This window comes from Streptomyces sp. NPDC048696, assembly GCF_043198895.1.
GTDB lineage: Bacteria > Actinomycetota > Actinomycetes > Streptomycetales > Streptomycetaceae > Streptomyces.
Window position 1 is genome coordinate 1 of the sequence record NZ_JBICVJ010000014.1, and the last position, 56,734, is coordinate 56,734.

A 56,734-nucleotide genomic window follows, 5' to 3' on the forward strand; every position below is an offset into this window, starting at 1 on the left:
GGAGCTGCTGGCCCGTCCGGAGGGCGCCCGCCGGGCGGCGGGGGGGGGGGGGGGCCCCCCCGTGGGGGGGGGGGGGGGGGGGGGGGGGGGGGGGGGGGGTGGGGTCGGCGGGGGGGGGGGGGGGGGGGGGGGGGGCCCCGCCCCCCGGGGGGGGGGGGCCCCCCGCGCCTCGGCCGGGTGCGGCGCGTCACAGGCGGCAGTGGTTCCGGCCGGGCCCTCGGCACGCCTATCGTCAGGGCCATGTACGCCGCCTACGCCGCACGCATCGACCGTGACCAGCCGCTCAGCGGCCTTGAGTTGGGGGAGCGGCCGGCTCCCGAGGTGCGGCCCGCCTGGTCGCTCATCGACGTACGGGCCGCATCCCTCAACCACCACGACCTCTGGTCGCTGCGCGGGGTGGGCCTGAGCGAGGACAAGCTGCCCATGATCCTGGGCTGCGACGCGGCCGGGGTCGACCAGGACGGCAACGAGGTCGTCCTGCACTCCGTGATCGGCCAGAGCGGGCACGGCGTGGGCCCCGCCGAGGGGCGCTCCATCCTCACCGAGAAGTACCAGGGCACCTTCGCCGAGCAGGTCGTGGTGCCGACCTGGAACGTGCTGCCCAAGCCCAAGGAGCTCAGCTTCGCGGAGGCCGCGTGCCTGCCGACCGCGTGGCTGACCGCGTACCGGATGCTCTTCACCAACGCGGGCGTACGGCCCGGCGACTCGGTCCTGGTGCAGGGCGCCGGCGGCGGGGTCGCCACCGCCGCGATCGTGCTGGCCAAGGCCGCCGGGCTGCGGGTCTTCGCGACCAGCCGCGACGAGGCCAAGCGCAAGCGGGCCGTCGAGCTGGGCGCGGTGGAGGCGTACGAGCCGGGCGTGCGGCTGCCGCAGCGGGTCGACGCGGTCATCGAGACCGTCGGCGCGGCCACCTGGTCCCACTCGGTCAAGTCGCTCAAGCCGGGCGGCACCCTGGTGATCTCCGGCGCCACCAGCGGCGACCGGCCCGCGCACGCCGAGCTCACCCGGATCTTCTTCCTGGAGCTGAAGGTGGTCGGCTCGACCATGGGCACCAAGGACGAGCTGGAGGACCTGCTCGCGTTCTGCGCGGCGACGGGCGTACGGCCGGTCATCGACGAGGTGCTGCCCCTCGACCGGGCCCGTGAGGGGTTCGAGAAGATCGAGTCCGGCGACGTCTTCGGAAAGATCGTGCTGACGATGGATTGATGGATTGACGGATCGTCAGAAACCCTGATCTGATCTCCGGCACGCTCATTGAAGAACCGATGAACCGATGACGTGCCGGAGGTTCCCATGCGTATACCCCTGCCCAAATGCCTTGTGGCGGTGGGGTGTTGTGTCCTGCTGGCGGCCGGTGGCGCGGTGTCGCCCGTGGCCCGCGCGGCGGACCGCGACGCCGTCCCGCGCCTCACGGACGAGCAGGGCCGCGCGCTCACGCTGCGCGGCTGGAACGTCGAGGACAAGGCGCACCGGGGCGACCGGGCGCTCTCCGCGATCACCGAGCGGACCTTCCGCGACCTGCGCGCGCACGGCTTCTCCTTCGCGCGGCTGCTGGTGTTCTGGGACGACCTGGAGCCGGTGCGGGGCCGGTACAGCCAGGCGTATCTGCGCCGGATCGAGCGGATCCTGGACTGGGCCCACCGCTATGACATCCGGGTGCTGATCGACGCCCACCAGGACGTGTTCGGCCCGGCGTTCGGGCATCGCGGGATCCCCGAGTGGGCGACGCGCACGGACGGGCTGCCGTTCACCCCGCACCCCGGCGACTGGTTCTCCGAGTACTACGAGCCCGCCGTGCAGCGGGCGTTCACCCATCTGTACGGGGACGCGGACCTGCGGCGGGCGCAGGAGGCGATGTGGCGAACCCTCGCGGCGCGGTTCGCGCACCACCCGGCGGTCCTCGGCTACGACCTGATCAACGAGCCGATGGGCGAGTTCCGGCCGGGCGAGGACCCGGCGACGGCCGCGCGCCGCGTCGAGGCCGAGCAGGTGACGCCGATGTACAACCGCCTCGCGCGGGCGGTGCGTTCGGTGGACCGGCGGCACTGGCTGTTCGTCGAGCCGACGCCCGCGGTGGGGGAGGGGGTGCCGACGGGGCTTGGCAGGATCAAGGACCCGAAGGTGGTGTACGCGCCGCACTTCTACAACACCGCGATGGAGTCGGGCGCGGACTACGACCCGTCGGCGCACTGGATCGAGTCGTACGAGGCGGCGGTCACGGCGTATCCGAAGGAGCGGCGGATCCCGGTGGTGGTCGGGGAGTGGGGCCCGCCCGACTCCGGACTCCCGCACATGGGCCGCTTCTACGCCGACGCGATGGCCTCCCTGTCCCGCTACACCTCCGGCTGGGCGGGCTACGTCTGGTGCTACGGCGGCGGCTACTGCGCGGCCGACGCGACGGGCGCGCTGCGCCGCAACAAGGACCTGACGGCCACGCCGTACGCACCGGCGGTGGCGGGCCGGGTGCGCTCGCAGACGTACGACCCGGGGACACGGACGTATCGGCTGGTGTACGTGGCGGGGCGGGGCGACACGGAGCTGTCGGTGCCGACGGACGCGGGGGAGTGGCGGGTCGGGGTCTCGGGCGGGGTGCTGGTGCGGGGGCTGCGGGTGCGGGGGGTGCCGGGGGCGGTGGTGACGGTGGTGGTGCGGCCCCGGGGGTGAGGACGGAAGTGAGGGCGGGTCGGCCCGGGTGTCAATTTTGGTTGACGGTGTCGTGGTGTCAATGTAGGTTGACAGCATGACCGAAGCAACCGATCTCGCCGAGCGGGCGGGTGACCGCGACCCCCGGATCGGGCTGCGGGCGGTCGCCGCGCTGCGGCGGCTCCTCGAACAGCTTGAGGCCGTGCAGGTGCGCAGTGCCCGGAACCAGGGCTGGTCGTGGCAGGAGATCGCCGCCGAGCTCGGCGTCAGCAGGCAGGCCGTCCACAAGAAGCACGGGAGGCAGTGATGTTCGAACGGTTCACGAAGGACGCGCGCGGGGTGGTGACCGGGGCGGTCACGCGCGCCGAGCGCGCGGGCGCCGACTCCGTGTCGGTGGAGTACCTGCTCCTTGCCCTGCTGGACCGGCAGGGCACCCGGGCGTCGTTCGCGCTCGCCGCGCTGGGAGTGGTGGACCGCAGGGCCGAGCTGGAGGCCGCGCTGGCGGCCGCCCGGCGGCGCGGCGGGCTGTCCACGGCGGACGCGGAGGCGCTGGCCGGGATCGGCATCGACGTGACGGAGATCGTCGCCCGGGTGGAGGAGGCGCACGGGCCCGGTGCGCTGGAGGGCGACCGGAAGGACAAGTCCTGGTGGGCCGGGCGGCGTTCGTTCGCGCGCGAGTCCAAGGACGTCCTGGAGAAGTCCCTGCGGATCGCGGTGGGGCGCGGTGACCGTCACATCGGCGACGAGCACCTGCTGCTGGCGATGGCCGCGACGCCGGGTGTGGTGGCGGATGTGCTGGCGCAGTGCGGGGCGGGGTACGGGGCGGTGGAGCGGGCGCTGTACGGGGAGTGACCCGTTTTCCCGGGGGCTCCGCCGCCCGGACCCCTGAGCGGGGGCTGCGCCCCCTGCACCCCGGACCCTTGGGCGGGGGCTGCGCCCCTGCACCCCCTCGGGGCTCCGCCCCGGACCCCGCTCCTCAAGCGCCGGAGGGGCTGTTCCCCTACCCCCTCGTCCGCAGGATCACCCCGATGTGCGCCGCCGCCGTCGACAAGTGGTGGCGTGCCTCGCGGAGTTGGGACTCGGTGACGCCGTTGTCGCGGGCCGCGTCGCGGATGTCGTCGCGGAAGCGGTCCAGGAGGCGGTCCAGGTCGCGGGCCGGGTCGCCGGTGCCGGGGGCGTCCTCGGACCAGGCCGGGGGCTCGGGGGTCCTGGCGGGGCGGCCCATCTCCTTGGCCAGGTTCGCCAGGCCCTCCCAGGCGCCGGACGACCAGTCGCCCTTGGCGAAGTGGTCCTGCACCTGCTGGCTCATCCGCTGGACCTGCTCGCGGGCCCGCTCCTGGGCCTCCTTCGCCTGGCGGCGGGCCTGCTGGGCGTCCTCGCGGGCGCGGCGGGACTCGTCCTTCGCCCGGCGGGCCTGCTCCTTCCACTCCTGCTTGGCGCGCTTGAGCTCCTCCTTGGCCTGCTGCCAGGACTCGCCCGTCTGGGCGGTGCCGTTGCGGGCCTCGTGCGTCGCGCGGCGCACGTCGTCGCGCAGGTCGCCCGCCGCGCCGCGCACATCGGCGCGGATCTCGGCGGCGAGCTCGGAGACCGACTCGCGGATCTCCAGTTCCAGGTCCGCCAACTCGCCGCCGCGCCCGGCCAGTTCGGCCCGGCCCGCGTCGGTGATCGAGTACACCTTGCGGCCGCCCTCGGTGGTGTGGGTGACCAGGCCCTCGGCCTCCAGCTTGGCGAGCCGGGGGTACACGGTGCCGGCGCTCGGCGCGTACAGCCCCTGGAAACGCTCCTCCAGGAGGCGGATCACCTCGTACCCGTGGCGCGGGGCCTCGTCGAGGAGCTTGAGGAGGTAGAGGCGCAGGCGGCCGTGGGCGAAGACGGGGGGCATGTCAGAGCACCTTCTCGGTCGTGGGCCCGGTGGATCCCGGGCCGGTCGCGTCGGTCGGCCCGTCCTCGCGCGCGGGGCGGCGCAGCAGGGCGATCGAGCCGGAGACCGTGGTCGCCCGCAGCGTGCCGTTGCCCGCGCCGAGCGTGCCGGTGATGCTCTTCGCGCCCCACTGGCCGCTGACCCGCAGGTCCTCGAAGGCGTTGGAGACCGTGCCGCTCGTGGTGTTCGCCTCGACCCGGGCGTCCGCCGACGGGTGTTCCAGGCGGATGCCGATCTCGCCGGACACCGAGGTCAGCCGGATGTCGGCGGGCCGGCCGGAGGTGTCCAGGTCGAGCACCATGTCACCGCTGACCGAGTCGGCCCGTACGGAGGTGGCCGCGCCCTCGATCACCGTCAGATCGCCGGACACCGACTTGAACACCAGGTCGCCGGTGACCGCCTGGGCCTCCAGGTTGCCGGACACCGTGTCCGCCGTGATGGAGCCGGACAGGCCCACCAGCGTGGTGTCACCGTTCACGCCGCGTACGGTCGTACGCCCCCGGATGCCGGAGACCACCGCGCCCGCGCCGACCACGCCCACCTCGACGGTGGACTCGGCGGGCACCGCGAGCGAGACGACCGCGTTGCGCTGCCAGCTCTTGCGGTCGAACCACTTCAGGAAGCCCTTCCAGGGGAGGTCCTCGTAGGCGACCGTGAGGGTCGGGCCGTCCTGCGTGACGATCAGCGGCGGGCCCTCGATCGAGGAGATCTCCAGGCGCGCGGAACCTTCGTCGGTCCCCACGACGTTCACCGTTCCGTTGACGATCCGCACGTTGAGCGCGGACACCGGCTCGTCGAAGGCGAGTTTGCGCGGCTCGGATACGGACCACGTCGACTGTGCCATGGCTCTGACCTCCCTGGGCGGGGTGCGTGCGATACGCGGGGCACGCGCGGAGTGTGACGCAACATATCGCGTCTTCTTGATAGACACGATATATCGCGGATGGGGGAAGTCAAGTGCCGGTGGGCGGCGCGCGCCAGGCAGGATCGACGCGGGTGCCGAACGCGGTCGAAGCGGGTGCCGAAGCGGATCAAGCGGGTGGCAAACCGGATCAATGGGTGGGAAAGCCCTCGTTGCCCTAGCGTATGGATCATGTCCAGCGTCCCCGCCCCCGCCGCCCTGCTCCTCTGCCGTGCCGAGCCCTCGGCGGTCCGGCCCGCCGCTCATCTGCTGCGCGAGCGGATGCTGCTCGCCCCGGCGGGCGAGGGGTGGAGCGTGCTCGTGCCGGGGACCGAGCCGTGGCTCGGCGGCGCCGACCCGGTCGACCAGGTGCTCGCGGGGTGGGCCGCGGCCCTCACCGTCGGCGCCGGGTGGCCCGTGGTCGCGCTCTGGTGGGACGAGGGGCGGGCCGGATACACGCTGGCCGCCGGGTTCCGGCGCTCGGTCGGCTATGTGTGGCTGGCCGACGGGACGGCGGCGGGGGAGTCCGAGGCCATGCGGACGTTCGCGGCGCGGCTCGGGCTCGACCCCGTACTCGATCTGGAGGCCCTCGACGCGCTCACCCGTCCCGACCCGGCCGCCGACGGACGGGCCAGGCTGGTCGGTCTCACCGCCGTGCTCTCGCGCGCGGGCGTGGCGCTGCCGGCCGGGCTGACCCCGGGGGAGAGCGCGGACCGGCTGCGGTCGGCCGCGGCCGCGTCCGGTGCCGAGGCGGTCGAGTGGTCGGGCTGGCGGGACGCGGTCCGGGCCGAGCTCGACGTGGTGGAGGAGGGGCCGCTGGGGCCGTGGCTGCGGGGGCCCCTGGCGCGGGCGCTCGGCGCGGCCCAGCTGGCGGCGGGCGTGCCGCTGACCGCCTGGGGCCTGGCCCGCCGCAGCGGCGGCTGGACGGTCGCGGGCCTCGTCCTGGTCGCGCACGGGGCGCTGGGGCTGGCGTACGACCGGGTGCGGGGGCGCGGCGTCTGAGCGCGGCGGCCCCGCCGACCCCGCGCCGCCCGGCCCAGGGCTTCCGCCGCCCGCCGGGACCCGGCCCCGCTGGGCCCGCGCCGCCCGCCGGGGCCTGCTCGCCTACTCCTCGTCCTCGTCCTCGTCGTCGAGCCGGGCCAGCCAGGTGGCGAGCCGCTCGACCGGGACCTCGAAGTCCGGGTTCAGGTCGACGAACGTACGCAGCTGGTCGGCAAGCCACTCGAAAGTGACCTCCTCCTCGCCGCGCCGCTTCGCCAGCTCCTCGATGCCGCGGTCGGTGAAGTACACAACGTGCTCCTGAGATGTACCGGGATGTTCTCTCCCAGGGTATCCGGGGCCATCCGGCTCTTTCCGGGGCTCCCGTGCAACCGTCTCGCCCATTACCCTCGTCGCATCTCAAGTCAGGGGATCGTGCGACTGGTTGAGGGGGATCGGCCATGGCGCAACCACGGGAGATCGAGCTGCCGGGCGGGGCCGTCGTGCTGGCCCGGCTGACGACGGCCAAGGGGTACGGGGACGACGATGACGACGTCGGCGTCCTGGAGAACGCCGTCGCCAAGGTGGAACGGCTCGGCGAGCTGATCACCGGGGTCGGGCGGTCCGTGCTGGACGCGGCCGCCGCCGTGCGGCCCGACGAGGCGACCATCACCTTCGGCGTCGAGCTGTCCGCCAAGTCCGGGGCCGTGCTCGCGGTCCTCGCGGACGGCGAGGCCAAGACGTCCATCCAGGTCACGCTCACCTGGAAGCTCGACCAGCAGCCGCAGCCGCAGCCTCTTCTCCCGCCCCAGCCGCCCCCGCAGCCCCCCGCCCCGCCCACCGCGCCCCCGGCCCCCGGTGTGTCGCCCCATGCCTGAGACGGGCGACCCGTACATCGACGATCTGGCGCGTTCGGCTACCGTCCATCTGCTGTCGGCGGCGGGCGGCACGATGTGGGGCAGCGGTTTCTTCGTCGCCCCCGGATGGGTGCTGACCTGCGCGCATGTGCTGCGGCCGCACCTCGGCGGGGACCGGGAGCAGATCTTCCACGTCGAGGGCGAGCAGTTCGACCGCGAACCGCTGCGGGTGCGGGCCCGCCTGGAGGCGTGGCTGCTCGACGACGACCTGCGCGGCGACGACATCCCCGTCGAGCAGGACCTGGCGCTCGTCCGGCTGGTCGACGAGGACGCGGACGTGGAGCACGAGTGCGTCTGGCTCAGCGACTGCGCCGAGGCCCCGGGGGCGAGCGCGGTCGTGCACGGCTTCCGGCCCGAGGGGCGCCCGCTGCGCTGGCGCAGCGCCATCGACATCCGTACGTACGACGGGAGTTACGGGCTCCGGTTCACCGACACCGAGTTCCCCAAGGGGGTCTCCGGCGGGCCGGTGCTCGATCCGCACACCGGGGCCGTGGTCGCGGTCATGAAGTCCCGCCGTCTTGAGCGCGACGGCGGGCGGGCCATCGCGCTGCCCGTGCTGCGCCGGTTCGGCGAGCTCTACCAGAGCGTGCTCGCCGAGCACGACCGGTGGCACGGGGTCGGGGCCCGGCTCGGCAGGTCCAACTGGATCGACCGGCAGCAGGAGTTACCGGCCGGCGGGCTGCACCGCACGCCCGAGCAGTGGAGCCCGGACGACCGGCGCACCGCCCTGAACCTGCTCGCCTCGGTGCCCGGGCCCGGCGGGGTGCCGGCCGTCGCCCGGCTGGCACGCAAGGCGCGCGGCAACATCGCGCCCCCCGGCAGCCTGCCCGAGCCGCGCTCCTGGCGCGACGGCCACGGGCTGCTCTACGAGGGCCACCGGCCGATGGCCGCCATCGCCTTTCTGCACTACCTCAAACTCGTCGTGGAGTACGAGCGCGGGCGCGGCGGCGACCCCGCGCGCCTGGACGCCTGGGTGAGCGCGCGGCTGCGCGGGGTGCCGCCCGTGGTGCACACCGTGGTCACCGAGGCGCGGCTGCCCGACGGGATGTTCCCGGTGCTCGGGCCGGGCGGGCCCGGTGAGGTGCTGCCCGTACTGCCGTATCCGGGCGGGGAGCGGGGCGGCGCGGTCGTCACCGTCGAGCTGGAGCCGCTCTCGGACGCGCCCGACCGGTTCTACTGGCGCATCCGGGTGCACGACGGCGACCGGGAGGGCTCCAGACCGGTGGACGAGCAGTGCCACGGGGACGGGGTGGCGCCCGGCGACCTGATCCGGCGGCTGCGCCGGCCGCTGGTCGACGCGTTCGAGATGGTCGACACCGACGAGTGCCCCGCGCCCCTCGAAGTCGCCCTGCCCGCCGACTACTTCGACACCGCCGTGCACCGCTGGCAGCTCACCGAGATGGGCCGGCTCTATCTCTCGCCCTACCTCGGGGTGCAGCGCCGGGTGGTGCTGCGCGATCTGGACCGGCGCGGTGAGCCCGACCGCGAGTGGCTGGTGCGGTGGGAGGGGCTGATGGCCGCCGAGGAGCTGACCGGCGTCGGCACGCCGATGCGCGGGAAGGCGCCCCGGCCGCACCACTTCACCGAGATGGCGCCGGGCGCGGTGCCGGTGCTGTGCCGGCCCGCCGGGCGCGGGGTCGGCGGCGCGGCGATGCGGATGGCCCTGGAGGCCGGGCACGGCGTCGCGCTCTGGCACATCGACGCCCACCCCGAGCGCGGCTGCCACGAGCGCTGCGCCGCCGTGCGCGCCGGCGCGGCCGATCTGCTCGGCCAGGCGAAGGACCCCACTGAACTCCCGGACCGGCTGCGCCGTATCAGGGAGGACATCAGCGATTCCAAGGATGCCCAGCACTGGGCGGAGGGTGTGGCGATGCTCTACGACGACCCCGGGCGGCCGCTGCCGGACCTCGACCGGCTGGACGCGCCGTGACGCGCGCGGCGACGTTCCGCGCGGCGCCCGTGTGCGCCGCCGTGCGCCCGGCCAAGCGCCGCTGTGACCGCCCGTGCGTCCACCCGCGCTGCCTTTTGTCGACGGACCGGCCGGAAAACGCATTTCGGACCCCGCCCAGTGGGTACGTTCACAACGGACTTCGACTCGCAACGACATGTGGTCCCGCGCGGCCATGTGGCCAGCAAGTGGTGCCCCGCCGAGCGTCGACGAGGAGCGAGCGATGGACGACTGGCTGATCTACCGAGGCACCGGGGACGCGGATCCGAACCGGATCCGCGCGCTGCCCGACCCGCCCCGCTGGCGTGCGTTCGACGGTGTGCCGCGCCCGTACGAGGTGCCCGGCATCGACATCGCGTCGCTGCGCCGGCTCGGCGACCGGGTCCCGGAGCTGTCGGTACACGACAGCGAGACCCTTCAGCTGATCAACGCGGCCCTGTATCTGCGCCGCCCGCTGCTGATCACCGGCGAGCCCGGCTCGGGCAAGTCGACGCTCGCGCACTCCATCGCGTACGAACTGGGCCTGGGCCGGGTGCTCCAGTGGCCCATCATCAGCCGCACCGAGCTCAAGGACGGCCTCTACACCTACGACGCCATCGGGCGCCTGCACGACGCCCAGCTCGCCGACGGCCAGGCCGACGACATCGGCCGCTACATCCGGCTCGGCCCGCTCGGCACCGCGCTGCTGCCCGCCGAGCGGCCCCGCGTCCTGCTCATCGACGAGCTCGACAAGAGCGACATCGATCTTCCCAACGACCTCCTGAACGTGCTGGAGGAGGGCGAGTTCCCGCTCCCCGAACTGGAGCGGATCGCCGACCGGCCCGGCCGTGACGTGGTCGAAGTGCTCACCGACGACGGCCACCGGGTCGCGGTGCCGCACGGCAAAATACGCTGCCGCGCCTTCCCGATCACCGTCCTGACCAGCAACGGAGAGCGCGACTTCCCGGCGCCGCTGCTGCGCCGCTGCATCCATCTGCATCTGGACCCGCCGCGCGAGGAACGCCTCGCGGCCTTCGTACAGGCCCACTTCGGGCCCGGCGCCGACGAGCGCAACCTCGATCTGCTCAGCCGTTTCACCCGCGACGACGGCGACGGTGAACTGCGCCCCACCGACCAGCTCCTGAACGCGATATTCCTCACCCAGCAGGTGCGCGACGAGGGGCCGGAGCGGCGCCAGGAGATCGCCGAGCTGCTGCTGCGGCCCCTGGACACCAGGCAGCGGTGACCCGATGACCACGGCCCCCGACCCGCGCCCCGAGGGCGGCGCCGCGAGCGTCCGCACGACGCTCACGGCGCTGGTGGCGCGCCTTCGGGAGGCCGAGATCCAGCCGACCGCCCAGGAGCTGGCGGACGCGCTGTGGCTGGCCGACTTCGCCGGACCCCTCGCCCGGCCGCCGGCCCGCGCATCGGACCCGGGGCCCGGGGGCGTGGGCGGCCCCGGGGTCAAACCGCCCGGCGTCGGCGACGGCCCGGACCCGGCGGAGCCGCGGGTCCCGCCGCAGGGCGTGTCGAGCGTGCCCGCGCCCCGTACGTACGACGGGCAGGCCGATCTGTTCACCCCCGGCCCCGGCGCCGGGCAGCGGTCGACGGGCGGCGACACCCTGGGCGGGGCGGGCGGGGTGGAGGTGGCGCCGGTGGCCGCGCCCGTCGCCGCGGCGCTGCCCGAACCGCTCGCCCTGCAACGGGCGTTGCGGCCGCTGCAGCGCTACCGCGCGCCGGTGCGGAGTACCGGCCGCTACCTCGACGAGCAGGCCACCGCCGACCGGGCGGCCGACCTCGGTCTGGTGATACCGGTGCTGCGGCCCGACCGGCGCCGCCAGGCGCGGCTCGCGCTGATGATGGACGTCTCGTCCTCCACGCTCGTGTGGGAGCAGACGCTCGACGAACTGCGCCAGGTCTGCGAGCGGGCCGGGGCCTTCCGCGAGGTGCAGGTGCACTTTCTGCACGAGGGCCCGGACGGCAGGCCGCGCGTCGGCAGCGCCGTCGAGCCCACCGGGCATCTCGCCGAGCCGTCCCAGTTCTGGGACCCGGCCGGGCGCCGGCTCACCCTGCTGCTCAGCGACTGCGCGGGCCCGATGTGGCGCAGCGGCCAGCTCCACCGGCTGCTGCACGGCTGGGCGCAGACCGCGCCGCTGGCGGTGGTGCAGCCGCTGCCGCAGCGGATGTGGCGCTCCACCCATCTCCCCACCCGGCAAGGGGTGCTGCGGCGCCGCGAGGGACCGGCCGGGCGGCTGGAGTTCCGGCCGCGCAGGCCCGAGCGGGGGCGGGCCGCGCAGGGCGTGCCGGTGCCGGTGCTCGCGCTGCGCCAGTCCTCGTTCGGCGCCTGGGCGCGGCTGGTCAGCGGCGCCACCGAGCGGACCATGGAGGCGGCGGTCGGCCGGGTGCGCGCCGACCAGGCCCCGGCCACCGGGACCGTACGGGCCGAGCAGAACGTGGACGCGGCCGAGCGGGTCGGCGCCTTCCGCGCCACCGCCTCGCCGGACGCCGCCCAGCTCGCCGCGTGTCTGTCGGCGGCGCCGCTCTCGCTGCCGGTGATGCAGCTGGTGCAGCGGGCGATGCTGGTCGACAGCGGGCCCGAGGTCCTTGCCGAGGTGCTGCTCAGCGGCCTGGTGCGCAGCCCCGGCGAGGACGACGCCGAGGAGGTCGCGGACGGGGCGCCCGGCTATGTCTTCGTCGACGGGGTGCGCGAGAAACTGCTCGAACACCTCGGCGCCGGGGGCGCGTTCCTGGTCCTCAAGCACTGCTCGGAGTACGTGGAGCGGCGCTACGGGCGGACCGTGCGCAACTTCCCGGCGCTGGCCGCCGCCGTGCTCGCCGGGTCGGTCGACCCCGGCGGGCAGACCCCGGCCGGGCCGTCGGACGATCCCCGGATGCGGAAGTTCGCCCGGGTCTCCTCCCAGGTGCTGCGGCGCTTCGGACAGCCCGACCCGGTCGTCGAACCGCGCGCGGGCGCCGGTCCCGGGGAGCTGTCGCTGCGGGCCCAGGAGTGCCTGGCGCGGTTCCGCGCGTACGGGACGGTCCGCGATCTCGACATGGGCGTCCAGCTGCTGACCGCCGCCGTGCGCGGCGAGCGCCGGGTCTTTGAACGGGCGTATCTGTCGGGGGAGTTGGCGCGGGCGCTGCTGCTGCGCTGGGAGCTGCGGCGGCTCGGCGAGGACCTGGGCGCGGCCCTGTCCGCCGTGGAGAACGCGCTGCCCCATGAGCGTCCCGCGCATCTGACCCTGGCCCGCATCCTGGAGGCGATGGCGGACGAGGCGGAGTCCGGGCGGGCGGGGGCGGACGAGGCGTGGTGGCTGGCCGCGCTGACCGAGCCGCGGCGCCCGCCGGGACGTGCGGGCGAGCCCTGGCGGCCGCCCGCACCGGCGGAGCCGATCGTCGCCCCGGGCCACTCCAACGGCACCTCGGGGACGGACGGGCCCGGCCGCACCCCGCACGACGTCGCCCTGTCCCTGCTCAACCGGGCCCACAACAGCCTGGCCCTGATCGGCGGCATCCCGCCCGCCTCCGCCGCCCAGCGCGCCGACTGGCGTCAGGCGTCGCTCGCCCGGATCCGGGTGCTGCGCAGGCTCGCGGAGCTGGAGCCGAAGTGGGCGGACGGCTGCCTGGACACCGCCGTCCATGTCGCCAACTCCCTGCTGAGCGAGGAGCGCGGCGCCGAGGTCCTGCTGCTGCGGGGCGCGCTGCTGCTCACGCTGGCCCGGCGCCAGGCGGCCGGGTCGGGCGAGCGCTCGACGGTCACCGCGCGCGCGTACGCCGACCGGGCCGTGAAGGACCTGTACGCCGGGTTCGAGACGCTGGCCCCCGACTCGCTCTCCGACGCCGAGGTCAGCCGGTCCTGGCTGCACCTCGCCGACGCCGTCGAGCTCTCCCACGCCGAGGTCGACGACCCGGCCCGGCTGACCATCCTGCAGGCCCTGGACCAGGCACGCAGCTACGCGGGCCCGGACCGCGAGGCGCAGGCCGAGTGCCTGCTGCGGATGGCGCGGGTGCTGCGCGAGCGGTACGAGTCGACCCGCACCCGCGCCACGCTCGACTCGGCCGTGGTGGCCTGGTCCGACGCCATCGAGCTGCTGACCCCGGAGGATCCGCGCAGGCCGGGCGCCTTCGCCGAGCTCGGCGACGCGCTGACCGTACGGGCCCGGGTGCGCGCCTCCCGCGACGACGTGCGGGGCGCGGTGAAGGCGCTGCGCCGGGCGCTGGACGAGACCTCGGAGTCGGACCCGGAACTCGCCCGGCGCCGCTTCCTGCTGGCCGCCGCCCACGTACGGCGCTTCCACCTCGACGGCGTCCTCGCCGACCTCCACGAGGCGCACTGGATACTCGGCGCCGCGGCCCGGGCCACCGACGACAGCGCGGTCCTCGCCGCGGTCTGGCAGCTGCGCGCGCAGACGGTGGTGCTGCTCGCGCGGCGCACCGGCTCGAACGCCCGGCTCGGCGAGGCCGTCGACTTCGCGCTGCGGGCCGCGCGGGAGGCCCGGGTGGCCGGGCAGCCCTCGGTGGAGGCCGGGGCGCGGCAGCTGCGGGCGCGGCTGCTTGAGGAGACAGCGGGCCCGGACAGGGCGGTGGAGGAGCATCGTGAGGTACTGCGCATCCTTTCGGCGGCGGCCCGGGAGGGACGGCCGGACCCCGAGGCCGAGGCCCTGAGCCGGGCCGAGATCGACCGGCTCACGGGCGGACCGGGAGCGTCGTGACGACGACCGCGACGGACGGGGGCAGGGCGGTGCCGGACGCGACGGCCCTGCCGTCCCTGCGCCCGCTCACCGCCCGCGAGCCCCAGCAGTGCGCGCATCCCGTCCTCGCGGCCGTCCTCGCGGAGCTGCGCGAGCGCGAGGGCGGCCAGGGGCGGGGGGCGTACTTCAGCGACGCCCCGGCGGTCGGGGCGTACTTCGCGGACGCGCCGGCCCCGCGACGGCCCGAGCCGCGACGCGCCGAGTCACCGGGCGGCGGGGACACGCCGTGACCATGGACGAGCCCCGCTGGCCGCACCGCGTGCTCGACCCCGACGCCGTGCGGCCCGTACCGCTGCGGCAGTTCGTGCTCAAGGTGCACAGCCGGTGCAACCTGGCCTGCGACTACTGCTACATCTACCGCGGCCAGGACGCCAGTTGGCGCGAGCGCCCGACGCGGGTCGCCGAGGGCACCGTGCGCCGCACCGCCCGCCGTATCGCCGAGCACGCCGCCGCCCACCGCCTCACCCGGCTCCGGATCGACCTGCACGGCGGGGAGCCGCTGCTTGGGGGTGCGGGCCCGGTGCTCGCGTACGCGGCGGAGGTGCGGCGCGCGGTGCGCGAGGCGGTGCGGGGCGTGGTGCCGGACGGCTGCGAGGTCACCGCGACCGTGCAGACCAACGGCACCCTCCTGACCCCGCGCACCCTCGACCGCCTCGCCGCCGCCCGGGTCTCGGTGGGGCTGAGCCTCGACGGGGGAGCGGCCCGGCTCAACACCCGCCGCACCGACCGCCGGGGCCGCCCGTCGTGGCCCGCCGTCGCCGCGGCCGCACGCCTGCTCGCCCGGCGCCCCGCCGCGTACGCCGGAATCCTGTGCACCGTCGACCTCGCCGCCGACCCCGGGGACGTCTACCGCTCGCTGCTGGCGCTCGGCCCGCCCGGCATCGACCTGCTGCTCCCGCACGGCAACTGGGCGGCCCCGCCGCCCGGGATCGCCCCGGCCCCGGTGCCGGGGCGGCGGGCGCGGTCCACGCCGTACGGCGACTGGCTGGCCGAGGTGTTCGACCTGTGGTGGGACGCGGAGCGGATGCGGACCGGGGTGCGGCTCTTCCAGGAGATCGTGGCGCTGCTGCTCGGGGTGCCGAGCACGGTGGAGTCCGTCGGGCTCTCCCCGATGGTGGCCGTGGTGGTGGACACGGACGGGTCGATCGAGCAGACGGGCGCGCTGCGCTCGGCCTACGAGGGCGCCTCCGCCACCGGCCTCGATGTCTTCCGGCACACCTTCGACCAGGCGCTGCGCCACCCGGGCGTCGCCGCCCGCCAGTTGGGGGCGAAGGGCCTCGCGCCGGACTGTCTGGTCTGTCCGGTGCGCGAGGTGTGCGGCGGCGGCAACTACGCCCACCGCTACGCCCCGTACAGCGGATTCCTCCACCCCAGCGTGTACTGCGCCGACTTGGAACGGTTGATACGCCATGTCGCGGCCAGGCTGTCCGAGACCGACAAGGCGGGGGCGTGACGGCTGGTGACTGTCAACTCCTGCTCACTGACACTTTTGTGACGCACAATTGAAAGTGCGCGCACATCCAGCTTCCGGCCCGAGCCGAGGGAGTCCAGCGCATGTCCGACCACGAGGGCGCCGCCGAGCCCACGCTGCCCGAACCGGCCGAGGAGTCCCCCCGCGTCACCGTGCTCTTCGCCGGGCAGAGCCAGGCCTGGGCCGACTGGATCGGGCAGCAGCTGGAGCGGGCCGGGCACCCCGCCGTCCTCATAAGGTGGGATCCGCTGCATCTGCAGCCGGCCGACTCGGCCCTCGCCGACCTGCTGGAGCCGCCCGGGCACATCCTCGTCGTGCTCGACGACTGGTATCTGCGCTTCGACTCCGAGAAGTACCAGGGCTGGGCCGCCGCGCTGCGCGACACCCTGCCGCTGCACCGCGACCGGGTCGCGGCCGTCAGCGTCACCGCCAAACCGCTGCCGCCCGCCGCCGCCACCCTGCGGCCCGTCGGGCTGCGCGGGATCGGCCCCGACGAGGCGCGCCGCCGGGTCCTGGAGTGCGCCGGATCGGGCGCGCGCCCCACCGGTGTCGTCCTGGAGCGGGCCATCCGCTTCCCCGACGACCGCCCCCGGGTGTGGAACGCGCCGCGCCGCAACCGCCAGTTCACCGGCCGCGAGGAGACCTTCGAGAAGGTGCACGACGTCCTCGCGGTCTCCGGTGAGGAAGGCGGCCGGGTGGTGGTGCACGGGCTGAGCGGCGTCGGCAAGACGCAGGCCGCGATGGAGTACGTGCACCGCTTCTCCGGCGAGTACGACATCGTGTGGTGGGTCGGGGCCGCCGCCAAGGCCAGCGCCCGCGAGGGGTTCGCCGCGCTCGCCCCGGAGCTGGGTCTGGCCCAGGGCAGCCGGCTCGGCGAGGTCATCACGGCGGTGCGGCGCGACCTGGAGACGACCCGGCGGCGCTGGCTGCTGGTCTTCGACGGGGCCGAGAGCCCGGAGGCCGTCGGCGAGTTGATCCCGGAGGGGCCGGGCCACGTCCTGGTCACCGCCAACTCGCCGGAGTGGCCGGGCCTGGGCGCCCACCTCGTGCAGCTGCCGCCCTTCGACCGCGAGGAGAGCGTCGCCTTCGCCCGCCGCCGCGCCGAACGCCTCACCGAGCAGGACGCCGACCGGCTCGCCGACGCCGTCCAGGACCTGCCGCTGCTGCTCGACCAGACCGCCAACTGGATCGCCAACAACCCGGCCGCCTCGGTCGCCGAGTACGTACGCGGCATCAGCCAGGGCGATCCGCACACCGTCGACACGCTGCCCTCGCGCGAGTACCCGGCGAGCTTCCAGGCCGCCTGGTCCAAGACGCTCAACAGCCTGCACGAGACCTCCGCCGAGGCGTGGGAGCTGCTGAAGCTGCTCGCGCACTTCTCGCCCGACTCGGTGCCGGTGCGCCTGCTCCAGAGCGCCCGGGTCAGCGATCTGCCGCCGCACCTCGCCGCCCTGGTCACCGACCCCAGCAGCTGGAACTCGGCGCTGCGCACGCTCTCCCGGGTGACCGCCACCCCGCTGGAGTACGACGAACCCGGACGCCTGGGCACCCGTACCGTGGGCTCGTTGCGCATCCACCGGCTGCTGCACCGTTTCGTACGCGGCAGCCTGCCGCCCGGCGAGCACGAGCGGGCCACCGCCACCGCCTGCCAGGTCCTGGTCGCCGCCGATCCGCGCGACCCGGCGGGCGCCCACAACTGGCCGCGCTACGCCGAGCTCATCCCGCACCTGGAGCCGTCCGGCGCGATCGCCTCCACCGACCCGGACGTGCGCCGCCTCGTCCTGAACTGCATCGAGTACCTGCGGGTGCGCGGCGAGTTCCGCGAGGGGCAGCGCCTGAGCGGTCTCGCCGTGGACCAGTGGCGTCCGGTGTCGGGGCCCACCGACGGCCTGGTCCTGGTCGCCACCCACCAAAAAGCCCACATGTGCCGCCAGTTGGGCCACTACGCCCAGGCCGAGGCGCTGGGCCGGGACACCCTGCGGCGGCTGATGGCGGAGGGCCGGGGCGGCATCGAGGTGGTCCGCGCCAAGAACGGGCTCGGCGGCACGTTGATGGTGCTCGGCAAGTACGGCGAGGCGCGCGCCCTGTTCGAGGAGGCGGCGGGGGAGACCGCCGCCCTGCTCGGCGACTGGAAGGTGCCCCGGCTGCTCGCGATCCGCCACAACCTGGCGGTGACCCTGGCCCTCCAGGGCCACTACGCCAAGGCGCTGGCCCGCCACCAGGAGGTCCTGGAGGAGTGCATCTCGGTACTCGGCGGCAAGGACCACCTCACCCTCCAGGGCGGGATGTACACGGCCCAGATGCTGCGCCTGATGGGCCGGTACGGGGAGGCGCTGACCATCCAGGAGTACAACCACCGCCTGCACCGCCAGATCCTGGGCGCCGACCATCCGCAGACCCTGACCGCCCAGCACAACCTGGCCCTGTGCCTGCGCCGCGACGGCGAGCCCGAGCGGGCCAGAGGGCTGCTGTACGAGGCCCGCGCGGCGATGCTGCGGCGCGGTGACGCGACCGCGTTCACCTGCGACTACGCCATGCTGCTGCGGGACCTGGGGCGTCCGGTGGAGGCCCTTGAACTGGCCCGGTCGGCGGCCGCCGAGTACGAGCGGCTGCTCGGCGCGGAGCATCCGTACACGATCGGCGCGCACGACAACGTGGCCCTGGTGCTGCGCGAGAGCGGTGAGCACCGGGCCGCCCGGGAGCTCTCCGAGCGCAATCTGCGGGCCTTCACCCGCGCGCTCGGCCACGCCCACCCCTGGACGCTGGGCTGCGCGATGAACACGGCCTCCGCCCGGGCCGCCGACGGCGATCTGGGCGCGGCCGCCGAACTCGGCCGCACGGCCCTGGTCCAGGCGGTCACCTCGGTCGGCCAGACGCATGTGCTCACCGTCAACCTCCAGGCGGGCCTCGCCCAGGACCTGCGGGCCCGGGGCAAGCGCGCGGAGGCCGCCGAGCTGCTGCGGGACGCGGTCGCCACCCTCACCACCGCGCTCGGCGAGAGCCACCGCCAGACCGCGTACATGCGCAGCGGTGCGCGCCCGTACTGGGACTTCGAGCCGATGCCGGTGTGAGCGACGCCACTTGTGAACATATCCCACACTTCTCTGACCCTGCCCTGACCGGGAGTTGACACTTCTCTGACATGGATGCGGAGTTCCCGTATCTCCTGACCGAACCCGACAGAGACGTGAACCGGGGCGCCTTGATCCGGAACCCGCATTTCAAGATCCTTGAGTAGGTGCGGGGGTGCTGTCCCCCAGGGCCGTTCCCCTGCGGTCGGCGGGCGGTCGGACGTGCCGAGAGCCGTCGTGCCGAGAGCCTCTTGCCTCTCGCGACGAGAGCGCACAACTCCCCAGGTCTCAGGAGGGTTTGCCATGACTCACGGCGATACGATCGACACCGGCCCGCCGGGCACCGCCGGTCAGGGGGCCGGGCGCAAGCCGTCCGGCCGGTTAGGGAAGTCCACCGGAATACGCACCGTCACCACCGGCGACGGCTGGCTGCGCCCGGCGGCCACCCGGCTTCCCTCGCTGACCGGACTGCGCTTCCCGGCGGCCCTGCTGGTCTTCCTCAACCACACCGGACTGCCGTTCCCGTTCCTGCGCCTGATGAAGGACGACGGCGCGGCGATGGACTGGTTCGACGTCACCCGCAACGCGGGGGCGCTCGGCGTCACCTTCTTCTTCGTGCTCAGCGGATTCGTCCTCACCTGGGCCGTCCGCGAGTCGGACACCACGCGCGCGTTCTGGCGCCGCCGGATCGTCAAGATCTACCCCAACTACGCGATCACCTGGGGCCTGGCGATGATCGCCTTTGCCTCCGCGTACACCCCGACCCGCACCGCGATCCTCAATCTGCTCATGGTGCATGTGTGGGTGCCGAAGTTCGACGTCTTCTCCAGCGTCAACCAGCCCAGCTGGTCGCTCGGTTGCGAGCTGCTCTTCTACCTCTCGTTCCCGCTGCTGCACAAGCTGTTCCGGCGCATCCGGCCCGAGCACCTGAAGTACTGGATCTCGGCGGTGACCGCCGGAATCATCACGACGCCGTTCTTCACCTACCTGCTGCTGCCGGACGACCCGAACTTCCCCGGCGGCCTGGCGCTGGGCGCCCGCGCCTCCACGGTGCAGTACTGGTTCGCGTACAACTTCCCGCCGATGCGGCTGCTCGACTTCGCGCTCGGCATGCTCGTCGCGCAGGCGGTGCTCAACGGCCGCTGGTGGAACATCGGGATGATCTGGTCGAGCCTGCTGCTGGCCGGCAGCTATGTGTGGGCCTCCCACGTCTCGTTCCTCTACTCGCAGCGGTCCATGACGATCATCCCGATCATCTTCCTGATCGCGGCCGCCGCCACCGCCGACGCGAGAGAGGAGTTCACCCTCTTCCGAAATCGCGCGATGGTCTGGCTCGGCGAGATCTCGTTCGCCTTCTATCTGGTGCACTTCGTGGTGCTGTCCTACGTGCGCAAGTGGCTCGGCCACGACCTGTACTCGGTGCCGCAGACCATCGGCATCGTGCTCATCGAGTTCACCATCGCCGTGCTCGTCTCCTGGGCGCTGTACGCCCTCGTCGAGCGGCCCATCACCCGCAACTGGTCCAAGCCGAGGCTCCCCCGGGCCACCGCCAGGACTTGAGCGGCGCACTACCGGAGAACTGAATTCCACCCCCCAACGATGTGAATTCAAGTTCGGTTCAAGATTCCACTGTAAGGATTCCCCCCATGAAGACTATTGCTCTCGTCACAGGTGCCAACAAGGGAATTGGTTTCGAGATCGCGCGTCAGCTCGGCGAGCTGGGTATCACCGTCATCATCGGCGCGCGCGACGAGAAGCTCGGCCGGGCCGCCGCCGAGGAGCTCGGCCAGGCGTTCGTCCAGCTCGACGTCACCGACCCGGCCAGCATCAAGGCCGCCGCCACCTGGATCGACCTCGCGTACGGCAAGCTCGACATCCTGGTGAACAACGCGGGTATCACCGTGTCCCACGAGGAGGGCAAGCCCAGCACCACCTCCCTCGACACCATGCGCCGGATCTACGAGACCAATGTGTTCGGCGTGGTCGCGGTGACCAACGCGCTGCTGCCGGTGCTGCGCAAGGCGCCCGCCGCCCGGATCGTCAACCAGTCCAGCGAGATGGGCTCGATCGACCACGCCCTTGACCGCGACCACCCGGCCTTCCCGATCGTGAACCTTCCGTACAACTCCTCGAAGACCGCGCTCAACATGATCACGGTGGCCTACGCCAAGGAGCTGTGGGACACCCCGATCAAGGTCAACGCGGTGGACCCGGGCTGGTGCCGTACCGACATCACCGGTGGCGAGGGCTACAAGTCGGCCGCGCAGGGCGCCGCGATCGCCGTGAAGCTCGCCACCCTCGACGCGGACGGCCCGACCGCCACCTTCTCGCAGGACCAGGGCACACTGCCCTGGTAGGCAAGACTGTCTCCATCAACACCCGCACGTTTTAAGGAAGATGACGATGTCCGCTCCCCGCATGAGCAACCCGGCCCAGGTCCTGCCCGACTCGATGACGGCTATCCTCGGCCTGATCAAGTCGATCCGTAAGGCCGGTGTCGAGGAGGCCACCCTCGAACTGGTCCACCTGCGCGTCAGCCAGATCAACGGCTGCGGCCCCTGCGTCGACGCCTCCGCCAAGTCCGCGCAGAAGGCCGGTGTCAGCGACGAGCGGATCTTCTCGGTCGGCGCCTGGCGCGAGACGCCGTTCTACAGCGACGCCGAGCGCGCCGCCCTGGCGCTGGCCGAGCACGCCACCCGGCTCGCCGACCGCGAGGACGCGGTTCCGGACGCCGTGTGGAACGAGGCGGCCGAGTACTACGACGAGCAGCAGCTGGCCGCCCTGGTCCTCCAGATCGGCGTGGTCAACCTGTTCAACCGCCTCAACGCCACCACCAAGCAGCAGGCCGGCCAGGCCTGGTGATACGTGTCGCACACCGCCGGGCCGCGCGCCCGGCGGTGTGCGACAGTGGCCGGGCCGGTGGGACCGGCGAACGGACCCACTGGGAACGGACGTTGTCACAATGGCCGGGTTTCGTTCGTCATGGCTATGACGGAACGCGACCGAAGGAAGTGACATGGACGAGCGCGATTGGCTGGCGCAGCGATTCGAGGAGAACCGGAGCCATCTCAGAGCGGTGGCCTACCGGATGCTCGGCTCGGTGAGCGAGGCCGACGACGCCGTTCAGGAGTCCTGGCTGCGGCTCAGCCGCGCCGAGACCGACGACATCGAGAACCTGGTCGGCTGGCTGACCACCATAGTCGGCCGGGTCTGCCTGGACATGCTGCGCTCGCGCCGGGCCCGGCGCGAGGACCCGCTGGAAGCCCAGGTGACCGAGCCCGCGCTGGCCCCCGAGGACGCCGGCGACCCGGAGCAGCAGGCGCTCATCGCCGACTCGGTGGGCCTCGCCCTGCTGGTGGTCCTGGAGACGCTGGAGCCCGCCGAGCGGCTCGCGTTCGTCCTGCACGACATGTTCGCGGTGCCCTTCGAGGAGATCGCGCCCATCGTGGACCGCAGCCCCGCCGCGGCCCGCCAGCTGGCCAGCCGGGCCCGCCGCCGCGTCCAGGGCGCCGAGCCGGTGCCCGACCCCGATCTGAGCAAGCAGCGCCAGGTGGTCGACGCGTTCCTCGCCGCCGCGCGCGGCGGCGACTTCGAGGCCCTGGTCGCGGTCCTCGACCCCGATGTGGTGGCCCGCTCCGACGCCTTCGCGGACCGTCCGGGAGCCGGCACGGTGCTGCGCGGCGCCCAGGCCGTGGCCCGACAGGCGCTCACCTTCGCGCAGTTCGCCCAGTCCGCGCAGCAGGCGCTGGTGAACGGCAGCCCGGGCGTCGTCGCGGACCAGGGGCGCGACACGTTCCGCGTGATGAGCTTCGGGTTCGGCGACTCGGTGATCACCGAGATCGAGGTCATCACCGACCCCGAGCACCTGGACGCACTGGATCTGGAGCTCCTCGCGAGCTGACGTACGGGATCGGCGCGAACCCGATGGAAACGACATAAGCGCAGGTGGGAGGGCCCGGGACCGCTTCGGCGGGCCCGGGCCTTTCCGTGCGCCGAAACTTATTTTCGTCCAACGGTCACATTTGCTCGGCGCGATCCGTCATATCAGTGACGGACAAGTCCGGGCCGGTGCTCCGAGGGGGCAGCACCGGCGGGACGTCCGTCGCCCTCGTTAGGGGGCGCCCGTACAACCCCTGATGGAGAGCAGCCTTTGACACGTTCGGCCCGCGTCCGGAACAGAACTCTCGGGCGGCGTTCCGTAACCGGACCCGGTTGTGTCCGGCAGCCACCCGGCCAAGCCGGGGGCGCTCTCACCCACTCGATCCTGTATAGCTTAGGAGTCTCGTCATGGCTGCCGCCGACTCAACCGCGAGGCCGGGGACCGGCACGGGCGTCAAGCCCGGTCTGATCCTGGCATTCCTGTGCCTGGGCCAGTTCATGGTCTTCCTCGACGTGTCGATCGTGAACCTCGCCCTGCCGTCCATTCAGGACGGGCTCGACATGTCCGATGTCAGTCTGAACTACATCGTGACCGCCTACTCCACCGTGCTCGGCGGCTTCCTGCTGCTCAACGGACGGCTCGCCGACACCTTCGGTCGCAGGCGCCTGCTGATGACCGGCTTCGTGGTGTTCGCGCTGGCCTCGCTGACCTCGGGTCTGGCCCAGAACGCCGCCATGCTGATCACCTCGCGTGGCTTCCAGGGCCTCGGCTCCTCGATGATCGCCCCCGCCGCGCTCTCCATCCTCACCAACACCTTCGCCGAGGGCCCCGAGCGCAACAAGGCCCTGGGTGTCTGGGGTTCGCTCGCCGGTATCGCCTCGATCGTCGGCGTGATGCTCGGTGGCGTCCTCGCGGACGGCCCGGGCTGGGAGTGGATCTTCTGGATCAACGTGCCGATCGGCCTGGGTGTCGTGGTGCTCGCGCCGAAGATCCTGCCCGAGTCCAAGTCCGACGCCCCGCGCCAGCGCTTCGACTTCGCGGGTGCCGCGACGCTGACGGCCGGCATGCTGCTCCTCATCTTCACCCTCGGTGAGGCCATCAACGTCGGCTGGGGCACCGCCCGTACGATCGGCAGCCTCATCGGTGTCTTCGTCCTGCTGGTCTCCTTCATCGTCATCGAGATGAAGGTCGAGGCGCCGATGATGCCGCTGCGCGTCTTCCGCCTCAAGACGATGCGTGTCGCCAACCTGTCGGCCGTCCTGGTCTTCGGTACCTTCGGCGCCCTGTTCTTCTTCGCCAGCCTCTTCATGCAGCAGGCGTTCGGCTACTCCCCGATGAAGGCCGGTTTCGCCTACGTGCCGCTCGCGGTCGCGGTGGCCTTCGGCGCCGGTGCCGCCTCCGGCATGATCACCAAGATGGCCGCCCGTCCGGTGCTCGCCATCGGTCTCACCCTGACCACCTCCGGTCTGCTGATCCTGTGGCGCACCGGCGCCGGCGCCTCCTACGCCACGCACCTGCTGCCCGCGTTCGTCCTGCTCGGCCTCGGCTGCGGCATGGTCTTCGTGACGCTGCAGATCGCCGCGTTCGTCGGTATCTCGGACGAGGAGGCCGGCATCGGCGCCGGTCTCATCAACACCAGCCAGGAGGCCGGTGGCGCCCTCGGCCTCGCCGTCATCGCGACCATCGCGTACAACGGTCTTGAGGACAAGCTGGCCAAGACCGGCGGCAACCCCGCCAAGATCCACGAGGTCCAGGCCACCGCGAACCACCACGCGTTCCTGTCCGCCGCGATCCTCGGCTTCACCGCTCTGCTGGTCGCCCTGTTCTTCATGCCGAGTGGCAAGAACAGCATGAGCTCGGCGCACGCCCACGGCACCGCCGAGCCGGAGCTCGCCCCCGAGGACGCGGCCGTCAAGTAACCCGACCACTCCCTGAAAGCCCGCCCGCCGCATAGGGCCGGGCAGGCCGTGGCGCTCCTCCGGTACGAGCCGGAGGAGCGCCACGCGCCACTGACAGGGCCGGTCCCGGTGTCCCCGGGGCCGCGCCGGAGCAGCCTGGAAGGAACGGACCCCATGTCGCAGCCCCGAGGGCGCACCAGCGCGCCGGAGGTCTCCGCCTCGGTCGAGGCGTTCCTCGCCGAACCGCTGGTCGCCACGCTCACCACCCTGCGGCCCGACGGCTCGCCGCATGTGGCGCCCGTCCGGTTCACCTGGGACGCGGCGTCGGGGCTCGCCCGGGTCATGACGGTGGCCACCTCGCGCAAGGCCCGCAACGTCCTGGCGAACCCGGGCTCGCGTGCCGTGCTGTGCCAGGTGGACGGGTTCAGCTGGGTCACCCTGGAGGGCACCGCGGCGGTGTCGCAGGACTCGCAGCGGGTGGCCGCGGGCGTGCAGCGCTATGCCAAGCGCTATTGGCAGGCGCCGCCGAATCCGCCGGGCCGGGTGGTCCTGGAAATAGCGGTCGACCGGGTGATCACTCTCAATACGTGAACTCCCGTGCGTAACGCGTAACGCGTCACACATAATTCACTTGTACGTTACGTGAGTTGATGGCGCGAAATCTCACCAGCGTGGCATCACCGGACGGCAATTCCGGTGATGCCACGCTTTGTTGTGCCCCCTGAGCTGCGGACTTGAGTAGTACTCAGGTAGGTGATGCAAGCATCGGCCGTATCGGCTGATCCATGTCATCCACCTGCACGAGGAGTGCGAATATGACCCAGGGCGCAATTGTTGTCGGTGCCGGTCCGGTCGGACTGATGCTGGCCGGCGAACTCCGCCTTGCCGGTGTGGAGGTCGCCCTCTACGACAAGCTGCCGGCTCCCAGTGGAGAATCGCGCGGCCTCGGATTCACGGGACGTACCGCCGAAGTGCTCGACCAGCGCGGTCTGCTGACGAAGCTCGGTGACATCCGCTGGGGCAAGCAGGGCCACTTCGGCGGGGTCCGGATCAACTTCGACCAGCTGGACGAGAGCCACTACGGCATCATGGGCCTCGCCCAGTCCCGCACCGAGGAGACCCTGGGCGCATGGGTCGAGGAGCTCGGCGTCACCGTGCGCCGGGGTTACGAGGTCACCGGCTACCGGGAGACCGAGGACGGCGTCGTCGTCCAGTACGAGGGCCCCGACGGCCCGGGCGAGGAGGCGGCCCAGTACCTCGTCGGCACCGACGGCGGCCACTCCACCATTCGCCGTCTGGCGGGCATCGAGTTCCCGGGCGAGCCCGCTACGCGCGGCATGTACCTGGCCGACGTGGTCGGCGCCGGACTGCCGATGCGCCCGATCGGCCAGCGCATCGAGGGCGGCGGCATGATCCTCTCGGTCACCCTGGAGCCGGGTGTCGACCGGATCGTCATCCACGAGCCCGGGGTGCGCCCGCACCACGGCGAGGGCGAGCTGAAGTTCTCCGAGCTCGCGGACGCCTGGGAGCGGATGACCGGCGAGGACATCCACGGCGCGAGCGCCCGCTGGATGTGCGCCCTCACCAACGCCACCGGCCAGGCCACCCACTACCGCAAGGGCCGCGTCTTCCTCGCCGGTGACTCCGCGCACGACCACGCCCCGCTGGGCGCGCAGGGCGTCAGCGTCGGCCTCCAGGACGCCGTCAACCTCGGCTGGAAGCTGGCGGCGGCCATCAAGGGCCAGGCCCCCGACGACCTCCTCGACACCTACCACACCGAACGCCACCCCATCGGCGAGCAGTTGCTGCGCAACACGCTCGCCCAGTCGCTGATCTACCTCAGCGGCGAGGAGATGGAGCCGCTGCGCGCGGTGCTGCGCGAGCTCGTGCAGATCCCGGACGCCGCCCGCCACCTCGCGGGCCTGGTCAGCGGCCTCGACGTGCGCTACGACGTCGACACCGACAACACCGGCCACCCGCTGCTCGGCCTGCGCCTCGCCCCGGGCCGCGAGGTGGCGCTCGCCGACGGCGGCCAGGTCCGCGTCGCGGAGCTGCTGCACCCCGGGCACGGTGTGCTCATCACCACCGGCGACTCGGCCGAGGCGGCGGAGCTCGCCCAGGGCTGGTCGGACCGCGTCGACGTGGTCACCGGCAGCTGGGTCCCCTCCGACGTCGCCACCGGCGACGACCCCGAGGCCGTGCTGGTACGCCCCGACGGCCATGTCGTGTGGGCCGCGCCCGACGGCGGCAAGCTGCGGGACGCGCTTGAGCGGTGGTTCGGCGCGGCTCAAGTGGCCGGATAGAAGCTGCTGTTGCAGCTGCTACCGACCTACCGGTTCAGCGTCGGATCGCTCCGCGGGGGGTGCGGATTTCGGCTGCGGGCCGGTGGGGGCTGGTCGCGCCGTTCCCCGCGCCCCTAGAGGTTGCCCAGAACCGCATCGTCCGGCCCGGCGCCTACCCGCCGGGCCGGTCACGGGGCCTGCCGTCCCCGCGCGGCAGGCCCCTGTCGTACCCCCAACCGCATGTCATCGAAAGGGAATTCACCATGACCGTCCTCGTCACCGGCAGCAGCGGCAAAGTCGGCGCGCATCTCGTACGGCTGCTGCACGAGCAGGGCGTGGCCGTGCGGGCCGGGTCGCGCAGCCCGGAGAAGCTGACGCTGCCCGACGGCGTCGCGTCCGTGAAGCTCGCGCTCGACGACCCGGCCGACTTCCCCGCCGCCCTCGCCGGGGTGACCTCGGTCTTCCTGTACTGCGAGCCCGCCGCGATCGGTGAGTTCGTCGCGCAGGCCGAGGCGGCCGGTGTGCGGCACGTCGTCATCATGTCCGCCGACGCGGTGCTGCGCCCCGACGCCGCCGTCAACCCGATCGCCGCGCCCCACGTCGCGGTCGAGCAGGCGCTCGCCGCCTCCTCGATCACCTCGACCCCGCTGAACTGCGGGGCGCTCGCCAGCAACGCGATGCCGTGGGCCTGGCAGCTCAAGGCCCGGGGCACGGTCGGCCTGCCGTACCCGAACAGCTACGCCGACCCGGTCAACGAGCGCGATGTCGCCGAGGCCGCGCTCGCGGTCCTCACCGACCCGTCGCTCGGCGGCCGTTCGTACCACCTCACCGGGCCCGAGGCGCTGACCTTCACCCAGCACATCAAGGTCATCGAGGCCGCGGCCGGGCGCTCGATCCCGGTCGCCCAGGTCCCCCCGGCGGTCTGGCGCGCCAACAAGCCCGACTTCATGCCGGGCGACATCGCCGACGCGCTCCTTGAGCTGTGGGCGGCCAGCGACTCGCCGGTCCCGCTCACCGGCGACGTGGAGAAGCTGACCGGCCACCCGGCCCGCCCGTTCACCGAGTGGGCGCGGGAGTACGCGGGCCCGTTCCGCGGCTGAGCGCGACGGCCGACCGCGACGGCCGACTTCGTACGGCCGGCGTTCGGCAGCTGACGGCGAGGACACCCCCCCCACACATCCCCAGACAGCAACAGGCCCCCCACGCAGGGACCCGCACACAGGCAGGACTGACAGCATGTCGTTGGACCGCAGGAAGATGATCTCTCTGGGCGCCGGTTCCGCCGCCCTCGCGATGGCCGGGTCCGCCGCCTCGGCCACCCCGGCCACGGCCACCCCCACCTTGGCCGCTTCCGCCTCGGCCACCCCGCGCCGCCACGTCCCGGGCGACGCGGAGCTGGCCCGGTCACTGTCCGGCGGTTTCCGCAGCCAGTACGCGCACGTCAACGGCGTACGGCTGCACTATGTGGCGGGCGGCCACGGCCCTTTGCTGGTCCTGGTCGCCGGCTGGCCGCAGACCTGGTGGTCGTACCGCAAGATCATGCCCGCGCTCGCCCGCCGGTACCGGGTGATCGCCGTCGACCTGCGCGGCCAGGGCGGCTCCGACAAGCCCCAGGGCGGCTACGACAAGAAGACGATGGCGCGGGACATCCACGAGCTGGTGCGCCACCTCGGCCACCGCCGGACCTTCATCGCGGGCCACGACATCGGCGCCAAGGTGGCGTTCAGCTTCGCCGCCAACCACCCGGACGCCACCCGCAAGGTGGCGATGCTGGACACCCTCCACCCCGACGAGAGCTTCTACGACGTCCCGCTGCTCCAGCGCCCGGGCGGCCCCTTCAACCTGTGGTGGTGGGCCTTCAACCAGGTGCACGGGCTGCCCGAGCAGCTGATCCAGGGCCGCTCCCGGCACCTCATCGACTGGTTCCTCGCGAACTCGCTCCACGACCAGTCCCTGGTCACCGACTTCGACCGGAACGTGTACGCGCGCACCTACGACACCCCGGACGGCATCCGCGCGGCCAACGGCTGGTACCAGAGCTTCGCGCAGGACATCGAGGACATCAAGACGTATCCGAAGCTCACCCCGCCGCTGCTCGGTCTGGCCTCCGACCAGAGCTACACCGCGTACGTCCAGACGCTGCCGAAGCTGGCGACGGACGTACGCGTGGTGCGGTTCGAGAACACCGTGCACTACCTCCAGGAGGAGGCGCCCGAGCGCGTGCTCCGGGAGTTCCTGGAGTTCTTCGTCTGACCCACGACCTGTCGGTCCACGACCTCGTGGGTCCAGGACCCGATATCTGAGGAGTACGCACATGGCTAAGGGAGCGATCATCGTCGGGGCGGGCCCCGTCGGGCTGATGCTCGCCGGTGAGCTCAGGCTCGGCGGTGTGGACGTGGCGGTGTACGACCGGCTGCCCGCCCCGAGCGGCGAGTCGCGCGGTGTCGGTTTCACCCGCCGTGCCGCGGAGGTCTTCGACCAGCGCGGTCTGCTCGCCCGGTTCGGCGACGTGGAGTGGGCCCAGGGCCACTTCGGCGGGGTCCGCATCGACTTCTCCAAGCTGGAGGACAACCACTTCAGCGTCCGGGGCGTACCCCAGTTCCGGACCGAGGAGATCCTGGAGGACTGGCTCGGCGAGCTCGGTGTGAAGGTCCACCGCAACCACGAGGTGACCGGCTTCACCGAGACCGAGGACGGCGTCGTCGTCTCCTTCGAGGGCCCCGACGGGCCGGGCGAGGAGGAGGCGCGGTACCTCATCGGCTGCGACGGCGCCCGCTCGATCGTCCGCAAGACGGCCGGGATCGACTTCCCCGGCTGGGACGCCACCCGGGGTATGTACATGGCCGACCTGGTCGGCGCCGGGGTGCGCCAGCGGCCCATCGGCGAGCAGGTGCCCGGCGGCATGGTGATGGCGTTCAACCTGGAGAACGGCGTCGACCGGATCGTCATCCACGACGAGAAGCTGCGGCCGCACGAGGACAAGAGCCAGCTCACCTTCCAGGTCGTCGCGGACGCGTGGCAGGCCATGACGGGGGAGTCCCTGCACCACGCCGAGGTCCGCTGGATCAGCTCGTTCACCGACACCACCCGCCAGGCCTCCGAGTACCGCAAGGGCCGCGTCTTCCTGGTCGGCGACGCCACCCACATCCATATGCCGGCCGGTGCCCAGGGCATGAGCGTCGGCGTCCAGGACGCGGTGAACCTCGGCTGGAAGCTGGCTGCGGCCATCAACGGCTGGGCGCCCGAGGGCCTGCTCGACACCTTCCAGTCCGAGCGCCACCCGGTCGGCGAGAAGCTGATGCGCAACACCCGGGCGCAGACCCGCCTCTACCTCACCGGCGACGAGATGGAGCCGCTGCGCGCGGTGATGCGCGAGCTGGTCGAGTCCCCGGACGTGGCCCGCCACCTCGCCGGGCAGGTCAGCGGCCTGGACGTCTGCTACGACATGGGCGCGAGCGGTCACCCGCTGCTCGGCCTGCGCTTCTCGCCCGACCGCGAGGTCAAGCTCGCCGAGGGCGGCCAGCTCCGCGTGGCCGAACTCCTGCACACCGCGCGCGGTGTGCTCATCACCACCGGCGAGTCGACGGAGGCCGCGGAGCTGGCCGCCGACTGGTCGGACCGCGTCGACGTGGTCACCGGCAGCTGGATCCCGGCGGACACCGCGGGCGACGAGGACCCCGAGGCCGTACTGCTGCGCCCCGACGGACACGTCGCCTGGGCCGCGCCCGACGGCGGCAAGCTGCGGGACGCCCTGGAGCGGTGGTTCGGCACGGCCCGGTAGCGCCGGACATACGAGAGCGCCCCCTGTCGGCCGGGGGGCGTTCTTCGTTGGATCGTCTTCGTCAGGTCGTCCTGGTCGGATCGTCCGGGTCGGTAGATCGTCTGGGTTCGGTAGATCGTCTTGGTCCGGTCGTCCCGCGAAGCCCGGGCGGCCGTCGGTCATCTCCCCGGCGGCCGTGTCCTGGTGCGCGATCCGGTCAGTCGATCCCCCGGATGATGTTCAGCTCGACGTCGTCCTCCTCCGCCCCGGCCAGCCGGAGCGGAGGAGCGACGGCCGCGAGTTCACCCGTCCGCAGCTCAAGAGCTTCCCGGTCTTCCCTGTTCTCGTACATCTGCTCCCCCTTCGCATGGATACGAGCACGGGCCGTTCGAGCATGACCGCGCGTCGGCCCCGCGGCGAGCCACCTGGTTGCACATGGCCGGGATCAGGCCGCGTACAGATCGAAGGTGGAGGTGCGGCGGGGGCCCGCGACGACGTCCAGCTGGGGGTCGACGGACAGGATCGCCTGGTGCAGCCGCTGGAGCTGGGGGGAGGGCTCCACGCCCAGGTCCTCGATGAGCCGGCCGCGCAGCCGCCGGTAGACGTCGAGGGCGGTGGCCTGTCGCCCGGAGCGGTACAGCGCCACCATCGCCTGCGAGTGCAGCCCCTCGTGCTGTGGATGACGGGCGATCAGATCCGTTAATTCGGCGGTGAGTTCCGTGTGCCGGCCCAGACGGAGATCGGCGTCGATGCGGCGCTCCTTGACCACCAGGCGGCTCTCCTCAAGGCGCATCACCTCGATGTCGAGGATCGGTCCGACCCGTACGTCCACCAGCGCGGGGCCCTCCCACAGGTCGAGCGCGCGCCGCAGGCAGTCCGCCGCCCGCTCGTTGTCGCCCTCGTCGAACGCCAACTGACCCTCCGCGGACAGCTGTTCGAACGTGTGGACGTCAACGGCCTCGGACGGCACCTGGAGCAGATAGCCGCCGTAACGGGTGGCCAGAACATCCTTGGCCGAAAGTGGTGCGTCGGGTCCCATGGCGGTGGCCAGCCGTCGGCGCAGCTGGAGAATGTACGTCTGAAGGGTCGTCAGCGCGCTCGCCGGCAGATCCGTCCCCCAGATCTCCTCCATCAGCGTCGGTACGGGGATGACCCGGCCCGGGTAGAGGGCGAGCAGCGCCAGGATCTGGCGGGGCTTGCCGGCGGTCGGGACGATGGAGACTCTGTTCACTTCGGCACTCAAAGGGCCCAGAACCTGAATTTTCACGGCTTCCTCTCTGAAAAAACGGCGGGTACCGCCGGACATCGTTGTCTCACCCCGGCATCGGACCGCCGGGGGCGTGCCCCTGCGGATCAGCTGGCGCGGGCGACGAAACGCTCGGCGACGGAGGGCCCGTCGACCGCGGCGCCGGGCCGGGCCGTGAGGATGGCCAGCTGGAGCCGGCCGAGCGCGGGGGAGGGCTCGATACCGGCCTGTGCGACCAGATTCGTGCGCAGTCGCTGATAGGCGCCGAGCGCTTCGCTGCGCCGCCCTGAGCGGTGCAGCGCCAGCATCAGCTGGCCGTGCAGCGACTCGTGCATCGGATACCGGCTGACCAGAACGGTCAGCTCGGACAGCAGCTCGCGGTGGCGGCCGAGCCGCAGATCGGCCTCGATCCGCCGGTCGAGCGCGGCGAGCCGCGCCTCCTCAAGGCGTTCCGCCTCGGTACGGATCCGGCTGCCCTGGTGTACGTCGGTGAGCGCGGGCCCGGTCCACAGGCTCAGCGCCTCCCGCAGCAGCCGGGCGGCTCCGGTGTCGTCACCGGCGTCCATGGCGCGGTGCCCGGCGGTGGCCCGGCGCTCGAACTCCCGGAAGTCCACGGTGCCCTCACCGCTCTGCAGGCGATATCCGCCGGGCAGGGTGACGAGCACGTCCTTGGCGCCGCGCACTTCTCCGTCGCGGCGGGCCAGCGCCTCGCCGATGACGTCGCGCAACTGCATGACGTAGGTCTGCACGGTGGTACGGGCACTGCGCGGCGGGGCGTCGCCCCAGAGTTCCTCTGCCAGCGTCGCCAGCGGCACCACCTGATCGGCGTGCAGGGCGAGGAGGGCCAGCACCTGCCGCGGCTTGGGAGCGGTGGGTGCGATGGATAACCCGTTTTTCCGCACCGACAGTGCACCCAGCACTTCGATGTCCATGTTTCTCCCCAGAGTCGGGAAATGCGGGGGGTGAGGGGGTATTGGGTCGGAACAGTCCGCGCGGCTGGCAGGCCCTCGGCGGCAACCCGTTTGATCATGTCCTCGAACCCACCCGTTGCGGCAAGCCCGCCTGTGGCTGATTTGACGTATCTGTCAAAGTCCTGACCGCGTTGTCAAAATCCTGTAGCAGTGGTGAATTCTGCTCGGATTGAAGCCGCTCGACTCCGGGTAAAGAACGGCCTGATGCGGCGGCTTATTCTGACCGGAGCCCCTGCCCACCGGCCCGGTCCCGCCCGCCCTTCGGCCCGGCTTCCACCCACTCCGGGATCCGGATCTTACGCAGACCTTAATCCCGCGCCCAGCCTGAACACGCCTCCATCCACATATGTGACGTGGGTCACAGCCAGGATCTGTCACATTCATCGGCCACGTTTCGTCAGAGGTGTGACGGACGGAAGCCGGCCGGTGTGGAAGTTCTGGCAGGGCTGGTCGGCCTCCGGCGTCGCAGTTCTCTGTGAAGTGTTCGGCGTGTACTTGAGATCTTTTGAGGAGAGCAATCATGACTGCTCGGGCGAAGCACCCTGCTTTTGTCGTGCCTGGTGCGATTGACGCTTTGGTGGCCCTTGGAAAGGCCAGCAAGGAAGTTCCCGGCGTCGAAGTAAAGCTGCTGGAGCTGCTCCACCTTCGGGCGAGCCAGATCAATGGCGACGGTTCCAACGCGGACCGTCACCCCCGTCTGGCGAAGGCCGCCGGCGAGACCTCGGACGAGCGTCTCTTCGCGGTCGCCGCCTGGCGCAACACGCCGTACTTCACCGAGGCCGAGCGCGCCGCCCTGGCGCTGACCGAGGCCGTGACGCGCCTTGCCGACCGCGAGGACGCGGTCTCGGACGAGGTCTGGAACGACGCGGCCAAGCACTTCAACGAGCAGCAGCTCGCGGCGATCGTCCTCTCGGTCGCCACCGCGAACCTGTGGAACCGTCTGCACGTGGCCATCGGCCAGGTTGCCGACCCCAACAGCTGACCACCCCCGTTCAGCTGCTGGTGCCGGCTGACACCCCCGACAGTCGGCAGGGTCGGGCGGACGGCTCGACGGCGGGCGGCCCGGTCACCGCAGGACGTGCGGTGGCCGGGCCGCTTTTGTATACGCGGGCGGGAGCCTGTACGGGTTCGTCGGTGTCATACGGGCACTTCGTACGGGTCGTACGGCGACGGGACCCGGCCCCGAGGAAAAGCCTCGCGGGCCGGGCCGGGTGGTGTTTCGCCTACTCGGAGCGCTTCTTCTTCGCTTTCGCGGCCTCGATGAACGCCTCGAAGAGGGGAAGGGTGTCGCTGCCCAGCTCGCCGTGGGCCTGGAGTCCGGCGAGGAAGGGGGCCGAGGGGTCCTCCGCCTCGGCGCCCTCGATGACCCCGTCGTCCGACCAGGCGGTGGCGACAAGACCGGCGCCGAGCTTGTCGATCCCCTGGTGGTGGTGGCAGTAGACGGTGGCGGTCGGCCCGAGGGTGCGCCCGAGCAGCGAATCCGGCTTCATCTGGATCTCGCGCGGCTCGTACTTTCCGGGCACGACGGGCGAATGCTCGGGAAGGTGCTGGTCGAGCGTGCCGCCCCGGATGATGGAAATCAGCTGGAGGCCGCGGCAGACGCCGAGCACCGGAATCCCGCGCCGCTCGGCGACGGCGAGCGCCGCAAGTTCCGCGGTGTCCCGGGCCTCGTGCGGCGGAAACGTGAACTTCTCGCGCTCGGCACCGTAAAGAGCGGGATTGATATCGGCCCCGCCGCTCATCAGCAAGGCGTCGGCGCGCGCCATGACGTCCTCGACCGCATCAGGAATCGGCGGCACGAGAACGGGCGCGCCACCCGCTTGATGCACCTTCTCCATGTACTCCCAGGGAAGCAGCGCGACATGCACATCCCCCCAAATGTTCCAATTCACCGTTGACAGGTCGGCGGTCACCGCCACGACGGGCCGAGTCATCGAATGTCGTCCTTCCCGATTCCAGCGAAATGGAGTTTCACTAGAGCGTCACTTGTGCGCTTCTCGACTGCGCTCAACTTGCCCGTAACGAGTACGGGGGCATGGCTCAAGAATTGCACAGACTCGGGCTCTGTGGAAGAAATAGAAAAATAGGTATGGTGGAAACACGGTCGTCTTTCGGAAGAAAGCGCCGGTGAACCGCGTGCGTTCAACTGCGGGGTGATCGCAGTCGAACACCCCTATGGGGCACGCGGAGCTTTTGCGTACCCTCGCGGCAGTGATCGGTCCATTAGCGTCAAATAACTGGGGGATACCCGACATGACCGCCGCGACAGACAATCCGGGCGCCCGTATGTATCAGGAGTTCCTCGCCGTGCACGCGATCCTGCGCCGGGGGACGGAACTGGTGGCGAACGCGTTCGAGCGCCTGGGCGAGGGCGACCAGGTCAGCGTCAAGGAACTCATCGAGACCACGCAGTGGCTCATCGACTTCACCCATCACCACCACGAGTCGGAGGACGAGCTGTTCTGGCCCGTCCTGCACGGTCTGTACCCCGACTCGGTGGCGGCGTTCGACACCCTCAACGAGGAGCACGCGGAGCTGGACCGCGAACTCGGCGGTCTGAGCCGGGCGGTGGAACTCCTGACGGCGGCGAACGAGGCCGGCGAGCCGGCCGACTCGGCCGCGGTGACCGAGGCGGCGCAGGCCGGCACGGCGGCGGCCCGCAAGGTCCGCGACATCCTGGCGGGCCACCTGGACACGGAGGAGCCGGTAGTCCGCGACCTCTTCCCCGGCGTCCCGGCGGACGAGGTCGACCGCCTCCGCACCGCCATCACCGAGGGCAGCCCCAAGTCCGGCGGCCACCTGGTCTTCGGCCTCCTGGAGGACCCGGAGCGGGCCGAGGGCTACGACGAGATCCTCGCCAGCTTCCCGGAAGCCTTCCGCTCCCACCGCCCGCAGCTGGTCCAGGTGTACCTGGACGGCAAGAAGGCGCTGGGATTGGCGTAAGGGGTGGCGCGCGGACACACCTGGGCCCGACCGCCGGAACAACTCGGCGGCCGGGCCCGGGTGTTGTGCTATTCCTGACGCACCATCAGATGATGGTGTCGTAGGTGTTCCACCCGGTGCCGATCTGGACGCGCGGCTGGAACGGGAAGCCGGACTTGCCGAAGTAGATCCAGAGGCGGCCGTCGTGGTCGCGGGCGAGCAGACTGCCCTCGTCGCGTCCGTCCAGGGAACCCGGGCTGACGATGGAGGTGTACGTGTTCCACCCGCCACCGACCTTGGTGCGGGTGGCGAAGGGGGCGGCGGGGTTGCCGGTGCCTTCGTACAGCCACAGCACGCCGTCGCGATCCCGGGCGAGCAGATCGGGACGCCCGTCACCGGTCACATCGGCACCGCCGGTGATCAAGTTGTAAGTGTTCCAGCCTCCTCCGATCCTGGTCCGGGTGGCGAAGGGGTCAGCGGGGTTTCCGGTGCCCTTGTACAGCCAGAGCACCCCGCCGCGGTCCCGGGCGAGCAGGTCCGGCTTCCCGTCCCCGGTCAGATCGCCCCCGCCGATGAGCGTGTCGTAGACCTGCCACCCACCGCCGACCTTGACCCGTGACGCGAAGGGCGCGTCGCCGTTGCCGCTGCCCCGGTAGTACCAGAGCACACCGGCCCGGTCCCGCCCGACGAGGTCCCCGTTGCCCTCGACTCCGAACGTGGAGATCTTGGTGAGCAGGTCGTAGGTCTGCCAGCCGCCGCCTACTCGGGTGCGGGGGGTGTAGTACCGGGAGCCCGTGTCCGGGTACTCGCCCTCCTTGTACTGCCACAGGACCCCGTCGGCGTCGCGGCCGTAGAAGGAGTGTCTGGCGAAGGCCGGGACCTGTATCCGGTCCAGGCGCAGCTCCTGCGGCACCTCGGTGAGCTTCCGCCCGCTTTCGTCCACGACTTGGAGAGCCCCGCGCAGGAAATGCTGCGGCAGGCCCCAGGCGGCGCTGATGCGCACGTACTCGTGGAGGTCGGCGGGGTTCTGCGTTGTCCACGTCTGTGACGGGAAGTCCATGGCGAGGGATCCGTCGGCACCGATCGTCCAAGACGAGGGCATGTAGTGGGAGTTGTCCGTGGAGTACTGCACGGTGATGCCCTTGGCCAGCTGCGCCGCTGTGTAGCCGCCCTGCGCGAGCTGGTCTGCGGAGAAGACCCATCGGGTGTGCGTCGCCGACGGCGGTGTACGCCTCGTCATGTGGGTGGTCAGCCGCATCTCGGCGGGCTGGAGCACGCCCTCGTGGATGGGGAACATGAGTCCGGGGCCCGACCCATGCCCCGGGGAGGTCCAGGAACCGGCGAGCGATGCCTGCCCGAACGCGGTGTATCCCGCGGTGTGCGCGTTCCAGTCGTTGTCCACGTAATCGTTGGTCGCACCGTCCATGAGGTCGGTCTCGACCCGAACCCCGGTACCCGCTCCGTAGTCGGCGGCGAGGTGGAGCCGAAGGTGTGTGCCGGCGGTGAGCCGGGTGCCGGGAACGCCGTTGTGATCGCTGTCCGCCTTGCCGATGTAGAACGTCGCGGCCGTGTGATCCGGCTCGTTGTGAGCATCCGGGATCACGGCTCCGGAGTCGTCGGTGACACGGATGTGATCGAGCCCCGTGCCGAACATGGTGAACCGGAAGTAGGCGTCCTTGACCGGCGGGTCGGTCACGGTGAGGTCGATGTCGCCTGCGGCTCCGTCGATGTCGACGACGTCGGGCAGGGTCGTCGACAGCACGGGTCCGCTCGGGTCGGCCTGGGCCGCCTGCAGCGGGGCGACGCCGAGCGTGGTGCCCAGAGTGGCGATGGCCAGTGCAGCCCTGTGGCGACGGCCGATACGCATGGTGGATCCCTTCATGAGGTCTGGAACTGGGCTACGCGAGGTCGCGGAAGGTGGCGAATCCGGCTTCGTTGGGCCATAGGCGTTGCGCGGAGCCGAGGTGGCCGTAGCCGTCGCCCGGCCACCAGTAGAGGTTGCCCGCGCCGGAGATGGCGGCGAGGTCGGTTCTGCCGTCACCGTTGAAGTCACCCGTGGCCAGGTCGCGGAACGTGCCGAACTCCCCGTCGTTGGGCCACAGACGCTGGGCCGAGCCGATGCTGCCGTTGCCGTCGCCCGGCCACCAGTAGAGGTTGCCCGCCCCGGAGATGGCGGCGAGGTCGGTCTTGCCGTCGCCGTTGAAGTCACCGGCGGTCAAATCACGGAAGGTGGCGAACTGGCCTGCTGTGGGCCATGGGTTCGAGGCGGGACTGAGGCTCCCCTTGCCGTCGCCCATCCACATGTAGAGGTTGCCCTGGTCGTTGATCGCGGCGAGGTCGGTCTTGCCATCGCCGTTGAAGTCACCGGCGGTGGGATCGCGGAAGCTCTGGAACCCACCCTCCGTGGGCCAGAGAAGAGCGGCGCCGCCGAGTCCGCCGCTCCCGTTGCCAGGCTTCCAGTACAGAGAACCGCTCTGGCTGATGGCCGCGACATCCGTGTTTCCGTCGCCGTTGAAGTCACCAGCCACAGGTTCGCGCGCGGTGAGGTAGTCGCCGTCCACCGGCCACATCCGCGACCCGTTCCGCAGACTCCCGTTCCCGTTGTTGTGCCAGTAGTAGAGGTTGCCCGAGCCGGAGATTCCCGTCAGGTCGCTCCGTCCGTCCCCGTCGAAGTCGTTCTTGGCGTACGGACGGTACGGCGAGCCCTCCAGGGTCTGGATCGTCGTGCCCCAGACCCGCTTGCTGATGTCCGCCGGTGGGGCGAACGGGACCTGGTCCGGCGCGGGTGCCCGGCCGGGGAACTCCATGAGGCGGCCGTCCCACGTGGTCGTGACGAGGTCCGCGTAGCCGTCGCCGTCCAGGTCGCCGTCGGACGTGATCGACGGATGGGCCAGGACGGTGACGCCCGAGCCGATCTGCTTGCGGGTGGTGATGTCGCCGAGGCCGGTCGGGTCGCCGGGGCGGTTGTAGTACGCGTACAGCGCGCCGGTCGTCGTGTCCCGGGCCCACAGGTCCGGCAGGCCGTCCCCGGCGGCACCGGAACTGGTGCCGACGTCACCCGGCGCGACGACCGTCATGGACTGCCAGCCGCCGCTGCCGAGCTGCACGGGGTTGGCGAAGCGTCCGCTACCGGCGCCGTGGAACAGCCACAACTCGCCCTTCTCCACGGTGATCAGGTCGTTCTGGCCGTCGCCGTCGACGTCACCGGGCGCGACGACCTGGGTGACCTGCTTCCAGTCGGTCGCGTAGCTCTGGCACTTGGCCGCATCGAAGGTGCAGCTCGGCGGCCTGGTCACCGTGATCGCCCTGGCCTTGGTGAAGTCGCCGTTCGTCGGGTTGAGGTACAGCGCGCCGCCCTGGTACGCGAACAGGTCGTCGACGGTCTGTCCGCCGTGCATGGATCCGTGGTGGGCGAGGATCGCGCCCGCCCAGGACGGCACGCCGTTCGGCGCCTGGTAGGCCGCGACCGTGCCGCCGAGTGCGGGGTCGGTGGTGCCGACCGGGAACAGCCGGATGTTTCCGCCCCCGTCGACCACCGCCACGTCCGGCACGCCGTCCCCCGTCAGGTCGCCCGCGACGGCCTTGGGGTTCGGGTTGCCGGGCACGTAGAAGTCGTACTCGAACGGCTGGGAGCGGTTGCCCGCCTTGTCGACGGCGTCGACGTACAGCACGTTCGTGCCCCAGTGGCCCGGCGTCAGCTTCAGCGAAGCCGTACCGTTCGAGGCCGCCAAGGTCGTGGCGCCGCCGACCGGCAGAATCTGGTTGAAGGAGTACTCGAAGTAGTCGACGCCGCTTCCGCTGTCCGTCGCGCTGAGGTCGAACGTGCCGCTGAACTGGTCGTCGGCGTGGTGCGGGGTGCCGGTCGAGCCCGACGCCGGGTAGTCGGCAGAGGACACCGACAGCTGCGTCGGCGGCGTCCCGTCCACCCGGAAGTGGCAGACCGGCGTGGTCGCGGACTGGCTGATGCCGTCGTCGGCCCGCGCGTGTCCGTGGACCCGGTCTTCGACGGGGGCGACCCGCAGGCGCTGAACGGTTACGCGTACGCGGACAACTCCCCGCTCACCAACACCGACCCAACCGGTCTCTCGGCCTGCGACTTCAACCCGGAGATCTGCCACCGGGAGACCACGCCGGAGACGAAGAGCGAGGACGCGTACGCCGCGTACACGCAGCAGACCGGCATCGTCTACAACTACGACACATCACCGCCGCCTCCCAAGAAGCCGAAGCACCACCACTGGTGGCAGAAGGTCTGGGACAAGGTCGAGACGGTCGCCGTCGTCGTCGTGATCACCGTGGTGGTCGTGGCGGTGGTCTCCGCATGCCTCACCCCTGCGGGGGTCGCCTGCGCGGGCGTGGTGATGGCTGCGGGGGAGGGCTTCGCGGCCGGGGCGGAACTGGGTGCGTCAGCGGCGGTCGCCGGGGCGGTGATATCCGCGGGAGGAGAAGCACTGGCGGCGGTGGGCGCCGGTGCGGCAGTGGTAGCCGGGGCAGCCCGGGTCGCCAAGGGAGTCTCGAAGGCGGTCTCGAAGTCGGGGGCTGAGGGCGAGGCGGGCGTTGCCGCGAGCAGGGCCGAGGGGGCTGCGGCTTCGCGGGCCCCCGAGCCCGGGGGGGTGCAACAGCTTCCCGGCTGCGACGACGGTCCTGCTGGCGAGCGGCGCTGCCGTCCCGATCGACCAGGTGAAGGTCGGCGACACGGTCGAGGCGACGGATCCGCTGACGAACACGACCAAGCCGGAGAAGGTGACTCATGTCGACGTCACGCTGACGGACAAGGACTTCACGGATACGACGGTCCGTACGTCCGCCGGTGACGAGACGATCACCTCCACCCAGCACCACCCGTACTGGGATGCCACACGCAAGCAGTGGGTCGACGCGGCCAACCTGAAGCGGGGCGAACAACTCCGCGAGCCCGACGGCACGCTGCTCACGGTCGTCAAGATCCGAAATTACCGCCGCGCGGTCACTACGTACAACCTCACGGTTGAGCACATTCATACGTACTATGTTGTGGCGGGCAGCACTCCGATCCTGGTTCACAATTGCAATGAAGTGGCAGTTGATACGAATGCTGTAACAGATGCCCTGTCCGGTGCAAAGACTTCTGAAGTAGATGCTGCTTTGTCGGGCCGTGCGCCCGTGCTTTCACCGACTGCTCATCGTGAACTACTTGAAGGTGGACACTCGGCTGATGCCATTGGTGGCTGGCTATCGGAGCGAGGAGGACGTATGGGACCCGCTTCCACCAGCGATGGTGTCGCTTCCCTTCAGGCTCGACTCATGAGTATGTGGAAGGGGAAGTCCTTCAATCCGATGATTGCCGACGATGATGCTTCGGTCTTGCATTCGGCAGTACAAGATGGATTGTCAATTATTACAAACGATAAGAGATTCTATAAGAATATAGATAGGCTCGGATATTCAAGTGAACGGTATTAGTTGACCGTGCTAGGGGGCTCGCTTGACGGGTTGCGGGCCACTCCAGGTAAGTAAACGGGTTGGTAGAAGGTGGCCATATGGGTGAAGATGAGCTCGGCGAAATCGAGGAGCTGTGTTCTGCGGCTACTCCGGCACCTTGGTTCGTCAGGACCTTGGATGATGACTCGGCCATGAATCTTGTGGCGGTGAGCACGGCTCCAGACACTGGTAACGCCGAGAGGTGGCCAAATTTTGATCATCGAGACATGATTGCCGCAACGCTGGTTCAGCATCCGCGATACGTTGATTCGGGTGACGAGCGCTGGGATGAGAATGCAGCCTTCATTGCAATGGCGCGGGAAGCTGTGCCACGCCTTGTGGATGAGGTTAGGCGCCTTCAGGCTCTGATTTCAGGTGAGGGAAATGGTCAATGATGGACTAGTCGGTTTTATTGACCTATCGTAGATGGCCTCTGAGTTTCATCTTTTCGCCGGTCTGAGGCGTGTCCGCATCAATGTCGTGACCGATTGAAGATCAATGGCTTAAAGTGCTCACAGAAGCAGCTCAGGGGGATTCCTTGTGGGAATTCAGCTGCACAAAATGCGGCAGATGGTGCTCGTGAGTGTGGGAGCTGTCGCCATATTCGGCTGGGTCGCCGCCAACGACCACTCGAAAGCCGACGAGGACGGGGCGGCGGTTGCGTACACCGCTGGCGTGATGCTCGGGCTTGCTCCGGTCTTCGTGGTGCAGCGGTGCTTGCTGCTGAAGCAGGGGGTTTCGGTGTCCGGTTCCGTTGACGTGCGCGAAGTTGTGTCCGCCGCCGTGATTGCGCAGAACCCCACCACCCGGGTGCTGTGGAGGCGGCAGTTTGGCCGTCGCGCTCGTCCTGCCGACGGCGTGAGCGGCTTAGTACGAGGTCCGGGACAGGCCGGTGACCGTGCCGTCCTGGCTCACGTAGAGTCCGACCGGTTGCCAGGTATAGCCTTGCAGCGCCAGCGTGCGAAAAGGCTTCCCCCCGTTGTCCAGCCGGTAAGCGCCGGCTTTCCCGTTGCTGTTCCACTCGATTTCCAGATACCAGGTGCAGTCGCACGCGGCGGTCCGCACCGAGAAATGGAAAACCTCCGGGTCGGTCGTGGAGATCTTGTACGGGAAATTGACGATCGCCGGCGACGGTCCGGAGGGCTCGTCCGGGGGCAGCGCTTTCGCGGTAGGTGATTTACTGTCGAGATCGATCGCGAAAGACCGCGTCGGCACTGCGGCACCGCACCCGCCCGTACCGAATACCGAGGCCGGTGGCGGCTGGGGCGGGCCGGACATCACCACCCGGACTCCGGTGATGACCACCGCGCTCTGCGTCCTTCCCTGGAGCGTGACCGTGAGCTCGGTCGCCCCGCCGTCGGCCTCCCTGTTCTTCATCAGGATGGTGCGCCCCTCGTCCTCCGTCTTGCCGATCACGGATTTCTGGAGCTTGTCGGGGAAATGCGTCCAAACGGGCGGACACGAGTTGTCTTCGGATGCCACGGTAAAAGGGGCCTGCTCCTTGCCGAACTCGTGCACGACCTTGCTGCCCGTCGTCTTGAACACGTCCTGCAGAGCGCCACCGAGAACCGTCGCCAAGGCCCCCACCAGAACTGTCAGCGCCCACGTCAAAGGCCGCTTCCAGAAGGGCTTCTTCCCCTTGTCCGGTTCCGCCCCCGCCTGCGGTTCCCCGTCACCCGATTCCCCATCGGAGGAATTGGCGTTCACGACGGCCTCCCAGCGGAGCGGTTCTCAGGCGTCGGCTATCCCCTCCGCAGCCATGTTCACCCGCCTCGCCCCCACCCGCCACCGAGACCGTTACCCGGTGTCACGCTGACCTGCCTGTCGTCAGTTTCGCCCAGACCGACTTGCCGGATTTCCCCGTCCCCGGTCCCGCCGTGCCCCACTCGTCCGCCAATGCGGCCACCAGGGTCAGGCCTCTGCCGTGTTCCTCCGACGCGGTCGGCGCGTGGGGTTCCGGGAGGGGTGTGGGGGAGTCGTCGGTGACTGCCAGGTGGAGGGTGGAGCCCGTGTGGGTTACCTCCACCGTTACGTCGGGGCTTGTCGTGTGGACGATCGCGTTGGTGAGTAGTTCGCTCAGGATCAGCTCCGCTGCGGGGGACGTCTCCCGTAGGGACCAGTCCGTCAGGTGAGCGGATAGGGCGTGCCTTGCCGTCGACACCACCGACGGAGTTGCCTTGAGCTTTGCTCGGTAGTGGTGCGCGGGCGGCTCCGCCGCTCTGTATGTGGCGCATGTCGGGTGGTCGGTGATGTGGTCCGCCGGTACGCCCGCGAGGTGGTGGCGGTTGGGGACCACGATTCCCTGCGCGTGTGCGGCGGTGATCAGCTCGGCGGCTCGCCGCCAGGCCACTCGGTCCGCCAGCGGGCGGGTGAGCGGGCCCGTGTCGTAGAGCGTGGCCACGACCGCCCAGTTGTGGGCGGTGGCGGACTTCCGTAGGGCCGCCATCACCGTTGCCGGGTCGGCGTCGTCGTGGATGCAGGCGTACAGAGCGACTGGGGTCGGGGTGGGGTGGGGCAACTCGGTCTCCCGGCACGGTAGTTGGCGTGCGACGGTGTGGGGTCCGTCTGCCAACCAGCGTCTTGGCTATGCGTCTTAATATGCAATCGAACTCCGTCAATCGCACAGACTTGGTATATGCCGAGATGCATGCAAATGGCTGCGCGGCGTACACAGCGACTGTCACACTCGGCGCATGGTCGCTCACGGAGCGGGTAACGGTCGTCGAGAGGGTGACAGATGGCAGCGAAGCGCGGACCGACGGTGCGGCGACTGCAACTCGGCATCGAGCTGCGGCGGTTGCGGGAGAGGGCCAACCTGACCATGGAAGAGGCCGTGGACGGGCTGGGGTTCAGCCAGCCGAAGCTCTCGCGGGTGGAGAAGGGCGACATCGGGCTGCCGAAGTCCGCCGACCTGCGGGCCCTGCTCGACCGTTACGGGGTCGACGATCCCGACGACGTCGACTTCCTGATGGAGCTGCACCGGGACTCCCTCGATCGTGGGTGGTGGTCGACGTACCGGACCTTCCTGCCCTCGGGCATGGCGACGTACATCGGGCTGGAGACGGACGCCCGGTCCATCCAGGCGTGGGAGCCCAACTTCGTCCTCGGGCTGCTGCAGTCCGAGTCGTACGCCCGTGCGCTGCTGGAGCGTGCCAAGGTCGTCGAGGAGACGACCACCGAGTTCGTCGAGCGCAACATCGCCCTGCGCATGGAGCGCAAGGAGCAGATCACGCGTGAGGACAGCCCCATCGAGCTGTGGGCGATCCTCGATGAAGCGGTGCTGCGGCGCACGATGGGCAGTCCCGAGGTCATGCGGGAGCAGTACGAGGAGATTCGTGCGCTCGCTGCCCGCGACAACGTGACCGTGCAGATCTTCCCGATGGCCTCGGTCTCGTACCGGTACGGGCGCGGCCCCTTCCAGGTGCTGGACTTCGGCTCCCACTTCCCCTCGATGGTGCAGGCCGACGACGCCTCCGGCGCGGTCTCCGTGATCGACAAGCCGTTTGAGGTGCTGAAGTACTCCCGTAGGCTCCAGGCCATGCGGGCCGGCGCCCTGGCCCCGGAGGAGACCTCCCACTTCCTGGAACAACTAGCCGGAGAGATCTGAGTGTTGACAATGCATCCGCAGCGACCCGCCGATCCGCACTGGTTCAAGTCGTCGTACAGCAGTGACAGCGGCAACGCCTGCCTCGAAGTCGCCGACCTCGGCCCGACCGTCGGCATACGGGACTCCAAGGATCTCCGTATACCGGCGGTCGCCGTCCCGAAGCGGGCCTGGGCCGCCTTCGTCCGGAACATCCGCTGCCCATGATCGGGATCTGACAGCCGCCTCACAGCGTTATGTGGGTACGGGACCACATACCGGAGGTGACCGCTCGTGTTCGGTTCGGCCATGAACGAGGTCTTCCTGCCCGGGAAGCGGCACGAAGAAGAAGAGCGGCAGCGGCTGGAGATCACGCTCGACGAGGCGGGGGACAACGATCCCGGGCGCGGGCCCATAGATCTGTCCAGTGGGATCGTCCTCATACGGGTGCCGCCCAAGGCGGACGACGACTGAGCGCGTACGCCGGAGGGCCCGTCATCCCCACCTGCTCGGGATGACGGGCCCTCCGTACGCGTACATCTGCACGCACGCGCAAGCGTTACGCGTCGAAGACCTCCGACACCAGCTGCTCCTGCTCCTGCTCGTGGCGCTTCTTCGAGCCCACCGCCGGGGACGAGCCGTGCGGGCGCGAGATGCGGCGCAGGCGCTCGCCGTGCGGGACGTCCGCGCCGACCGCCAGGTCCAGGTGGTCGATCAGGTTGAGGGCGATGAAGGGCCACGCGCCCTGGTTCGCCGGCTCCTCCTGCGCCCACAGGTACTTCTCGGCGTTCGGGTACTTGGCGATCTCGGCCTGGAGCTCCGCACCCGGCAGCGGGTACAGGCGCTCCAGACGGATCAGCGCCGTGTCCGTCGCGCCGCGCTTGTCGCGCTCCGCCTTCAGGTCGTAGTAGACCTTGCCGGCGCAGAAGACGACCTTGCGGACCGCGTTCGGGTCGACGAACTCGTCGCCGATGACCGGACGGAAGCCACCCGAGGTGAACTCCTCCACCTTCGACGCGGCGGCCTTCAGACGCAGCATCGACTTCGGGGTGAAGACCACCAGCGGCTTGTGGTGCGGGTTGTGCACCTGCCACCGCAGGAGGTGGAAGTAGTTCGACGGGAGCGTCGGCATCGCGACCGTCATGTTGTTCTGCGCGCACATCTGGAGGAAGCGCTCGGGGCGCGCGGACGAGTGGTCCGGGCCCTGGCCCTCGTAGCCGTGCGGCAGCAGCAGCGTGACGCCGGACGTCTGCGCCCACTTCTGCTCGGCGGAGGAGATGAACTCGTCCACCACCGTCTGCGCGCCGTTGACGAAGTCGCCGAACTGCGCCTCCCACATCACCAGGGACTCGGGACGCGCCAGCGAGTAGCCGTACTCGAAGCCCATCGCCGCGTACTCGGAGAGCAGCGAGTCGTAGACGTTGTAGCGGGCCTGGTCCTCGGTGAGGTACATCAGCGGGGTGTAGTCCTCGCCGGTGACCTGGTCCACCAGGACCGCGTGGCGCTGGCCGAAGGTGCCGCGGCGGGTGTCCTGGCCGGAGAGCCGGACCGGGACGCCGTCCATCAGCAGCGAGCCGATGGCCAGGGTCTCGCCCATGCCCCAGTCGATCGTGCCGTCCTCGACCGAGGCCGCGCGGCGCTGCAGCTGGGGCAGCAGACGCGGGTGGACGGTGATCCGCTCGGGGATGTTGACCTGCGACTCGGCGATCCGCTTGACGACCTCCTGGGAGACCGCGGTGGCGACCGCCACCGGGAACTCGGCCTGCGGGTCGGTCGCGTGGACCTCGCCCGGCGCCGAGGTGGCCTCGCGGACCTCCGCGAAGACCTTCTCCAGCTGGCCCTGGAAGTCCTGGAGCGCCTGCTCCGCCTCTTCCAGGGTGATGTCGCCGCGACCGATCAGGGACTCGGTGTACAGCTTGCGCACCGAGCGCTTCTTGTCGATCAGGTTGTACATCTGCGGGTTGGTGAACTGCGGGTTGTCGCCCTCGTTGTGACCGCGGCGGCGGTAGCAGATGAGGTCGATCACGACGTCCTTGTTGAACGTCTGGCGGAACTCGAAGGCCAGGCGGGCCACGCGGACCACGGCCTCCGGGTCGTCGCCGTTCACGTGGATGATCGGGGCCTCGATCATGCGGGCCACGTCGGTCGCGTACATCGAGGAGCGCGACGACTCCGGCGCCGCGGTGAAGCCGACCTGGTTGTTGATGACGATGTGGACCGTGCCGCCGGTGCGGTAGCCGCGCAGCTGCGACATGTTCAGGGTCTCGGCCACCACGCCCTGGCCCGCGAAGGCCGCGTCGCCGTGCAGGGCGACGGGCAGGACCGTGAAGTCCGTGCCGCCCTTGTTGATGACGTCCTGCTTGGCGCGGGTGACGCCCTCCAGGACCGGGTCGACCGCCTCCAGGTGGGAGGGGTTGGCGACGAGCGAGACCTTGATCTGCTCGCCGTCCAGGCCCGTGAAGGTGCCGGAGGCGCCCAGGTGGTACTTCACGTCGCCGGAGCCGTGCATCGACTTCGGGTCGAGGTTGCCCTCGAACTCGCGGAAGATCTGCGCGTACGACTTGCCGACGATGTTGGCGAGGACGTTCAGGCGGCCGCGGTGGGCCATGCCGATGACGACCTCGTCCAGACGCGACTCGGCCGCGCTGTCGATGACCGCGTCGAGCAGCGGGATGACCGACTCGCCGCCCTCAAGCGAGAAGCGCTTCTGGCCGACGTACTTGGTCTGCAGGAACGTCTCGAACGCCTCCGCCGCGTTCAGACGGCGCAGGATGCGCAGCTGCTCCTCGCGCTCCGGCTTGGAGTGCGGGCGCTCGACGCGGTCCTGGATCCACTTGCGCTGCTTGGGGTCCTGGATGTGCATGAACTCGATGCCGGTGGTGCGGCAGTACGAGTCGCGCAGCACGCCGAGGACGTCGCGCAGCTTCATCAGCGTCTTGCCGGCGAAACCGCCGACCGCGAACTCCCGCTCCAGGTCCCACAGGGTGAGGCCGTGCTCGGTGATGTCCAGGTCGGGGTGCTTGCGCTGGCGGTACTCCAGCGGGTCGGTGTCGGCCATGACGTGGCCGCGGACCCGGTAGGAGTGGATCAGCTCGAAGACGCGGGCGGCCTTGGTGACGTCGTCGTCGTGCGAGGCGTCGATGTCCTTGAGCCAGCGGACCGGCTCGTACGGGATGCGCAGCGACTCGAAGATCGAGTCGTAGAAGCCGTCCTCGCCGAGCAGGAAGTTCGCGACGATCCGCAGGAACTCGCCGGAGGCGGCGCCCTGGATGACCCGGTGGTCGTACGTCGACGTGAGGGTCATCACCTTGGAGATGCCCAGCTTGTTCAGGGTGTCCTGGGAGGTGCCCTGGAACTCGGCCGGGTAGTCCATCGAGCCGACGCCCATGATGACCGACTGCCCGGGCATCAGACGCGGCACGGAGTGGACGGTGCCGAGGCCGCCGGGGTTGGTGAGGGAGACCGTCACGCCCGTGAAGTCGTCCATCGTCAGCTTGCCCAGGCGGGCGCGCTTGACGATGTCCTCGTAGGCCTGCCAGAACTCGAAGAAGTTCAGCGTCTCGGCCTTCTTGATGCCCGCGACGACCAGCTGGCGGTCGCCGTTGGGCTTCACCAGGTCGATGGCGAGGCCGAAGTTCACGTGGTCGGGCTTGACCAGGGTCGGCTTGCCGTCCTTCTCCACGAAGGAGTAGTTCATCGACGGCATGGCCTTGATGGCCTGCACCATCGCGTACCCGATGAGGTGCGTGAAGGAGATCTTCCCGCCCCGGGCGCGCTTGAGGTGGTTGTTGATGACGATGCGGTTGTCGAAGAGCAGCTTCACCGGGACCGCGCGCACGGACGTGGCCGTGGGGACCTCGATGGAGGCGTTCATGTTCTTCGCGACCGCGGCGGCGGGGCCGCGCAGCGTCACGTACTCGGGGCCTGCCGGGGCCTCGGTCGCCGGGGCCGCCTTGGCGGGGGCCGGGGCGGCGGCGGGCTTCGCGGCGGGCGCCGGAGCGGCCTTCGCGGGAGCCGGAGCCGGAGCCGGGGCCTGCGCCGGGGCGGCGGCCGCGGGCTGCGCGACCGGAGCCGGAGCCGGAGCGGCGGGTGCCGGGGCCGGGGTGACCGGAGCCGGAGCGGCAGGGGTGGCTACCGCAGCCCCCGCGGCTGCGGCGGGAGCACCCTCGACGGGCTTGTCCGCCGTGCCGGGCGTACCCGGCTTGTAGTCGGCGAAGAAGTCCCACCAGGCACGGTCGACCGAATTGGGGTCCTGGAGGTACTGCTGGTAGATCTCGTCGACGAGCCACTCATTGGCACCGAAGCCGGCTGCAGGGTTCTTGCCCTGCCCGTCTTGGTCGGTCGAGACGCTCGAATTACTGGGGGACTGAGACGACACGGCGGCAACCGCCCTCTTCCGCTTCACAAGGTGATGGACAGCGGAAATAAAGGCTACGCCTCCCTGGCCTGGAGGTGCAGACCGGGCGTGCCACAGTCGCGTAAGTCACACCGGAAAGCGTGTTTCGGGGCAGGTTTTGGCGGGAAACAGATCGGGTTCCGCTCGTGAGTGGGTACGCCACAGCGCGGTTGCGGCCCCGTAGAACCGCATCCTCTGGGCACTCACACACCGCTTACAGCGGCTCCACCGGAGCGGCTGCGCCGTGCGAATGTCTGCTTCCGGTTCGAGACTACGTCAATTCGCCGGTCGGGTGACGCCCGGAAGGGTGACCTGGATGCGGCATCCGCGTGATGATTCGGCCACTCCGATGTGACCGCCGTGCAGATCCACCGCCCAGCGCGCGATCGCCAGGCCCAGACCCGTACCGCCGTCGCTGCCCGGCCCGTGCGGCGCCGAGGCGTCGCCCCGGTTGAACCGCTCGAAGACGCGGTGCCACTCCGACTTCGGGATGCCCGGCCCCTCGTCCAGGACCTCCAGGTCCAGCGACTCCGGCTGCGGGCCGCGCCGGGCCCGTACGGTGACCCGGCCGTGCGGCGGGGAGTGCTTGACCGCGTTGTCGATGAGGTTGGCCACCACCTGGTGCAGCCGCTCGCGGTCCGCGTGCGCGGTCAGCTCCGGCGGCGAGACGTCCAGGTGCAGATGGACATCGGTACGGGTGTGGTTGCCCGAGCCGGAGGAGAGCCCGCGCCGGGAGGCGGCCAGATTGGCCTCCTTGAGCACCCCGGACAGATACGGCCAGACCTCGAAGCGGTGCGCCCGCAGCGGAACGACGCCGTGGTCGAGCCGGGAGAGGTCGAGCAGCGTCTCCACCAGGCGCCCCAGCCGCTCGGTCTGCTTCAGGGCCGTGCGCATCGTCTCGGGGTCGGCGGCCGAGACGCCGTCCACGACGTTCTCCAGGACCGCCCGCAGCGCCGCGATGGGCGTGCGCAGCTCGTGCGAGACATTCGCCACCAGCTCCTTGCGGTGCCGGTCCACCGCCTCCAGGTCCTCGGCCATGCGGTTGATGGTGGAGGCGAGGTCGCCGAGCTCGTCGCGGCGGTCGGCGCCGCGCACCCGGCGGGTGTAGTCGCCGTGCGAGATGGACCGGGCGACGGTGTTCATCTCGTCCAGCGGCGCGGTAAGACCGTGCGCCACGAACTGGGTGATCAGCAGGGTCGCGATCACCGAGAAGACGGTGATGAACCGCAGCTCGGTGCGGGTCTGCACGGCCACCATCAGCAGGCCGGTGGTGATGAAGACCGAGACCACGACGAGCGTGCCCAGCTTGGTCTTGATCGAGACCGAGACGTACCGCAGCCGGCTCAGCAGGCCGCCGCGCATCGGGGCGCGCGGCCCGTTCCCACGGGTCCGCCCGCCCATCGCCGAGGCCGCCGCCCGGCTCATGGCGCCGGGGTCTCCAGCGCGTACCCGACGCCATGGACCGTGCGGATGCGCTCGGCCCCGATCTTCCGGCGCAGCGCCTTGATGTGGCTGTCCACGGTCCGGGTGCCCGAGGCGTCCGCCCAGTCCCAGACCTCGGCGAGCAGCTGCTCGCGCGAGAGGACCGCGCGCGGGGTGTTCGCCAGGCAGCTCAGCAGGTCGAACTCGGTCGGGGTGAGGTGGACGTCCTCACCGCGCACCCGTACCCGTCGCTGAGCGTGGTCGATCTCCAGCTCGCCGAGGCGCAGGATGCCCGTGCGCGGGGTCGCGGCCGCCAGGGTGGCCCGCTCGACCCGGCGCAGCAGGACGTGCACCCGGGCCGCCAGTTCCCGCATGGAGAACGGCTTGGTCATGTAGTCGTCCGCGCCGACGCCGAGCCCGACCAGCATGTCCGTCTCGTCGTCGCGGGCCGTCAGCATCAGCACCGGGACCGGCCGGCGGGCCTGGACCCGGCGGCAGACCTCCAGGCCGTCGAAGCCCGGCAGCATGATGTCCAGGACCATCAGGTCCGGCTGCCAGGCCTCGGCCGTGTCGACGGCGGCAGGGCCGTCGAGGGCCGTCTGGACCTGGAAGCCCTCGGCTCTCAGCCGCGCCGCGATGGCGTCGACGATCGTCGTGTCGTCCTCGACGACCAGCACCCGGCGCTGGGCGCCGGGGGTGGCCGCTACGCCGTTGTGGGTGGTGTGTGCCTGCTCCATCGCCCCGCCCTGATATTGCTTCCGGGGATCAGTGGGGTGATCCCCTGTGTCGGTCAGAGACTAGAGGCACCGGCCGCGTCCCGGCTACGCAGGGCGAACAGCGAGATGGACCACGTCAGGGACGCCCCGGGCAACTGTGATCTCTTCGGTCCTAACCCCGTGGAATCCGGCATTACGGAGAGCTTCCTCGAAGGCGGCCGACGGCTTCGCCGACCAGACGGCGAGCACTCCGCCCGGCTCAAGCCGGTCCCGGCAGGCGGCGAGACCGGTGGGGGAGTAGAGGCCGGTGTTGCTGTCGGTGACGGTCCAGTCGGGCCCGTTGTCGATGTCCAGGCAGAGCGCGTCGAAGGTGTCCGAAGCGGTGCTCACGTACGCGACCAGATCGGTGTGCAGGACCTCGGTGCGCGGGTCGGCGAGCGCGGCCCCGGACAGGGGCGCCAGTGGGCCCGAGCGGTGCCAGTCGATGATGGCCAACTCGCGTTCCACCACGGCGATCCGACCCCACCGGGGGTCGGCGGCCGCGTGCGCGAGCGAGAAGCCGACACCCAGCCCGCCGATGAGTACGGACGGGGTCCGGCGGCCCGCCGGGAGCGCGTCGTACGCGGCGTCCACGAGCAGCCGCTCCGAGCGTCCGTCGGAGGTGTCCATCAGGAACGTTCCATTGGCGATGATCTCGAAGTGCGGGCCGCGTCGGCGGAGCACCACCTCGCCGTACGGTCCCTCGCGCCGGTCGAGGGTGACCGGGGCGGTGATCGGGTCGGCGACGGGCATCGGAAGACCTCCTCGGGGCGGAGCTGACAACTCCTTGCGCCGACGCATGGTCCGCGTCAAAGGTTGTCCAATGTGGCACAAGTCATAGACGTGTTGGGGAGCGTTCGCAGAGGGTGAGCGTTGTACAAGGGAAGCAACAGACCGAGCGCGCGGGAGAAGACGGTCATCGAGACGGCGGACGGCGGGGCGATCGCGAAGCCCCCTGTGACCAGCGCGGACAGCTCCGAGGCGGACAGCCGCCCGCCGATGTGGTCCGCAGGGGAGCTGCGGTCGTGGCTGCGCCGGGCGGCCCAGGTGCTGCCGACGCCGACCGGCACGCCGTTCACCTTCGCGTACACGCTGCTGCTGCTCTCGACGTCGCTGTACGCGGAGTTCGGCGACCCGGACACCGTCCGTACGCTCGTCGAGGGCTCCAGCACCGATGTGCAGCACCTCACCCGTACGCCCGTGCTCGTGCTGCTCGCCAGCGCGCTGTGGATCGCGGGCGGCATCTCCTCGCCGTGGGCCGTCGGCTTCGTCTTCATCCTCACCGCGCTTGAGCGCCGCGTCGGCGGGGTGCGCGCGGCCGGGGTCTTCCTGCTCGGGCATGTGGTGGCGACGCTGGCCACCGAGGTGCCGGTCGGTGTCTCGGTGATGGCCGGCCGGCTGCCGGACTCCTCGCTGCACCGCCTCGACTACGGCATCAGCTTCGGCCTGATGGCGAGCGTGGGCGCGCTGGCCGGACTGCTGCCGCCGGTCCTGCGCTGGCCGCTGCTCGGCGTGGTGGTGGTGCTGATCACGCAGGACCTGTTCGACATGGTGGATCCGCTGGCCAGCTGGGGCCATCCGCTGGCGCTGCTCGTCGGCGTGGTGTGCTGGCCGTTCCTGCGCCGCGCGGGCGCCCGGCGGGCGGGCGCCGTCCCGGAGCCGTCAGCGGTACCCGACGGGCAGGTGGGCTCGTACGTCCCGTAGCGCCTGCGGCTGGTGGATCTCGTCGGCGAGCACGACATGTCCCTCGTACGTGAACTGGTACATCAGCCCGTCGGCGACCGGGCGCCCGGTGGGGCGCGGCGGCAGATGCGGGAAGTCGGCGGCCGCCAGCGTCCTGCGCAGCCCCGCGAGTTCGGCGGGGGTGAGGCGGCCCGTGACCGTCTTGCCGTCCCGCTTGGTCGAGGTGTAGCCGCCGTCCGCCTTGACGACGAGCTCGTCGTGGCGGCCCACGAAGCCGCCGCTCACCACCAGCTTCAGCAGCTGCCCGTCCTGGGACGGCGGCTTCGCGTGCGAGGACGCGGGCGCCGGGGCGGACGGGGAGAGTGCCGGGGGCGGTGTGGTCCGCGACGGCGGGGCGCCGCTGTCGGCGGACGAGGTGGACGAGCCGCAGCCCGCCGCCGCGAACAGCGCGGTGAGCAGCAGCAGGCCGGTGGTCGTCCGGTGCGTGACCTTGGGGCTCATGCCCCCGAGGATGCCGGATCCGACGGATCGAAGTACAGGCTCGCCATGGGTGAGCGCGTCGTCCAGCCAAGTGCGCCGTAGAGCGCCTGCCCCTGCGGGGTGCCGACCAGGATGCCGGTGGTGGCACCGGCCTCCAGGGCGGCGTTCTGCAGGGTGCGCATGACCAGGCTGCCCAGGCCCCGGCGCTGGTGGCCGGGCGCCGTCTCGATCTGGTCGGCGACGGCACTCGTGCCGGTGACGGCGATCTGGCCGCGCGCGGCGAAGTGCCCGGCCCCGGTGCGTACGAGCACGCGCAGGACGCCGCCGGCGGTCCAGCTGGTGAGCGTGTAGCCGCTGGGGACCTCGGTACGGGCCGGGGCCAGCGGCAGCGTCATCAGGAAGCCGGGCTCGTCGACCTGCCAGCCGGGGCCGAGCCACGGGCGGACCACGTCGTCCCGCGCGAACAGCTTCAGCCAGGTGGCGGGCGCGGACGTCGCCTCGACCAGCTTGCGGACGGTCGCCTCGTCCGGCTCCGGCACCACGTGCCGACTGACGTGCTTGACCTGGCCGACGTCGATGGTCCAGCCCCAGGGCTCGGCGACGGGCTCGGCCGCGCCGCGCGAGACGACCCAGCCCTTGATCCAGGCCGCGACGACGTCCGATACCGACTCCGGCTCCGACTCCATGGGTTCCCCTCCGGTGGCTTGTGTGTCCGGTAATGCTCGTAGGGGTAATGGTCATTTAGCTACTGCGTCTGTTACAAGTGATGATCGCTCAGAGCGAACAGCCCTTGGGGAACATTCGTGGGCTCACATGCATTGAGTCGGCATAGCTCAACTTGACTGCCGAAGGGGAGATCATGGCTCACTCGTCCGCACCGCTCACCCTGCCTGTGCTGCCGCTCGACGACGAGGTCGTGCTGCCCGGGATGGTGGTGCCCCTCGACCTGTCCGACACCGAGGTGCGGGCCGCCGTCGAGGCCGCCCAGGCGGCCGCCCGGGCCGAGGGCACCACGGCGGGCAAGCCCAAGGTGCTGCTCGTCCCGCGCATCGACGGGACCTACGCGTCGACCGGCGTGCTCGGCACCGTCGAGCAGGTCGGCCGGCTCTCCGACGGCGACCCCGGCGCCCTGATCCGCGGCCGCGGCCGGGTACGGATCGGCGCGGGCACCACCGGCCCCGGCGCGGCCCTGTGGGTCGAGGGGATCTCGATCGACGAGAGCGCCCCCGAACCCCTGCCGGGCCAGGTCGCCGAGTTGGTGAAGGAGTACAAGGCGCTCGCCACCGACTGGCTGAAGAAGCGCGGCGCCTGGCAGATCGTGGACCGCGTCCAGCAGATCGAGGACGTCTCGGCGCTCGCCGACAACTCCGGCTACTCGCCGTTCCTCAGCACCGCCCAGAAGGTCGAGCTCCTGGAGACGGCCGACCCGGTCGCCCGCCTCAAGCTCGCCACCGAGCTGCTGCGTGAGCACCTGGCCGAGCAGGACGTCGCCGAGTCCATCGCCAAGGACGTACAGGAAGGCGTGGACAAGCAGCAGCGCGAGTTCCTGCTGCGCCGTCAGCTCGACGCCGTCCGCAAGGAGCTGCGCGAACTCAACGGGGAGTCGGAGGGCGAGGAGTCCGACGACTACCGCGCGCGCGTGGAGGCCGCCGACCTGCCCGAGAAGGTGCGCGAGGCCGCCCTCAAGGAGGTCGACAAGCTGGAGCGGTCCAGCGACCAGTCCCCGGAGGGCTCCTGGATCCGCACCTGGCTGGACACCGTCCTCGAACTGCCGTGGAACGAGCGGACAGAGGACGTCTACGACATCAAGGGCGCCCGTGCGGTGCTCGACGCCGAGCACGCGGGCCTGGGGGACGTGAAGGAGCGCATCACCGAGTACCTGGCGGTCCGCAAGCGGCGGGCCGAGCGCGGGCTCGGCGTGGTGGGCGGCCGGCGCGGGGGCGCGGTGCTCGCGCTGGTGGGCCCGCCCGGCGTCGGCAAGACGAGCGTCGCCGAGAGCGTGGCGCACGCCATGGGCCGCAAGTTCGTCCGCGTCGCCCTCGGCGGCGTCCGCGACGAGGCGGAGATCCGCGGCCACCGGCGTACGTACGTGGGCGCGCTGCCCGGCCGTGTCGTGCGGGCCGTCAAGGAGGCCGGGTCGATGAACCCGGTGGTGCTGCTCGACGAGATCGACAAGATCGGCTCCGACTTCCGGGGCGACCCGGCCGCGGCCCTGCTCGAAGTCCTCGACCCGGCGCAGAACCACACCTTCCGCGATCACTACCTGGAGGTCGAGCTCGACCTCAGCGACGTCGTCTTCCTGGCTACCGCCAACGTCCTTGAGGCCATCCCGGAGGCGCTGCTCGACCGGATGGAGCTGGTCCGGCTCGACGGCTACACCGAGGACGAGAAGGTCGTCATCGCCCGCGACCACCTGCTCCCGCGCCAGCTGGAGCGGGCGGGTCTGGAGCCGGGCGAGGTGTCCCTGGACGACGCGGCGCTGCGCAAGCTGGCCGGGGAGTACACCCGCGAGGCGGGGGTGCGGAACCTGGAGCGCTCGCTCGCCCGGCTGCTGCGCAAGACCGCGGCCCAGCACGAGAGCGGCGAGCGCGAGCTGCCGTTCACCGTCACGCCCGACGATCTGCGCGCGCTGATCGGGCGCCCGCACCACGTCCCGGAGTCCGCGCAGGACCCGGCCGAGCGGCGCACCTCGGTGCCCGGCGTGGCCACCGGCCTCGCGGTCACCGGAGCGGGCGGCGACGTGCTGTTCGTCGAGGCGTCCCTCGCCGACCCGGAGACGGGCGCGGCGGGCCTGACCCTCACGGGTCAGCTGGGCGACGTGATGAAGGAGTCGGCGCAGATCGCGCTGAGCTTCCTGCGCTCGCACGGCGCCGAACTGGAGCTGCCGGTCGCCGATCTCAAGGACCGGGGCGTGCACGTCCACTTCCCGGCGGGCGCGGTCCCCAAGGACGGCCCGAGCGCGGGCATCACGCTGGTGACGGCGCTCGCGTCGCTGCTCAGCGGGCGTCTGGTGCGTACGGATGTGGCGATGACCGGGGAGGTGTCGCTCACCGGGCGGGTGCTGCCGATCGGCGGTCTGAAGCAGAAGCTGCTCGCCGCGCACCGGGCGGGCATCACGACCGTGGTGATCCCCAAGCGCAACGAGCCCGACCTGGACGACGTCCCGGCCGAGGTCCTGGAGAAGCTGGAGGTCCACCCGGTGACCGACGTCCGCCAGGTGCTTGAGATCGCGCTGGCCCCGGCGGAGGTGCGGGTGCCGGTCGCGGCCTGACCGGACCGGCGGCGACGGGCCACGCGCGCGTGAATGTCGTGCGGCTTGCGACGACCACGCGCGCGTGGCCCGTTCGTACGACTACGCGCGCGTGGCCTTCTCGTACAGCTCGCGCGCGTGGGCGTCGAAGAGCACGGCCGTCGAC

50 protein-coding genes (1 of these 50 cut by a window edge) are annotated in these 56,734 nt (G+C 71.0%); 32 read left to right on the plus strand and 18 right to left on the minus strand.

Annotation, left to right across the window (positions count from 1 at the left end):
• Positions 1–240: 240 nt before the first annotated feature.
• The 4 genes from ACGFRG_RS26935 to ACGFRG_RS26950 all read left to right on the plus strand — a co-directional run bounded on the left by ACGFRG_RS26935 (position 241) and on the right by ACGFRG_RS26950 (position 3,495).
• Entirely contained in the window at positions 241–1,206 is a 966-nt protein-coding gene (locus ACGFRG_RS26935; protein WP_393268002.1) for a zinc-binding dehydrogenase, read from the plus strand.
• An 87-nt stretch (positions 1,207–1,293) separates the two neighbouring features.
• On the plus strand, positions 1,294–2,664 hold the full coding sequence (locus tag ACGFRG_RS26940; protein ID WP_393268005.1) for a cellulase family glycosylhydrolase: 1,371 nt from the start codon (positions 1,294–1,296) through the stop codon (positions 2,662–2,664).
• 76 nt (positions 2,665–2,740) lie between these two features.
• A complete protein-coding gene (locus ACGFRG_RS26945) occupies positions 2,741–2,950 on the plus strand; it encodes a helix-turn-helix domain-containing protein (RefSeq protein WP_073946469.1) in 210 nt (69 codons plus the stop codon).
• Positions 2,950–3,495 (plus strand): Clp protease N-terminal domain-containing protein, encoded by a 546-nt coding sequence (locus ACGFRG_RS26950; protein ID WP_393268009.1) that lies wholly within the window; start codon positions 2,950–2,952, stop codon positions 3,493–3,495. The genes ACGFRG_RS26945 and ACGFRG_RS26950 overlap by 1 nt, the downstream gene beginning before the upstream one ends.
• Positions 3,496–3,643: 148 nt before the next feature.
• Here ACGFRG_RS26950 and ACGFRG_RS26955 read toward each other — a convergent pair whose 3' ends face one another.
• Positions 3,644–4,525, minus strand: a complete 882-nt coding sequence (locus tag ACGFRG_RS26955; protein ID WP_393268012.1) for a helix-turn-helix transcriptional regulator — start codon at positions 4,523–4,525, stop codon at positions 3,644–3,646.
• A gap of 1 nt (position 4,526) precedes the next feature.
• The gene (locus ACGFRG_RS26960) at positions 4,527–5,408 is read right to left on the minus strand and encodes a DUF4097 domain-containing protein (RefSeq protein ID WP_393268014.1); all 882 of its coding nucleotides are present in this window, start codon (positions 5,406–5,408) and stop codon (positions 4,527–4,529) included.
• A 249-nt stretch (positions 5,409–5,657) separates the two neighbouring features.
• Between ACGFRG_RS26960 and ACGFRG_RS26965 the strand changes: the two genes are divergently transcribed.
• Positions 5,658–6,467 carry a hypothetical protein gene (locus ACGFRG_RS26965; RefSeq protein ID WP_361430735.1) on the plus strand — a complete coding sequence of 270 codons (810 nt, stop codon included), beginning with the start codon at positions 5,658–5,660 and terminating at the stop codon, positions 6,465–6,467.
• 102 nt (positions 6,468–6,569) lie between these two features.
• Here the strand turns inward: ACGFRG_RS26965 and ACGFRG_RS26970 are convergent, their stop codons facing one another.
• Positions 6,570–6,755 (minus strand): DUF6104 family protein, encoded by a 186-nt coding sequence (locus ACGFRG_RS26970; RefSeq protein WP_361430734.1) that lies wholly within the window; start codon positions 6,753–6,755, stop codon positions 6,570–6,572.
• 149 nt (positions 6,756–6,904) lie between these two features.
• Here ACGFRG_RS26970 and ACGFRG_RS26975 point away from each other — a divergent pair, with 149 nt between their 5' ends.
• The 17 genes from ACGFRG_RS26975 to ACGFRG_RS27055 all read left to right on the plus strand — a co-directional run bounded on the left by ACGFRG_RS26975 (position 6,905) and on the right by ACGFRG_RS27055 (position 30,421).
• On the plus strand, positions 6,905–7,321 hold the full coding sequence (locus ACGFRG_RS26975; RefSeq protein WP_361430733.1) for a CU044_2847 family protein: 417 nt from the start codon (positions 6,905–6,907) through the stop codon (positions 7,319–7,321).
• Entirely contained in the window at positions 7,314–9,290 is a 1,977-nt protein-coding gene (locus tag ACGFRG_RS26980) for a trypsin-like peptidase domain-containing protein (RefSeq protein ID WP_361430732.1), read from the plus strand. Before ACGFRG_RS26975 ends, ACGFRG_RS26980 begins: the two co-directional genes overlap by 8 nt.
• Positions 9,291–9,531: 241 nt before the next feature.
• Positions 9,532–10,533: a MoxR family ATPase gene (locus ACGFRG_RS26985; RefSeq protein WP_361430731.1), complete on the plus strand. Its 1,002-nt coding sequence runs from the start codon at positions 9,532–9,534 to the stop codon at positions 10,531–10,533.
• Positions 10,534–10,537: 4 nt separating this feature from the next.
• Positions 10,538–13,999: an SAV_2336 N-terminal domain-related protein gene (locus ACGFRG_RS26990; protein WP_393268021.1), complete on the plus strand. Its 3,462-nt coding sequence runs from the start codon at positions 10,538–10,540 to the stop codon at positions 13,997–13,999.
• A complete protein-coding gene (locus tag ACGFRG_RS26995) occupies positions 13,996–14,268 on the plus strand; it encodes a hypothetical protein (RefSeq protein ID WP_361430728.1) in 273 nt (90 codons plus the stop codon). The genes ACGFRG_RS26990 and ACGFRG_RS26995 overlap by 4 nt, the downstream gene beginning before the upstream one ends.
• A gap of 2 nt (positions 14,269–14,270) precedes the next feature.
• Complete coding sequence (locus tag ACGFRG_RS27000; RefSeq protein ID WP_393268025.1) at positions 14,271–15,491, plus strand: FxsB family cyclophane-forming radical SAM/SPASM peptide maturase; 1,221 nt, start codon at positions 14,271–14,273, stop codon at positions 15,489–15,491.
• A 101-nt stretch (positions 15,492–15,592) separates the two neighbouring features.
• Positions 15,593–18,580 carry an FxSxx-COOH system tetratricopeptide repeat protein gene (gene fxsT, locus ACGFRG_RS27005; RefSeq protein ID WP_361430725.1) on the plus strand — a complete coding sequence of 996 codons (2,988 nt, stop codon included), beginning with the start codon at positions 15,593–15,595 and terminating at the stop codon, positions 18,578–18,580.
• 303 nt (positions 18,581–18,883) lie between these two features.
• Complete coding sequence (locus tag ACGFRG_RS27010; RefSeq protein ID WP_393268029.1) at positions 18,884–20,140, plus strand: acyltransferase family protein; 1,257 nt, start codon at positions 18,884–18,886, stop codon at positions 20,138–20,140.
• Between the two features lie 86 nt (positions 20,141–20,226).
• A complete protein-coding gene (locus ACGFRG_RS27015) occupies positions 20,227–20,937 on the plus strand; it encodes an SDR family oxidoreductase (protein ID WP_361430723.1) in 711 nt (236 codons plus the stop codon).
• A 46-nt stretch (positions 20,938–20,983) separates the two neighbouring features.
• Entirely contained in the window at positions 20,984–21,442 is a 459-nt protein-coding gene (locus tag ACGFRG_RS27020) for a carboxymuconolactone decarboxylase family protein (protein ID WP_393268032.1), read from the plus strand.
• A gap of 154 nt (positions 21,443–21,596) precedes the next feature.
• Positions 21,597–22,481: an RNA polymerase sigma factor SigJ gene (sigJ, locus tag ACGFRG_RS27025; RefSeq protein WP_361430720.1), complete on the plus strand. Its 885-nt coding sequence runs from the start codon at positions 21,597–21,599 to the stop codon at positions 22,479–22,481.
• Positions 22,482–22,867: 386 nt separating this feature from the next.
• Positions 22,868–24,379, plus strand: coding sequence for an MFS transporter (locus tag ACGFRG_RS27030; protein WP_361430719.1), 1,512 nt, complete (start codon positions 22,868–22,870; stop codon positions 24,377–24,379).
• Positions 24,380–24,532: 153 nt separating this feature from the next.
• Positions 24,533–24,949 carry a TIGR03618 family F420-dependent PPOX class oxidoreductase gene (locus ACGFRG_RS27035; protein WP_361430718.1) on the plus strand — a complete coding sequence of 139 codons (417 nt, stop codon included), beginning with the start codon at positions 24,533–24,535 and terminating at the stop codon, positions 24,947–24,949.
• A 224-nt stretch (positions 24,950–25,173) separates the two neighbouring features.
• On the plus strand, positions 25,174–26,661 hold the full coding sequence (locus tag ACGFRG_RS27040) for an FAD-dependent monooxygenase (protein WP_361430717.1): 1,488 nt from the start codon (positions 25,174–25,176) through the stop codon (positions 26,659–26,661).
• A 242-nt stretch (positions 26,662–26,903) separates the two neighbouring features.
• A complete protein-coding gene (locus ACGFRG_RS27045) occupies positions 26,904–27,740 on the plus strand; it encodes an NAD(P)H-binding protein (RefSeq protein WP_393268037.1) in 837 nt (278 codons plus the stop codon).
• A gap of 136 nt (positions 27,741–27,876) precedes the next feature.
• The gene (locus ACGFRG_RS27050; protein ID WP_361430714.1) at positions 27,877–28,893 is read left to right on the plus strand and encodes an alpha/beta hydrolase; all 1,017 of its coding nucleotides are present in this window, start codon (positions 27,877–27,879) and stop codon (positions 28,891–28,893) included.
• 61 nt (positions 28,894–28,954) lie between these two features.
• Positions 28,955–30,421: an FAD-dependent monooxygenase gene (locus ACGFRG_RS27055; RefSeq protein WP_393268039.1), complete on the plus strand. Its 1,467-nt coding sequence runs from the start codon at positions 28,955–28,957 to the stop codon at positions 30,419–30,421.
• A 196-nt stretch (positions 30,422–30,617) separates the two neighbouring features.
• Here the strand turns inward: ACGFRG_RS27055 and ACGFRG_RS27060 are convergent, their stop codons facing one another.
• The 3 genes from ACGFRG_RS27060 to ACGFRG_RS27070 all read right to left on the minus strand — a co-directional run bounded on the left by ACGFRG_RS27060 (position 30,618) and on the right by ACGFRG_RS27070 (position 32,578).
• Positions 30,618–30,752, minus strand: a complete 135-nt coding sequence (locus ACGFRG_RS27060) for a hypothetical protein (RefSeq protein WP_361430711.1) — start codon at positions 30,750–30,752, stop codon at positions 30,618–30,620.
• 93 nt (positions 30,753–30,845) lie between these two features.
• Complete coding sequence (locus ACGFRG_RS27065) at positions 30,846–31,667, minus strand: BTAD domain-containing putative transcriptional regulator (RefSeq protein ID WP_393268042.1); 822 nt, start codon at positions 31,665–31,667, stop codon at positions 30,846–30,848.
• A gap of 86 nt (positions 31,668–31,753) precedes the next feature.
• Positions 31,754–32,578 (minus strand): AfsR/SARP family transcriptional regulator, encoded by an 825-nt coding sequence (locus ACGFRG_RS27070; RefSeq protein WP_361430709.1) that lies wholly within the window; start codon positions 32,576–32,578, stop codon positions 31,754–31,756.
• Between the two features lie 616 nt (positions 32,579–33,194).
• Here ACGFRG_RS27070 and ACGFRG_RS27075 point away from each other — a divergent pair.
• Positions 33,195–33,599 (plus strand): carboxymuconolactone decarboxylase family protein, encoded by a 405-nt coding sequence (locus ACGFRG_RS27075; protein ID WP_393268045.1) that lies wholly within the window; start codon positions 33,195–33,197, stop codon positions 33,597–33,599.
• 241 nt (positions 33,600–33,840) lie between these two features.
• Here the strand turns inward: ACGFRG_RS27075 and ACGFRG_RS27080 are convergent, their stop codons facing one another.
• The gene (locus tag ACGFRG_RS27080; protein ID WP_393268048.1) at positions 33,841–34,536 is read right to left on the minus strand and encodes a gamma-glutamyl-gamma-aminobutyrate hydrolase family protein; all 696 of its coding nucleotides are present in this window, start codon (positions 34,534–34,536) and stop codon (positions 33,841–33,843) included.
• 334 nt (positions 34,537–34,870) lie between these two features.
• Here ACGFRG_RS27080 and ACGFRG_RS27085 point away from each other — a divergent pair, with 334 nt between their 5' ends.
• Entirely contained in the window at positions 34,871–35,560 is a 690-nt protein-coding gene (locus tag ACGFRG_RS27085; protein ID WP_361430704.1) for a hemerythrin domain-containing protein, read from the plus strand.
• Between the two features lie 85 nt (positions 35,561–35,645).
• Here ACGFRG_RS27085 and ACGFRG_RS27090 read toward each other — a convergent pair whose 3' ends face one another.
• Positions 35,646–37,406, minus strand: coding sequence for an FG-GAP repeat domain-containing protein (locus tag ACGFRG_RS27090; RefSeq protein ID WP_393268051.1), 1,761 nt, complete (start codon positions 37,404–37,406; stop codon positions 35,646–35,648).
• 31 nt (positions 37,407–37,437) lie between these two features.
• The gene (locus tag ACGFRG_RS27095) at positions 37,438–39,435 is read right to left on the minus strand and encodes an FG-GAP repeat domain-containing protein (protein ID WP_393268054.1); all 1,998 of its coding nucleotides are present in this window, start codon (positions 39,433–39,435) and stop codon (positions 37,438–37,440) included.
• Between the two features lie 87 nt (positions 39,436–39,522).
• Between ACGFRG_RS27095 and ACGFRG_RS27100 the strand changes: the two genes are divergently transcribed.
• The 3 genes from ACGFRG_RS27100 to ACGFRG_RS27110 all read left to right on the plus strand — a co-directional run bounded on the left by ACGFRG_RS27100 (position 39,523) and on the right by ACGFRG_RS27110 (position 41,394).
• Positions 39,523–40,353, plus strand: a complete 831-nt coding sequence (locus tag ACGFRG_RS27100) for a hypothetical protein (RefSeq protein WP_393268273.1) — start codon at positions 39,523–39,525, stop codon at positions 40,351–40,353.
• Positions 40,256–40,981 (plus strand): polymorphic toxin-type HINT domain-containing protein, encoded by a 726-nt coding sequence (locus ACGFRG_RS27105; protein ID WP_393268252.1) that lies wholly within the window; start codon positions 40,256–40,258, stop codon positions 40,979–40,981. Before ACGFRG_RS27100 ends, ACGFRG_RS27105 begins: the two co-directional genes overlap by 98 nt.
• Before the next feature lie 77 nt (positions 40,982–41,058).
• Complete coding sequence (locus ACGFRG_RS27110) at positions 41,059–41,394, plus strand: hypothetical protein (protein ID WP_361430699.1); 336 nt, start codon at positions 41,059–41,061, stop codon at positions 41,392–41,394.
• Positions 41,395–41,866: 472 nt separating this feature from the next.
• Here the strand turns inward: ACGFRG_RS27110 and ACGFRG_RS27115 are convergent, their stop codons facing one another.
• Both ACGFRG_RS27115 and ACGFRG_RS27120 read right to left on the minus strand, forming a co-directional pair.
• Positions 41,867–42,706 (minus strand): hypothetical protein, encoded by an 840-nt coding sequence (locus ACGFRG_RS27115; protein WP_393268057.1) that lies wholly within the window; start codon positions 42,704–42,706, stop codon positions 41,867–41,869.
• Between the two features lie 100 nt (positions 42,707–42,806).
• Entirely contained in the window at positions 42,807–43,517 is a 711-nt protein-coding gene (locus ACGFRG_RS27120; protein ID WP_393268060.1) for an ATP-binding protein, read from the minus strand.
• Positions 43,518–43,736: 219 nt separating this feature from the next.
• On the opposite strand from ACGFRG_RS27120, the gene ACGFRG_RS27125 reads away from it, so the two are divergent.
• The 3 genes from ACGFRG_RS27125 (at position 43,737) to ACGFRG_RS27135 (ending at position 45,056) form a co-directional block, all read left to right on the plus strand.
• Entirely contained in the window at positions 43,737–44,606 is an 870-nt protein-coding gene (locus ACGFRG_RS27125) for a helix-turn-helix transcriptional regulator (RefSeq protein ID WP_361430694.1), read from the plus strand.
• Positions 44,607–44,615: 9 nt separating this feature from the next.
• Complete coding sequence (locus ACGFRG_RS27130) at positions 44,616–44,810, plus strand: DUF397 domain-containing protein (protein ID WP_361430693.1); 195 nt, start codon at positions 44,616–44,618, stop codon at positions 44,808–44,810.
• Positions 44,811–44,891: 81 nt separating this feature from the next.
• Positions 44,892–45,056 (plus strand): DUF6191 domain-containing protein, encoded by a 165-nt coding sequence (locus ACGFRG_RS27135; RefSeq protein WP_393268064.1) that lies wholly within the window; start codon positions 44,892–44,894, stop codon positions 45,054–45,056.
• An 85-nt stretch (positions 45,057–45,141) separates the two neighbouring features.
• Here ACGFRG_RS27135 and ACGFRG_RS27140 read toward each other — a convergent pair whose 3' ends face one another.
• The 4 genes from ACGFRG_RS27140 to ACGFRG_RS27155 all read right to left on the minus strand — a co-directional run bounded on the left by ACGFRG_RS27140 (position 45,142) and on the right by ACGFRG_RS27155 (position 51,908).
• The gene (locus ACGFRG_RS27140; RefSeq protein WP_393268067.1) at positions 45,142–48,960 is read right to left on the minus strand and encodes a multifunctional oxoglutarate decarboxylase/oxoglutarate dehydrogenase thiamine pyrophosphate-binding subunit/dihydrolipoyllysine-residue succinyltransferase subunit; all 3,819 of its coding nucleotides are present in this window, start codon (positions 48,958–48,960) and stop codon (positions 45,142–45,144) included.
• Between the two features lie 294 nt (positions 48,961–49,254).
• The gene (locus ACGFRG_RS27145) at positions 49,255–50,340 is read right to left on the minus strand and encodes an ATP-binding protein (RefSeq protein WP_361430740.1); all 1,086 of its coding nucleotides are present in this window, start codon (positions 50,338–50,340) and stop codon (positions 49,255–49,257) included.
• 59 nt (positions 50,341–50,399) lie between these two features.
• On the minus strand, positions 50,400–51,137 hold the full coding sequence (locus tag ACGFRG_RS27150) for a response regulator transcription factor (protein WP_067163879.1): 738 nt from the start codon (positions 51,135–51,137) through the stop codon (positions 50,400–50,402).
• 84 nt (positions 51,138–51,221) lie between these two features.
• A complete protein-coding gene (locus ACGFRG_RS27155) occupies positions 51,222–51,908 on the minus strand; it encodes a spermidine synthase (RefSeq protein WP_361430689.1) in 687 nt (228 codons plus the stop codon).
• 120 nt (positions 51,909–52,028) lie between these two features.
• Between ACGFRG_RS27155 and ACGFRG_RS27160 the strand changes: the two genes are divergently transcribed.
• The gene (locus tag ACGFRG_RS27160) at positions 52,029–52,859 is read left to right on the plus strand and encodes a rhomboid-like protein (RefSeq protein WP_393268071.1); all 831 of its coding nucleotides are present in this window, start codon (positions 52,029–52,031) and stop codon (positions 52,857–52,859) included.
• Here the strand turns inward: ACGFRG_RS27160 and ACGFRG_RS27165 are convergent.
• Together ACGFRG_RS27165 and ACGFRG_RS27170 are read right to left on the minus strand one after the other, a co-directional pair.
• Positions 52,818–53,339: a hypothetical protein gene (locus ACGFRG_RS27165; RefSeq protein WP_361430688.1), complete on the minus strand. Its 522-nt coding sequence runs from the start codon at positions 53,337–53,339 to the stop codon at positions 52,818–52,820. The two genes, ACGFRG_RS27160 and ACGFRG_RS27165, sit on opposite strands and share 42 nt — an antisense overlap.
• Positions 53,336–54,004 carry a GNAT family N-acetyltransferase gene (locus tag ACGFRG_RS27170; protein WP_393268074.1) on the minus strand — a complete coding sequence of 223 codons (669 nt, stop codon included), beginning with the start codon at positions 54,002–54,004 and terminating at the stop codon, positions 53,336–53,338. Before ACGFRG_RS27170 ends, ACGFRG_RS27165 begins: the two co-directional genes overlap by 4 nt.
• Before the next feature lie 173 nt (positions 54,005–54,177).
• Between ACGFRG_RS27170 and lon the strand changes: the two genes are divergently transcribed.
• A complete protein-coding gene (gene lon / locus ACGFRG_RS27175) occupies positions 54,178–56,589 on the plus strand; it encodes an endopeptidase La (RefSeq protein ID WP_393268077.1) in 2,412 nt (803 codons plus the stop codon).
• 81 nt (positions 56,590–56,670) lie between these two features.
• On the opposite strand, the gene ACGFRG_RS27180 is transcribed toward lon, so the two are convergent.
• On the minus strand, positions 56,671–56,734 hold the 3' portion of the coding sequence (locus ACGFRG_RS27180; RefSeq protein WP_393268080.1) for a trypsin-like serine peptidase. The gene runs 728 nt beyond the window's last position; the window shows 64 of its 792 coding nt (coding positions 729–792); its start codon lies off the right edge, out of view; the stop codon is at positions 56,671–56,673.

Coding starts and splice junctions, on each gene's coding strand:
- ACGFRG_RS27060 (WP_361430711.1), bottom strand. CDS start 30,752: ATGTACGAGAACAGGGAAGACCGGGAAGCTCTTGAGCTGCGGACGGGT.
- ACGFRG_RS27125 (WP_361430694.1), top strand. CDS start 43,737: ATGGCAGCGAAGCGCGGACCGACGGTGCGGCGACTGCAACTCGGCATC.
- ACGFRG_RS27145 (WP_361430740.1), bottom strand. CDS start 50,340: ATGCGCGGCGGCCTGCTGAGCCGGCTGCGGTACGTCTCGGTCTCGATC.
- sigJ (WP_361430720.1), top strand. CDS start 21,597: ATGGACGAGCGCGATTGGCTGGCGCAGCGATTCGAGGAGAACCGGAGC.
- ACGFRG_RS26935 (WP_393268002.1), top strand. CDS start 241: ATGTACGCCGCCTACGCCGCACGCATCGACCGTGACCAGCCGCTCAGC.
- ACGFRG_RS27040 (WP_361430717.1), top strand. CDS start 25,174: ATGACCCAGGGCGCAATTGTTGTCGGTGCCGGTCCGGTCGGACTGATG.
- ACGFRG_RS27155 (WP_361430689.1), bottom strand. CDS start 51,908: ATGCCCGTCGCCGACCCGATCACCGCCCCGGTCACCCTCGACCGGCGC.
- ACGFRG_RS27070 (WP_361430709.1), bottom strand. CDS start 32,578: ATGGACATCGAAGTGCTGGGTGCACTGTCGGTGCGGAAAAACGGGTTA.
- ACGFRG_RS27000 (WP_393268025.1), top strand. CDS start 14,271: ATGGACGAGCCCCGCTGGCCGCACCGCGTGCTCGACCCCGACGCCGTG.
- ACGFRG_RS26960 (WP_393268014.1), bottom strand. CDS start 5,408: ATGGCACAGTCGACGTGGTCCGTATCCGAGCCGCGCAAACTCGCCTTC.
- ACGFRG_RS27030 (WP_361430719.1), top strand. CDS start 22,868: ATGGCTGCCGCCGACTCAACCGCGAGGCCGGGGACCGGCACGGGCGTC.
- ACGFRG_RS27130 (WP_361430693.1), top strand. CDS start 44,616: ATGCATCCGCAGCGACCCGCCGATCCGCACTGGTTCAAGTCGTCGTAC.
- lon (WP_393268077.1), top strand. CDS start 54,178: ATGGCTCACTCGTCCGCACCGCTCACCCTGCCTGTGCTGCCGCTCGAC.
- ACGFRG_RS27150 (WP_067163879.1), bottom strand. CDS start 51,137: ATGGAGCAGGCACACACCACCCACAACGGCGTAGCGGCCACCCCCGGC.
- ACGFRG_RS27170 (WP_393268074.1), bottom strand. CDS start 54,004: ATGGAGTCGGAGCCGGAGTCGGTATCGGACGTCGTCGCGGCCTGGATC.
- ACGFRG_RS27045 (WP_393268037.1), top strand. CDS start 26,904: ATGACCGTCCTCGTCACCGGCAGCAGCGGCAAAGTCGGCGCGCATCTC.
- ACGFRG_RS26955 (WP_393268012.1), bottom strand. CDS start 4,525: ATGCCCCCCGTCTTCGCCCACGGCCGCCTGCGCCTCTACCTCCTCAAG.
- ACGFRG_RS26945 (WP_073946469.1), top strand. CDS start 2,741: ATGACCGAAGCAACCGATCTCGCCGAGCGGGCGGGTGACCGCGACCCC.
- ACGFRG_RS27055 (WP_393268039.1), top strand. CDS start 28,955: ATGGCTAAGGGAGCGATCATCGTCGGGGCGGGCCCCGTCGGGCTGATG.
- ACGFRG_RS27035 (WP_361430718.1), top strand. CDS start 24,533: ATGTCGCAGCCCCGAGGGCGCACCAGCGCGCCGGAGGTCTCCGCCTCG.
- ACGFRG_RS26975 (WP_361430733.1), top strand. CDS start 6,905: ATGGCGCAACCACGGGAGATCGAGCTGCCGGGCGGGGCCGTCGTGCTG.
- ACGFRG_RS27050 (WP_361430714.1), top strand. CDS start 27,877: ATGTCGTTGGACCGCAGGAAGATGATCTCTCTGGGCGCCGGTTCCGCC.
- ACGFRG_RS27020 (WP_393268032.1), top strand. CDS start 20,984: ATGTCCGCTCCCCGCATGAGCAACCCGGCCCAGGTCCTGCCCGACTCG.
- ACGFRG_RS27085 (WP_361430704.1), top strand. CDS start 34,871: ATGACCGCCGCGACAGACAATCCGGGCGCCCGTATGTATCAGGAGTTC.
- ACGFRG_RS27135 (WP_393268064.1), top strand. CDS start 44,892: ATGAACGAGGTCTTCCTGCCCGGGAAGCGGCACGAAGAAGAAGAGCGG.
- ACGFRG_RS26950 (WP_393268009.1), top strand. CDS start 2,950: ATGTTCGAACGGTTCACGAAGGACGCGCGCGGGGTGGTGACCGGGGCG.
- ACGFRG_RS26965 (WP_361430735.1), top strand. CDS start 5,658: ATGTCCAGCGTCCCCGCCCCCGCCGCCCTGCTCCTCTGCCGTGCCGAG.
- ACGFRG_RS27010 (WP_393268029.1), top strand. CDS start 18,884: ATGACTCACGGCGATACGATCGACACCGGCCCGCCGGGCACCGCCGGT.
- ACGFRG_RS27090 (WP_393268051.1), bottom strand. CDS start 37,406: ATGCGTATCGGCCGTCGCCACAGGGCTGCACTGGCCATCGCCACTCTG.
- ACGFRG_RS27110 (WP_361430699.1), top strand. CDS start 41,059: ATGGGTGAAGATGAGCTCGGCGAAATCGAGGAGCTGTGTTCTGCGGCT.
- ACGFRG_RS27015 (WP_361430723.1), top strand. CDS start 20,227: ATGAAGACTATTGCTCTCGTCACAGGTGCCAACAAGGGAATTGGTTTC.
- fxsT (WP_361430725.1), top strand. CDS start 15,593: ATGTCCGACCACGAGGGCGCCGCCGAGCCCACGCTGCCCGAACCGGCC.
- ACGFRG_RS26940 (WP_393268005.1), top strand. CDS start 1,294: ATGCGTATACCCCTGCCCAAATGCCTTGTGGCGGTGGGGTGTTGTGTC.
- ACGFRG_RS26985 (WP_361430731.1), top strand. CDS start 9,532: ATGGACGACTGGCTGATCTACCGAGGCACCGGGGACGCGGATCCGAAC.
- ACGFRG_RS27165 (WP_361430688.1), bottom strand. CDS start 53,339: ATGAGCCCCAAGGTCACGCACCGGACGACCACCGGCCTGCTGCTGCTC.
- ACGFRG_RS26990 (WP_393268021.1), top strand. CDS start 10,538: ATGACCACGGCCCCCGACCCGCGCCCCGAGGGCGGCGCCGCGAGCGTC.
- ACGFRG_RS26980 (WP_361430732.1), top strand. CDS start 7,314: ATGCCTGAGACGGGCGACCCGTACATCGACGATCTGGCGCGTTCGGCT.